Annotated in this window: 35 protein-coding genes, 1 other RNA gene and 1 pseudogene (1 of these 37 cut by a window edge); 14 read left to right on the top strand and 23 right to left on the bottom strand. The window is 66.4% G+C overall.

The genetic code is table 11. The annotated features are described in order from the left end of the window. Positions 1-250 precede the first annotated feature (250 nt). Entirely contained in the window at positions 251-1,714 is a 1,464-nt protein-coding gene (locus XcodCFBP4690_RS14270) for an efflux transporter outer membrane subunit (RefSeq protein ID WP_104541770.1), read from the bottom strand. 88 nt (positions 1,715-1,802) lie between these two features. Between XcodCFBP4690_RS14270 and XcodCFBP4690_RS14265 the strand changes: the two genes are divergently transcribed. The 4 genes from XcodCFBP4690_RS14265 to XcodCFBP4690_RS14250 all read left to right on the top strand — a co-directional run bounded on the left by XcodCFBP4690_RS14265 (position 1,803) and on the right by XcodCFBP4690_RS14250 (position 7,486). Continuing rightward, positions 1,803-2,420: a TetR/AcrR family transcriptional regulator gene (locus XcodCFBP4690_RS14265; protein ID WP_104541768.1), complete on the top strand. Its 618-nt coding sequence runs from the start codon at positions 1,803-1,805 to the stop codon at positions 2,418-2,420. 76 nt (positions 2,421-2,496) lie between these two features. Further along, positions 2,497-3,633 carry an efflux RND transporter periplasmic adaptor subunit gene (locus XcodCFBP4690_RS14260; RefSeq protein ID WP_104541766.1) on the top strand — a complete coding sequence of 379 codons (1,137 nt, stop codon included), beginning with the start codon at positions 2,497-2,499 and terminating at the stop codon, positions 3,631-3,633. After that, positions 3,630-6,719, top strand: a complete 3,090-nt coding sequence (locus XcodCFBP4690_RS14255) for an efflux RND transporter permease subunit (protein WP_104541764.1) — start codon at positions 3,630-3,632, stop codon at positions 6,717-6,719. The genes XcodCFBP4690_RS14260 and XcodCFBP4690_RS14255 overlap by 4 nt, the downstream gene beginning before the upstream one ends. Before the next feature lie 434 nt (positions 6,720-7,153). Then, complete coding sequence (locus XcodCFBP4690_RS14250) at positions 7,154-7,486, top strand: DUF6172 family protein (RefSeq protein ID WP_029218563.1); 333 nt, start codon at positions 7,154-7,156, stop codon at positions 7,484-7,486. A 314-nt stretch (positions 7,487-7,800) separates the two neighbouring features. Here the strand turns inward: XcodCFBP4690_RS14250 and XcodCFBP4690_RS14245 are convergent, their stop codons facing one another. Then, positions 7,801-9,078 carry a DEAD/DEAH box helicase gene (locus tag XcodCFBP4690_RS14245; RefSeq protein WP_104541784.1) on the bottom strand — a complete coding sequence of 426 codons (1,278 nt, stop codon included), beginning with the start codon at positions 9,076-9,078 and terminating at the stop codon, positions 7,801-7,803. A gap of 274 nt (positions 9,079-9,352) precedes the next feature. On the opposite strand from XcodCFBP4690_RS14245, the gene XcodCFBP4690_RS22465 reads away from it, so the two are divergent. Continuing rightward, positions 9,353-10,210 (top strand): hypothetical protein, encoded by an 858-nt coding sequence (locus tag XcodCFBP4690_RS22465; protein WP_146091904.1) that lies wholly within the window; start codon positions 9,353-9,355, stop codon positions 10,208-10,210. A gap of 212 nt (positions 10,211-10,422) precedes the next feature. On the opposite strand, the gene XcodCFBP4690_RS14235 is transcribed toward XcodCFBP4690_RS22465, so the two are convergent. The 5 genes from XcodCFBP4690_RS14235 to XcodCFBP4690_RS14215 form a co-directional block, all read right to left on the bottom strand. Next, positions 10,423-11,964, bottom strand: a complete 1,542-nt coding sequence (locus tag XcodCFBP4690_RS14235) for a dihydrolipoamide acetyltransferase family protein (RefSeq protein WP_104541760.1) — start codon at positions 11,962-11,964, stop codon at positions 10,423-10,425. Next, on the bottom strand, positions 11,961-12,344 hold the full coding sequence (locus XcodCFBP4690_RS14230) for an SH3 domain-containing protein (protein WP_104541782.1): 384 nt from the start codon (positions 12,342-12,344) through the stop codon (positions 11,961-11,963). The genes XcodCFBP4690_RS14235 and XcodCFBP4690_RS14230 overlap by 4 nt, the downstream gene beginning before the upstream one ends. 1 nt (position 12,345) lies before the next feature. Then, positions 12,346-13,416 (bottom strand): alpha-ketoacid dehydrogenase subunit beta, encoded by a 1,071-nt coding sequence (locus XcodCFBP4690_RS14225; protein WP_167394625.1) that lies wholly within the window; start codon positions 13,414-13,416, stop codon positions 12,346-12,348. Beyond that, positions 13,409-14,497 carry a pyruvate dehydrogenase (acetyl-transferring) E1 component subunit alpha gene (gene pdhA, locus XcodCFBP4690_RS14220; RefSeq protein ID WP_104541758.1) on the bottom strand — a complete coding sequence of 363 codons (1,089 nt, stop codon included), beginning with the start codon at positions 14,495-14,497 and terminating at the stop codon, positions 13,409-13,411. Before pdhA ends, XcodCFBP4690_RS14225 begins: the two co-directional genes overlap by 8 nt. Before the next feature lie 177 nt (positions 14,498-14,674). Beyond that, positions 14,675-18,256, bottom strand: a complete 3,582-nt coding sequence (locus XcodCFBP4690_RS14215) for a lamin tail domain-containing protein (RefSeq protein ID WP_104541756.1) — start codon at positions 18,254-18,256, stop codon at positions 14,675-14,677. A 646-nt stretch (positions 18,257-18,902) separates the two neighbouring features. On the opposite strand from XcodCFBP4690_RS14215, the gene XcodCFBP4690_RS14210 reads away from it, so the two are divergent. From XcodCFBP4690_RS14210 to XcodCFBP4690_RS14200, 3 genes are all read left to right on the top strand, one after another. Then, positions 18,903-19,799, top strand: a complete 897-nt coding sequence (locus tag XcodCFBP4690_RS14210) for a tryptophan 2,3-dioxygenase (RefSeq protein ID WP_104541754.1) — start codon at positions 18,903-18,905, stop codon at positions 19,797-19,799. 454 nt (positions 19,800-20,253) lie between these two features. Continuing rightward, positions 20,254-21,774 (top strand): peptide MFS transporter, encoded by a 1,521-nt coding sequence (locus tag XcodCFBP4690_RS14205; RefSeq protein WP_104541752.1) that lies wholly within the window; start codon positions 20,254-20,256, stop codon positions 21,772-21,774. An 11-nt stretch (positions 21,775-21,785) separates the two neighbouring features. Then, complete coding sequence (locus tag XcodCFBP4690_RS14200; RefSeq protein WP_104541750.1) at positions 21,786-22,376, top strand: thioredoxin family protein; 591 nt, start codon at positions 21,786-21,788, stop codon at positions 22,374-22,376. Positions 22,377-22,614: 238 nt separating this feature from the next. Here the strand turns inward: XcodCFBP4690_RS14200 and XcodCFBP4690_RS14195 are convergent. Continuing rightward, positions 22,615-22,755, bottom strand: a pseudogene (locus tag XcodCFBP4690_RS14195) (MarR family transcriptional regulator); the annotation flags it as partial. Between the two features lie 178 nt (positions 22,756-22,933). Beyond that, the gene (locus tag XcodCFBP4690_RS14190) at positions 22,934-23,422 is read right to left on the bottom strand and encodes a MarR family winged helix-turn-helix transcriptional regulator (RefSeq protein ID WP_064507582.1); all 489 of its coding nucleotides are present in this window, start codon (positions 23,420-23,422) and stop codon (positions 22,934-22,936) included. Between the two features lie 122 nt (positions 23,423-23,544). Between XcodCFBP4690_RS14190 and hppD the strand changes: the two genes are divergently transcribed. The 3 genes from hppD to hmgA all read left to right on the top strand — a co-directional run bounded on the left by hppD (position 23,545) and on the right by hmgA (position 26,699). Further along, on the top strand, positions 23,545-24,660 hold the full coding sequence (hppD, locus tag XcodCFBP4690_RS14185; protein ID WP_208622746.1) for a 4-hydroxyphenylpyruvate dioxygenase: 1,116 nt from the start codon (positions 23,545-23,547) through the stop codon (positions 24,658-24,660). Between the two features lie 272 nt (positions 24,661-24,932). Then, a complete protein-coding gene (locus XcodCFBP4690_RS14180; RefSeq protein ID WP_104541746.1) occupies positions 24,933-25,325 on the top strand; it encodes an endonuclease domain-containing protein in 393 nt (130 codons plus the stop codon). A gap of 60 nt (positions 25,326-25,385) precedes the next feature. Further along, positions 25,386-26,699 (top strand): homogentisate 1,2-dioxygenase, encoded by a 1,314-nt coding sequence (gene hmgA, locus XcodCFBP4690_RS14175; RefSeq protein WP_104541744.1) that lies wholly within the window; start codon positions 25,386-25,388, stop codon positions 26,697-26,699. Positions 26,700-26,910: 211 nt separating this feature from the next. On the opposite strand, the gene XcodCFBP4690_RS14170 is transcribed toward hmgA, so the two are convergent. Continuing rightward, positions 26,911-27,465, bottom strand: coding sequence for a hypothetical protein (locus tag XcodCFBP4690_RS14170; protein ID WP_104541742.1), 555 nt, complete (start codon positions 27,463-27,465; stop codon positions 26,911-26,913). Positions 27,466-27,606: 141 nt separating this feature from the next. Between XcodCFBP4690_RS14170 and XcodCFBP4690_RS14165 the strand changes: the two genes are divergently transcribed. After that, on the top strand, positions 27,607-28,245 hold the full coding sequence (locus XcodCFBP4690_RS14165) for a lectin (RefSeq protein WP_104541740.1): 639 nt from the start codon (positions 27,607-27,609) through the stop codon (positions 28,243-28,245). A 154-nt stretch (positions 28,246-28,399) separates the two neighbouring features. Here XcodCFBP4690_RS14165 and XcodCFBP4690_RS14160 read toward each other — a convergent pair whose 3' ends face one another. The 6 genes from XcodCFBP4690_RS14160 to XcodCFBP4690_RS14135 are packed head-to-tail and all read right to left on the bottom strand — an operon-like array spanning position 28,400 to position 34,346. Beyond that, positions 28,400-28,822 carry a Na+/H+ antiporter subunit G gene (locus tag XcodCFBP4690_RS14160; protein ID WP_104541738.1) on the bottom strand — a complete coding sequence of 141 codons (423 nt, stop codon included), beginning with the start codon at positions 28,820-28,822 and terminating at the stop codon, positions 28,400-28,402. Further along, positions 28,819-29,103 carry a K+/H+ antiporter subunit F gene (locus XcodCFBP4690_RS14155; protein WP_104541736.1) on the bottom strand — a complete coding sequence of 95 codons (285 nt, stop codon included), beginning with the start codon at positions 29,101-29,103 and terminating at the stop codon, positions 28,819-28,821. Before XcodCFBP4690_RS14155 ends, XcodCFBP4690_RS14160 begins: the two co-directional genes overlap by 4 nt. Continuing rightward, positions 29,100-29,606 carry a Na+/H+ antiporter subunit E gene (locus XcodCFBP4690_RS14150; protein ID WP_104541734.1) on the bottom strand — a complete coding sequence of 169 codons (507 nt, stop codon included), beginning with the start codon at positions 29,604-29,606 and terminating at the stop codon, positions 29,100-29,102. The genes XcodCFBP4690_RS14155 and XcodCFBP4690_RS14150 overlap by 4 nt, the downstream gene beginning before the upstream one ends. Then, positions 29,603-31,147, bottom strand: coding sequence for a monovalent cation/H+ antiporter subunit D (locus tag XcodCFBP4690_RS14145; protein WP_104541732.1), 1,545 nt, complete (start codon positions 31,145-31,147; stop codon positions 29,603-29,605). Before XcodCFBP4690_RS14145 ends, XcodCFBP4690_RS14150 begins: the two co-directional genes overlap by 4 nt. Further along, the gene (locus XcodCFBP4690_RS14140) at positions 31,144-31,518 is read right to left on the bottom strand and encodes a Na+/H+ antiporter subunit C (RefSeq protein WP_104541730.1); all 375 of its coding nucleotides are present in this window, start codon (positions 31,516-31,518) and stop codon (positions 31,144-31,146) included. Before XcodCFBP4690_RS14140 ends, XcodCFBP4690_RS14145 begins: the two co-directional genes overlap by 4 nt. Next, positions 31,518-34,346: a monovalent cation/H+ antiporter subunit A gene (locus XcodCFBP4690_RS14135; RefSeq protein ID WP_104541728.1), complete on the bottom strand. Its 2,829-nt coding sequence runs from the start codon at positions 34,344-34,346 to the stop codon at positions 31,518-31,520. Before XcodCFBP4690_RS14135 ends, XcodCFBP4690_RS14140 begins: the two co-directional genes overlap by 1 nt. Before the next feature lie 168 nt (positions 34,347-34,514). On the opposite strand from XcodCFBP4690_RS14135, the gene XcodCFBP4690_RS14130 reads away from it, so the two are divergent. Next, complete coding sequence (locus XcodCFBP4690_RS14130) at positions 34,515-35,417, top strand: NAD-dependent epimerase/dehydratase family protein (protein ID WP_167394627.1); 903 nt, start codon at positions 34,515-34,517, stop codon at positions 35,415-35,417. A gap of 296 nt (positions 35,418-35,713) precedes the next feature. On the opposite strand, the gene XcodCFBP4690_RS14125 is transcribed toward XcodCFBP4690_RS14130, so the two are convergent. The 6 genes from XcodCFBP4690_RS14125 to XcodCFBP4690_RS14100 all read right to left on the bottom strand — a co-directional run bounded on the left by XcodCFBP4690_RS14125 (position 35,714) and on the right by XcodCFBP4690_RS14100 (position 41,193). Then, positions 35,714-36,202, bottom strand: coding sequence for an Mpo1 family 2-hydroxy fatty acid dioxygenase (locus tag XcodCFBP4690_RS14125; RefSeq protein WP_104541724.1), 489 nt, complete (start codon positions 36,200-36,202; stop codon positions 35,714-35,716). A gap of 108 nt (positions 36,203-36,310) precedes the next feature. Continuing rightward, positions 36,311-37,906: a M4 family metallopeptidase gene (locus XcodCFBP4690_RS14120; RefSeq protein WP_104541723.1), complete on the bottom strand. Its 1,596-nt coding sequence runs from the start codon at positions 37,904-37,906 to the stop codon at positions 36,311-36,313. Between the two features lie 611 nt (positions 37,907-38,517). After that, positions 38,518-38,976, bottom strand: coding sequence for a hypothetical protein (locus XcodCFBP4690_RS14115; RefSeq protein WP_410049665.1), 459 nt, complete (start codon positions 38,974-38,976; stop codon positions 38,518-38,520). A gap of 306 nt (positions 38,977-39,282) precedes the next feature. After that, positions 39,283-39,359, bottom strand: a non-coding RNA gene (locus XcodCFBP4690_RS14110) — sX9 sRNA. A 60-nt stretch (positions 39,360-39,419) separates the two neighbouring features. After that, positions 39,420-40,070, bottom strand: a complete 651-nt coding sequence (locus tag XcodCFBP4690_RS14105) for a hypothetical protein (RefSeq protein WP_104541719.1) — start codon at positions 40,068-40,070, stop codon at positions 39,420-39,422. A 196-nt stretch (positions 40,071-40,266) separates the two neighbouring features. Beyond that, positions 40,267-41,193, bottom strand: a complete 927-nt coding sequence (locus XcodCFBP4690_RS14100) for a phosphoribosylaminoimidazolesuccinocarboxamide synthase (protein WP_167394624.1) — start codon at positions 41,191-41,193, stop codon at positions 40,267-40,269. 209 nt (positions 41,194-41,402) lie between these two features. Here XcodCFBP4690_RS14100 and XcodCFBP4690_RS14095 point away from each other — a divergent pair, with 209 nt between their 5' ends. Further along, positions 41,403-41,732: a J domain-containing protein gene (locus XcodCFBP4690_RS14095; RefSeq protein ID WP_104541715.1), complete on the top strand. Its 330-nt coding sequence runs from the start codon at positions 41,403-41,405 to the stop codon at positions 41,730-41,732. A 102-nt stretch (positions 41,733-41,834) separates the two neighbouring features. On the opposite strand, the gene XcodCFBP4690_RS14090 is transcribed toward XcodCFBP4690_RS14095, so the two are convergent. Continuing rightward, on the bottom strand, positions 41,835-42,043 hold the 3' portion of the coding sequence (locus XcodCFBP4690_RS14090; RefSeq protein WP_104541713.1) for an outer membrane protein. It continues 631 nt past the right edge of the window; 209 of the gene's 840 nt are visible here — the last part of the coding sequence; its start codon lies beyond the right edge, outside the window; it ends in the stop codon at positions 41,835-41,837.

Here is a 42,043-nt window from a genome sequence, read left to right as displayed (position 1 = left end):
CATCGGAGACGTCGGTCGGATAAGGGCGTGGTGGCTTCATCCGCATACGATAGCCGCGAAAGCCTCAAGTTCATAACACGCTCTAGCTGCTCTTAGCCCCTCTCCTGCGGGAGAGGGGTCGGGGTGAGGGTACGGGGCGCAGCCACGCGTGGCGTCTGGTGAGCAGATACAGAAACATGCAAGCATCACCTGCCCGAACGCTGGCAATCGTCGGCGCTGTAGGTCATGACGTTAGCGGCTACTGCTACTGCTAGTACTGCACCGCCACCCCTTCATCGCCGCCAGTCTGCCAACCACCACCCAGGGCCCTGAACGTAGCCACCGCACTGCGCGCTGCATCCGTGCGTGCCTGCACCTGCGCGTCGGAGGCGCGCAGCAGGCTGTCGTCGGCAGTGAGCACTTCGATCAGGCTGACCGTGCCTTTTTCATAGGCCAGTGCCGAGGCGCCGCGCGCCTTGCCCAGCGCATCCACGGCCTGCGACAGCACTGCGGCTTGCTGCTCGCGTTTGACCAGTGCGGTGAAGGCGTTTTCCACATCTTCGGTAGCGCGCAGCACAGCCAAGCGGTACGCAGCCAACTGTTCGGCCTCCTGGCCCTTGGCCTGGGCGATCTGCGCGTTGATGCGGCCGAAATCGAAGAGCCGCCAGCGCAGTCCCAGCACGCCGGACGCCTGCGCGGCATCGCCGGTGAACAGATTGGCGCCGGAGATGGCGGTGGCGCTGCCCACCAGCCCGCTCAGCGAAAATTTAGGGTAGTACTCGGACATCGCCACGCCGATGCGCGCATTGGAAGCGGCCAGCCGGCGTTCGGCCACGATCAGGTCGGGACGGCGGCGCAGCAGGTCGGCCGGCGCGCCGCTGTCGGCGATCTGCGGCGCCGCCGGGATGGGTTTGCTGGCCGCCAGTTCGGCGCGGTGGGTGCCCGGCACCGCGCCCAGCATCACGTCCAGCGCGTTCATCGCCGCGACCAGGCCGGCTTCCAGACCCGGCACCGTGGCCTGCGCCTGGCCCAGTGCGCCCTGGGCCTGCTGCAGTTGCAGTTCGGCCGCCAGACCCTTGCCGTGCAACAGCGTCACCATCGACACCAGCCCCTGCTGGGTGGCGACCTGACGCTGCGCCACGTCCAGCCGCGCCTGCAGGCCGCGGATGCTGATGTAGATGTCGGCGGTCTGCGCGGCCACCGCCAGACGGGTGGCCGCCGCGCCGGCCTCGGTGGCCTGGTAGTCGGCCAATGCGGCCTGGCGCCCGCGGCGCAGGCCGCCGAACAGGTCCAGCTCCCAGCTGGCGCCAAGGTTCGCTTCGTAGATGCTGGCATAGCGGTCGAAGCTGGGGATGCTGTTCAGCACCTGGCCCTGCGGCGTCTCCAACGACTGGTAGGCGCGCGTGGCACTGCCGTTGATGTTGCCGGATGGCAGCAAGGCGGCGATGGCGGCGCTCAGCCCGGCGCGTGCCTGGGTCACCCGCGCGCTGGCCTGCGCCAGGTCCAGGTTCTGCGCCAGCGCGGCGGTGACGTAGCGGCTCAGGTCCGGGTCGTTGAAGCCGATCCACCAGGTATCCAGATCGGCCTGTGTGCTGGCCTGGCGTTCAGCCACGGCGGCCTGCCCGAGATAGTGCTCGGGCAGGGGAGCATCGGGACGAGCATAGTCGGGGCCCACCGCACAGCCTGCGGCAAGGCTGGCGGCAATGAGCGCTGCGAGGGTGCGGAGTGAGAGCATGACGGAACCAGAGTGGCGGGACGGTGAGTGACTGTAGTACGAAATGGTCACTTTTGTAAGTCGGGGGCCACCGCGCTAAGCTGTTGGAATGAGCACAACATCCAGTTATCCAGTTTCCGGCCGGGGCCCGGTCGACCACGACGTGCGCGACCAGATCGTCATCGCCGCCACCGATCATTTCAGCCGCTATGGCTATGAGAAGACCTCTGTCTCGGACCTGGCCAAGGCGATCGGGTTCTCCAAGGCCTACATCTACAAGTTCTTCGAGTCCAAGCAGGCCATCGGCGAATCGATCTGCACCAACTGCATGCGCCAGATCGAAACCGAGGTCCGTGCCGCGATGGACGAAACCGACCAGGCGCCAGAGAAAATCCGCAGGCTTTTCAAGGTGATTACCGAGGCCAGCCTGCGGCTGTGCTTCCAGGACCGCAAGCTTTACGAAATTGCGGCGTCGGCCGCCACCGAGCGCTGGCAATCGGTCGTTGCCTATGAGGTCCGCATGCAGAAGCTGGTGCACGACGTGCTGCAGCAGGGGCGGCTGAATGGCGATTTCGAACGCAAGACGCCGCTGGACGAGGCCGCCCAGGCGGTTTACGCGGTGCTGCGCCCGTACATGAATCCGGCGGTGCTCCAGTACAACCTGGAGCAGGTCGAAGAGATGCCGGTGCTGCTGTCGGGTCTGGTGCTACGCAGTCTGTCGCCATGAATTCGTTTGTGACTATTGACTGATATGGTCACAAGTCCCAGGATGCGAGCCTTCATCAGCTCGCTTCGGGATTCCCATGCTTCGGCACCGCCTTGTTGTCAGCTCCGCTCTGTCTGTCCTGCCGCTGGCACTGAGTGCCTGCGGCGGACAGGCACAGCCCGATCCACGCACCGCCACCCCGTTGGTCCGAGTGGCCACGCTGGGCGATGCCAGCAGTGCAGCGCGCAGCTTCTCCGGCACCGTCGCGGCGCGGGTGCAGAGCGAGCTGGGCTTCCGGGTGGCCGGCAAGGTGTCCCAGCGGCTGGTCGATGCCGGCCAGAGCGTCAAGCGCGGGCAAGCGTTGATGCGCATCGATCCGGTGGATCTGCAGCTGGCCGCGCGTGCGCAGCAGGATGCGGTGGCCGCTGCCCGCGCCCGCGCCCAGCAGACCGCCGACGATGAAGCCCGGTACCGCGACCTGCGCGGCACCGGTGCCATCTCCGCCTCGGCCTACGACCAGATCAAGGCCGCCGCCGATGCGGCCAAGGCGCAACTGAGCGCCGCCCAGGCCCAGGCCGACGTGGCGCGCAACGCCAACCGTTATTCCGACCTGCTGGCCGATGCCGATGGCGTGGTGATGGAGACCCTGGTCGAACCGGGCCAGGTGGTCGCGGCCGGGCAGCCGGTGGTGCGGCTGGCGCATGCCGGCCCGCGCGAGGCGGTGATCCAGCTGCCGGAGACGCTGCGCCCGCCGATCGGCTCGGTGGCCCAGGCCACGCTGTTCGGCAACGCCGCCGTCAGCGTGCCGGCCACCTTGCGCCAGCTGTCCGAGAGTGCCGACCGGCTGACGCGCACCTTCGAGGCACGCTACGTGCTCGACGGCGCGCTGGCGCAGGCGCCGCTCGGTACCACGGTCAGCGTGCGCGTCCCCGGCAGTCCCGCAACCGGTACCCAGGCCGGCCTGCAGGTGCCGCTGGCCGCGCTGTTCGATGCCGGCAAGGGGCCGGGGGTGTGGGTGATTGCCGGCAACCCGACCAAGGTGAGCTGGCGGCCGGTCACCGTGCTGGGCCTGGACGATGACCATGCCAACGTCACCGGCACGCTGGCGCGCGGTGAGCGCATCGTGGCCTTGGGTGCACACCTGCTGCGCGATGGCGAGCAGGTACGCATCGCCGTTGCCAGCGCTGCCGGCAGCGCTGGCAACGCCGCCAAGGCGGCAGGAGCGCAGCCGTGAGCGAGGGCCGCTTCAATCTCTCGGCGCTGGCCGTGCGCGAGCGCTCCATCACGCTGTTTCTGATCGTCCTGATATCGCTGGCCGGCCTGGTCGCGTTTCTCAAGCTCGGTCGCGCCGAAGACCCGGCATTCACCATCAAGGTGATGACGATCGTCACTGCCTGGCCGGGCGCCACGCCGCAGGAAATGCAGGACCAGGTGGCCGAAAAGCTCGAAAAACGCATGCAGGAGCTGCGCTGGTACGACCGCACCGAGACCTACACGCGCCCCGGTCTTGCGTTCACGACGCTGACCTTGATGGACAGCACCCCGCCTGGTGAGGTGCAGGAGCAGTTCTACCAGGCGCGCAAGAAAGCCGGCGATGAAGTGGCCAACCTGCCGGCCGGGGTGATCGGGCCGATGATCAACGACGAATATGCCGACGTCACCTTTGCGCTGTTCGCGCTGAAGGCCAGGGGCGAGCCGCAACGAGTGCTCGCACGCGATGCGGAAACCTTGCGCCAGCGCATCCTGCACGTGCCGGGGGTCAAGAAGGTCAACATCGTCGGCGAGCAGCCCGAGCGCATCTTTGTGGAGTTCTCGCACGAGCGTCTGGCCACGCTAGGTGTCGGCCCGCAGGACGTGTTTGCCGCGCTCAACGCGCAGAACGCGCTGAATGCAGCGGGTTCGGTGGAGACGCGCGGGCCGCAGGTGTTCATCCGCCTGGATGGCGCGCTCGACAGCCTGCAGAAGATCCGCGATACCCCGTTGGTGGTGCAGGGCCGCACGTTGAAGCTGTCCGATATCGCCACCGTCAAACGCGGCTACGAAGATCCGTCCACCTTCATGATCCGCAGCGGCGGCGAGCCGGCGTTGCTGCTGGGCATCATCATGCGCGATGGCTGGAACGGCCTGGATCTTGGCAAGTCGCTGGACAGCGAAGTGCGCGCGATCAACGCCGAGCTTCCGCTGGGCATGCGCCTGAGCAAGGTCACCGACCAGGCGGTCAATATCGACGCGTCGGTCGGCGAGTTCATGACCAAGTTCTTCGTCGCGCTGCTGGTGGTGATGCTGGTGTGCTTTGTCAGCATGGGCTGGCGGGTGGGCATCGTGGTGGCGGCAGCCGTGCCGCTGACGCTGGCCGCGGTGTTCGTGGTGATGCTGGCCACCGGCAAGAATTTCGACCGCATCACGCTGGGTTCGCTGATCCTGGCGCTGGGCCTGCTGGTGGACGACGCCATCATCGCCATCGAGATGATGGTGGTGAAGATGGAAGAAGGCTATAGCCGCGTCGCCGCATCGGCCTACGCATGGAGCCACACCGCTGCGCCGATGCTGTCCGGCACCCTGGTCACTGCCGTCGGCTTCATGCCGAACGGATTTGCCGCCTCCTCCGCCGGCGAATACACCAGCAACATGTTCTGGATCGTGGGCATCGCGTTGATCGTGTCGTGGGTGGTGGCGGTGGTGTTCACGCCCTACCTGGGCGTCAAGATGCTCCCCGACCTGAAGAAGATCGAAGGCGGCCACGCGGCGATGTACGACACGCCGCGCTACAACCGCTTCCGCGATGCGCTGGGCCGCGTGATTGCCCGCAAGTGGCTGGTGGCCGGTTCGGTGGTAGGGCTGTTCGTGCTGGCGATCGCCGGCATGGGCATCGTCAAGAAGCAGTTCTTCCCGATCTCCGACCGGCCCGAAGTGCTGGTCGAGGTGCAGCTGCCGTACGGCAGCTCGATCAACCAGACCAGTGCGGCGGCCGCCAAGGTCGAAGCCTGGCTGTCCAGGCAGAAGAAAGCAAAGATCGTGACCGCGTACATCGGTCAGGGTGCGCCGCGCTTCTTCCTGGCGATGGGCCCGGAACTGCCGGACCCCTCGTTCGCCAAGATCGTGGTGCGCACCGACGACCGGCACGAGCGCGATACGCTGAAGCTGCGCTTGCGTGAGGCGATCGCGCAAGGCCTGGCACCGGAAGCGCGCGTGCGCGTGACGCAGCTGACCTTCGGCCCGTACTCGCACTTCCCGGTGGCCTACCGGGTGAGCGGTCCGGACCCGCAGGTGCTGCGTGGCATCGCCGCGCAGGTCACGCAGGTCATGCAGGACAGCCCGATGCTGCGCACCGTCAATACCGACTGGGGCGTGCGCACGCCGACGCTGCATTTCAGTCTGGACCAGGACCGCCTGCAGGCAGTGGGGCTGACCTCGACCGCGGTCGCCCAGCAGTTGCAGTTCCTGCTGACCGGCGTGCCGATCACGCTGGTGCGCGAAGATATCCGCAGCGTGCAGGTGGTGGCCCGTTCGGCCGGCGACACGCGCCTGGATCCGGCACGCATCGCCGACTTCACCCTGGCCGGTGGCAATGGCCAGCGCGTGCCGCTATCGCAGGTGGGCAAGGTGGATGTGCGCATGGAAGAGCCGGTGATGCGCCGCCGCGATCGGGTGCCGACCATCACGGTGGGCGGGGATGTCGACGACCAGCTGCAGCCGCCGGATGTCTCGGCGGCGATCACCAGGCAGCTGCAGCCGATCATCGACAACCTGCCCGGCGGGTATCGGATCACCCAGGCTGGCTCCATCGAGGAATCGGGCAAGGCAACCACCGCGATGCTGCCGTTGTTCCCGATCATGCTGGCGGCCACCTTGCTCATCATCATCCTGCAGGTGCGTTCGATCTCGGCGATGGTGATGGTGTTTCTCACCAGCCCGCTTGGCCTGATCGGCGTGGTGCCGACGCTGATCCTGTTCCAGCAGCCGTTCGGCATCAATGCGCTGGTGGGGCTGATCGCGTTGTCGGGCATCCTGATGCGCAATACGCTGATCCTGATCGGGCAGATCCATCACAACGAGGCCGAAGGGCTGGACCCGTTCAACGCGGTGGTGGAAGCCACCGTGCAACGTGCGCGGCCGGTGATCCTCACCGCGCTGGCGGCGATCCTGGCGTTCATCCCGCTCACCCACTCGGTGTTCTGGGGCACGCTGGCGTACACGCTGATCGGCGGCACCCTGGCCGGCACCGTGTTGACCCTGGTGTTCCTGCCGGCGATGTATTCGATCTGGTTCAAGATCCGGCCCGCCACCGGCAACGCCCCTGCGGTGACGCAACACGCCTGAGCTGGACCGGCAACGGCGGGCCAGCCGCCGTTGCCGATGGAGGGCGGCACGCGTTCGTCGATCGCCATTGCATGACGCGCGGCCCGCGGCTGCGCCTGTGATCGTCTTGCGCGCCCCTGGAAGGAATCACCATGCAACAGCCGACTCCCGTGCTGACCACCGGCCGGGCTGGGTGAGTGGCGTGCGCGCATGCGCGCACTGCCGGGTTGAGCTGGCGACGCTCCTTGCCCTCCTGCATCGGTCGGGAGCGATTGGGACGGCGCGGCGTTGCCGCCAGTCCCTGCGGGCACCGCTACGCTCGCCAGTGCAACTGCAACTCCCCAATCCAACGCATTCGCGCGCCGGTGCCCGTTCGAGCCGCGCAAAGGCCGACGATTCGCCCAGAACCGGCGCATGGCCTCACAATAGGCGGCCAGTTCCGGAACCAAGTCGCCATGCGCAAGACCTACCAGCTCAACCTCGAAGGCAAGAATCGCGATCGTCTGCTGGAAGCCAGCAAGCACGATATCCGCAAGTACATCCGCCGCGAGCGCCGCAAGGATCTGCCGGAAGGAGCCGATTACTGGGACTTCGACATGCGCTTCGGCGTGGACGAGGCCAGTGCGCAGCCGCTGCCGCCGGCAGAGCTGATCCGCTCGATCAATGCGCTCACCGGCGACGGTGGCGACCAGTTCTTCGTGGAAATCCTGCGCAAGCCCGCCAAGCGCACCCCGCGTGCCGATGGCGAGGCGCTGGCCGGTGGCGAACTGGATTTCGAGCAGGACTGAGCGCAGTTTTCAGATGACCGCATGACTGGATGACGGCGCCGCTGCCAGGCAGGCGCAGCCGGCTGCTGAAATCTGCCGTCCTCCGCCGGCATCGTGTTCTGTCCGTGTCGCCCGCACCTGCCGGGCGATTGCTCGCCTGGCGTTGCCCGCCATCCCGGTACAGTCTGCATACACAGTGGCGCCTGCGGCCATATTGCGTGGTTTGGCGAGCCGAAGCAGCGCGCCAGCCCCGCGGTACGCCTCTGGCGACCATGCGCTGCCAGCGACTTGAAGGGCGTCATCCGCACCGCGATGTGCCGCGCCCGCTGCGCAGGTCAGTCGGGCTTGGTCGCGGCCTGCGCGGCCGCGCGTAACTTGTCCTTCTTGCTGGGCCGCTTGCCCTTGATGCCGCCGTTGTCGCCGGCGGCACGTGCCGGCGTGTCCGCGGCGGGCGCGTCGCTAGGCGTGGGTTCGAAGCCGGCGATCACCTCGGCGGCGACACGCAGGCCCTGGCGTTTTTCGATCAACCGCCATTGCTGCGCGTTGTCGGCGGTGATGAAGCTGATCGCCACGCCGCTGGCGCCGGCACGTGCGGTGCGGCCGATGCGATGGGTGTACTCCACGGTGGAGCGCGGCAGGTCGTAGTTGATCACTGCCGGCAGTTGCACGATATCGATGCCGCGTGCTGCTAGATCGGTGGCGATCACCACTTGCACAGTCTGCTGTTTGAAGGCCGACAGCGTGCGTTCGCGGCGGCCCTGGCTCAACTCGCCGTGCAGTGGCTGTGCACTGATACCGGTCTTCTCCAGCTTTTCAGCGACCTTTTCCGCAGTGTGCCGGCTGGCGACGAACACCAGCAGCTGCGGCCAGCCGTGATCGAGCAGCAACTGGCGCAGCAGCTGGGTGCGCTGGGCGGCATCCACGCTGATGGCGCGCTGCGCAATCGCCGGCGCCTGCTCGGGTGTCGCTTCGACGGCGATGCGCAGTGGGTCGCGTAGCCGGCGCTTGGCCAGCGCGGCGATGGCGGGCGGAAACGTGGCCGACACCAGCACGCTCTGCCGCTGCGCCGGCAATCGCGCAAGGATGCGATCGAGCTCGGCGCCGAAGCCCAGGTCCAACAGGCGGTCGGCTTCGTCCAGCACCAGCGTGGCGACCTCGCCCAGGCGCAGCGCGTTGTGTTCCACCAGGTCCAGCAACCGGCCGGGCGTGGCCACCACGATGTCGGCACCGCCGCGCAGCGCCAGCAACTGCGGGTTGATCGAGCTGCCGCCGGTGGCGGCAACGATCTTGAGCCGCCGTGGCAGGTGCGCAGCCAGCTGGCGCAGCGTGGCCTCCACCTGTGCGGCAAGTTCGCGGGTGGGTACCAGCACCAGCGCGCCCAGCACGCGCGGGGCGGCGTCCGGGGCGAGCAGGCGTTGCTGCAGCAACGGCAGCGCATAGGCAAGCGTCTTGCCCGAGCCGGTCTGGGCCATCGCAATCAGATCGCGCCCGGCCAGCATCGGGGGGATCGCTTGCTGCTGGATCGGCGTGGGCGTGCGATGACCGGCCTGGCGCAGTGCGGTCTCGAAAAACGGCAGCAGCCGTGGCGACAGCGAGAGTTGGGCAAATGACATGCGGCGATTATCCAGCATTGGCCGCGTCAGTTGCATTTGCGGGCGTGGCAATCGTGGTGGACGGCAGGCTCGGCAGCTCCTTCGGAGTCGAAAACCTTTCGTATTCTTGCGAGCCAATTCGTATTTGCGCAGAACGTGATAGATCGTGGTGATTAGATTATTTGTTACTACGATGATCAAGGCCACGCTAGGCCAAAGTTAATGCGAGGTAGCCAAGATGGGTTCATGTATCTCCAAGTGCAGCAGCTTGCCGAACTCTCCGGCGACACACACTGTGAACTCTTTGCAGTACCAAGAAGAATGTCCTAGTCCCGATTCCATCAGTTCCAGTACATCTTCGTCCGGAAGATTCGAGGGGCTGAGGCCCGCGCCGAGGCAATCGCAAGCGCCAGAAAGTTCCAAGCGCCGTCTTGTTGGACAGATTGAAAATACGCTCTTCTTTGGCCGTCAGGAGGCGCAGGAGAAACTCCTGCGCTGGGCGCATGACGGGGACGACGCCGCCATGATGCATAGCTTGGATAATATACCGATTACTGTGCGTCAGTTCCTGGGTGGTCATCCATCATTCGACCCGGAGGAGCGTTGTCCGGAATTGAATCAGCATTTTGCCGATCATTTGCGAGCAAATCCGAAGTGGGCGTCCGCCGTGAACGATCACAACAGAGAGAACTTCAGCAACGAAACGCCCGATATGAGTAGGGCGATGTCGATGCTTGGTGATCCAGAGGCCTTGGCAGGAAGAACCTACAGAGATGTAGAGAAGCAAGCGGTCCTCAATGAAACCAACGTTTTCAAGAAAAAATCCAAAGGTGCCCTGGATTTCGCTGTTGAGACCGGTCGCGATGTCGCCTTTGGCCTGAGCAGTCGTGGCGAGATGACTTCGGCGCCAGCCAAAATGCCATTCTATAAACATGGATACTACGCTGGGACAAGCGTTACCGACTCGGAGCTAAGGCACCTTTATCGCAATCGCGACGATTCCGGCTACCAGCAGTGTGTTCAGTTCTACAGCGAAGTGCACCACGCGGGGGATTCGCCCACCAGGCATCATCTTGAATTTGAACAATGCGCGCCGCCCTGGGAGCAAGAGCCGGAGATCTGGCAGAACTACAAGCCAAAATCCGAAGGCTAGCGAAGGAGCAGCGTCAGAAAAGGGACGATCCCTTTTGCATAAGCATCAGGAGCCCGATCAGACAGCGCGTAGATTGCGAGGCCTGATCAACAGGTTCGCGCCTGCATCGTGTCCACGCTACTGAATTTCGCAAAACGGGGCAGCTTGCGAAGTACATGCTGCTGCTTTTCGACGCCGCGCGGTGGCACCTTGGGTGCCACCGCAGAAAGCGTCTAGTTTGGGGCTGCCAGGTCGTCCAGCATCGCGCGCAGGAAGCGTGCGGCTTCGCCGCCGGTGGCGGCGCGGTGGTCGAAGGTCAGCGACAGCGGCATCACCTTGTGGGTCTCCACGCCGCCCATCACCGGCACGAGCTGGTAGCGCGCGCGGCCGGCGGCGACGATGGCCACGCACGGTGGCACCACCACCGGGGTGGCATAGCGGCCGGCGAACATGCCGAAGTTGGACAGCGAGATGGTGTAGCCGCTGAGTTCGGAGGCGGCGATGCTGCGGGTTTCCACCTGCTGGCGCAGGCGGTTGATGCCCTCGCGGATGCCGTTGGCGTCGAGCATGTCGGCATTGCGCAGCGCCGGCACGAACAAGCCTTCCTCGGTATCCACCGCGATGCCGATATCGACCTGATGGTGCAGTGTGCGGTTGAGCGCCTCGCCATCGAACCAGGCGTTGAGCGCGGGCACCGCCTGGCAGGCGCGCACGATGGCGCGCACCAGGCGCACGGTGACGTCGTTGCCGGGCTGCCAGGCGTGCAAGTCGGCGTCGTCGTTGAGCGTGGTTGGTACCACCTTGCTGTGCGCATCGGCCATCACGCGCGCCATGTTGCGGCGCACGCCCTTGAGCTGTTCGGGCTGGCCCTTGACGCTGGTGCCTGGCGATTGGGTGCGCATCGGCTTGCCGCTGGCCGAGAGCGTGGAGCGGGTAGTGCTGCCCTCATCCGCCCTGCGGGCACCTTCTCCCGCAGGCGGGAGAAGGGTCGTCGTTGCCGATCGATCTCTGCCGTCTGCAGCGATTCCGTTGGCTCTCCCACCGTCACCGACCAGGCCACCTCTCCCCCCGTCACTGACCAGGCCACCTCTCCCGCTTGCGGGAGAGGTCGGCGCGCCCCGCGCGCCGGGTGAGGGCCGCGCGGTGCCTGCGGCTGCGGCCTGCTTCACATCGGCCAGCGTCACCGTGCCGTCCGCGCCGGTGGCCTGCACTTGCGCCAGGTCCACGCGCAGCTTGCGCGCAAGCGCACGCACCACCGGCATGGCGCGCACGCCGCCGACGGCAATGGCCTGTTCGCTCTGCACGGTGTTGGAGCTCTGCATGGCGCCCACCACGGTGCCGGCGTCGTCGCGCTCGCCCGGCGCCTCGCCGTCTGCATCCGCGTCGGCGATCTCACCGCCATTGTCGGATGCGACCACGCGCTCGCTGGGACCGGCCGCGCTCTGGCCGGTGCTGGGCGTCTGCGCCTGCGCGCCACCGTGCCCATGTCCGTGGCCGGTGTCCTGGCCATCGGCGCGCTGCGGCTGCGAGGCATCCAGCGCGAACTGCGCCAGCATCGCGCCGGTCACGATCACATCGCCGGCCGCACCGGCCAGCTTGACCACGGTGCCGGAAAACGGCGAGGGCACCTCGACCACCGCCTTGGCGGTTTCCATCGACACCAGCGGCTCGTCCAGGCGCACGCTGTCGCCTTCGGCGACGAACCATTCGACGATGGTGGCGTCGGGCAGGCCTTCGCCCAGGTCGGGCAGGTGAAACGTCTTGCTTTGGCTCATGGCAGATTCTCTTGTGCCGCGGGCAACGGCGGCAGGGTGTCTTCGAGGAGTTCCAGGTCGGCCGCCGGCAGCCAGCCCTGCGCGCCATCGGCACGCTCGGACCACCACCAGCCACCGTGTTCGTGATGCAGCAACACGTCCTCGCCCGCCTGGGCATCGAGTTCGCGTGCGTCGTAATCGCGCAGCGCTTCGGCCAGGCCCTCGCCCAGCGGGCGCAGCCAGGCCAGCGGTGCCCAGCCGGCACGGCCGCCATCGGTGGTGACCCAGGCGAACGCCGGCCATTCTTCGTCGCGCACGCCGACGCTGACCCGCTGACCAGCGTGGAAGCGGACCGGGTTGGCGTAGGCGGCGCGGTGCTCGCACAGCAGACGGGCGCGCATGTCAGCCGGCAGCCACCGCACGCCGCGCGGCGGTGACGATCCGCTCCACGCTCGGCAGGTACTTCATTTCCAGCCGGAACAGCGGGATGTGCGTGTCGTAGCCGGTGACGCGTTCGACCGGGGCCACCAGGTCGTACATGGACTGCTCGGCCAGGCGCGCGGCAATTTCCGCGCCGAAACCGGCGGTGCGCGGGGCCTCCTGCACGATCACGCAGCGGCCGGTCTTGGCCACCGATTCGGCGATGGTGTCGAAATCCAGCGGGCGCAGCGTGGCCACGTCGATGACTTCGGCGCTGATGCCTTCGCCGGCGAGCTTGTCGGCCGCTTCCAGCGCTTCCTTGACCTGCGCGCCCCAGGCCACCAGGGTGACATCGGTGCCGTCGCGCAGCACGAAGCACACATCCAGCGGCAGCGCTTCGCCATCGTTGGCCACCACTTCCTTGTACTGGCGGTAGATGCGCTTGGGCTCCATGTAGATCACCGGATCCGGGTCGCGGATCGCGGCCAGCAACAGGCCATAGGCGCGCTGCGGCGAGGACGGCAACACCACGCGCAAACCGGGCACGTTGGTGAAGATGGCTTCGTTGGCTTCGCTGTGATGTTCCGGCGCGCGGATGCCGCCGCCCCACGGCACGCGCAGCACCATCGGGCAATGCAGGCGGCCGCGGGTCCGGTTGCGCAGGCGTGCGGCGTGGCAGATCAGGTGATCGACCATGGGATACACGAAGCCGTCGAACTGCGCTTCGGCCACCGGCTTCATGCCCTGCGCGGCTAGGCCGACGCTCAGGCCGGCGATGGTGGTTTCGTCCAGCGGGGTATCCAGTACGCGTTCGCTGCCGAAGCGCTGCTGCAGGCCGGCGGTGGCGCGGAACACGCCGCCGTTGACGCCGACGTCCTCGCCCAGCACCAGCACCGTGGGGTCGTGGTCCAGCTCCCAGGCCAGTGCCTGGGTGATGGCTTCGATCAGGGTGATGGGCGAACTCATGGCGATCTCTCCGCGCGTGGCAGCGGCGTGGTAGGGGGCACTGGCGTGCTGCGCAGTGTCGGCGGGCACATGCTTGAGCTCATCCATGACGCGCCTCCAGGGCCATCGCCTCGGCGCGCTGGGCCAGCAACTCGGCCGGTGGCTCGCCGTAGAGGTAATCGAACATCGCTTCCACCGGCTGCACCGGGGTGTTCAGATACACATTGACCTCTTCGTCGATGCGCGCGCTGCATTCGGTTTTCCACGCGTCTTCCTGCGCTTCGTCCCACAAGCCCTGCGCGGTGAGATAGCGGCGCAGGCGCAGCAGCGGTTCGCGGGTCCAGGCCTGCTTGACCTCGTCCTCGCCCCGGTAGCGGCGCGCATCGTCGGCGGTGGTGTGGTCGGTGAGGCGGTAGGTCATGAACTCGATCACCGTGCCGCCGTCGCCGGCCAGGGCGCGCTCGCGCGCCTGCCGCATCGCCTCGAGCACGGCGATCAGGTCGTTGCCGTCCACCTGCAGGCAATGCAGGCCACCGGCCAGGCCTTTCTGCGCCAGCGTCTGCGCGCCGGTCTGCGCGGCGCGCGGCACCGAAATCGCCCAGCCGTTGTTGATCACACACAGGATCAACGGCAATTTGTAGGCGCCGGCCGAATTGAGCGCGGCGTAGAAGTCGGTCTTGGAGCTGCCGCCATCGCCGCAACAGGCCACCGCCACCTGCGGCTTGCCCATCAGCTTGAACGACAGCGCCGAACCGGCCGCGTGCAGGCACTGGGTGGAGATCGGCACGCAGATCGGGAAGTCGATCGCCGCATCGGCATTGCGCGGGTAATCGCTGCCGCGCTCGTCGCCGCCCCAGTACAACAGCACATCGCGCGGGCGCACGCCGCGTTCGAACATGGTGCCGTATTCGCGGTAGCTGGGCGCGAACACATCGCCGCTGCGCATCGACGCGCCGATGCCCACGTGGGTGGCCTCGTGGCCCAGGCTGGCGGCATAGGTGCCGAGCTTGCCGGTGCGCTGCAGCGCCACCGACTTGCTGTCGAAGGTGCGCACGAACAGCATGCGCTTGAACAGCGCCAGCAGGGTTTGCGGGTTGGCGGCGTCGGCCGGCAGGTCGTCGCGGACGAGCTTGCCGTCCGCATCCATGTATTGCAGATAGTCGATCTGGAACTGCGCGGCTACGCTCATTGCGGCGACACCTTCACCAAGAAGTTTCAAATGATATGAGTTGCCATGTTAAGGACGGTGGAGCAAAACCACGTCCTGCACCGCAACACACAATGATGCTGGGATGCACAAAAAAAAGGGCGCGGACCAGGCCGCGCCCTTTGTCACTGTTGGCAACTGTGACGTGGTGCAGTGCGATCAGCGACGGCCCGCACCACCTCCGATCGGAGTGACGATCAGCGCCGAATCGTTGGCCGGGTTCGCGTCCGGCGATGCGGACGTGGCGCTGGCCTGCACGCGGACCGCGCCCGCGGCCGGGACGGGCCGGGTTGCAACGCTCAGCTGGAACACCGCCTGCGTGCCCGGTTGCATCAACGCCGCACTGCTGCAGACGAAGCGTGCGCTACGCAGCGATTGCAGCTGCTTGTCGCAGCGCCAGCCGCGTGGCGGAACCAGCAGCGACAGTGCAGACACGGTATTGCCTTCGATCACCACGCTGGGGCGCTGTGCCGGGGCAGTGCCGATGTTGTCCAGCAGCACCCGGTAACTGGCGTTGAAGGCGCTGGTCGGCAGGCTGGCCGGGCCATCGAGCCGCACTGCCAGATCGCTGCGCAGCTGCGCCAGCACGGTCACGCTGGCCGTGTCGGTGTTGTTGTCCACCTGCGGATCGGGGGTCTGCGAAGCCACCGATGCCGCCAGCAGCAACGCGCGGCCGGCCAGTGTGGCGCCGGCCTCCACCTGCACCGCAAAACGCTGCACATTGCCGGGCGCCAGCGACGCGATGGTGCAGGTGACCACGGTCTGCGTACCGGTCTGCGGCGGTTGGCACACCCAACCCGGCGCAGCGCTGACGCGCGGGCTCACTGCGGCATCGAATGCCAACGCCACTGCGGCAAACGCGGCGCTCTCCGGCCCGCGATTGTCCACGTCCACCGTGTACTCGATACGCTCGCCTTCGGTGACCTCGGGACGCGCGGTGCTCACCGCCACGCCCAGGTCCGCATTGACCTGCTTGCGCATGCGCAACAACACCACGGTGGGATCGTGGTCGGACAGGCGCGTGGGCGTATTGGTATCGTTGCGCGCGGTGCCGGGGAAGTCGGCATTGATGCGCGCATGGCCTACCAACAGCGAGGCGATCTGCGGCGTGCGCATCAGCGCATCGCTGGCCAGGATGTGGTCCAGCGATTGCACGTTGCCGTCGAAGGCGTACGAGTAGCTCTGGTCGGGCGTGTTGAACCAGGTCAGGTCGGTGTAGTCCGGGTCGACCAGATCGGCGCCATCTCCGCCCACCACGGTCTGCGCATCCGGCGCCGGTTTGCCGGTGATGGTGCCCATGGCATCCACATAGCCGTCGTTGAACTCGAAGGCGTTGAAGTCGCCCATCACCAGTACTTTTTCGTCAGGGTTCAATTGCTGACGTGTCTGCAGCAGGCGCGCCAGATACTCGGCCTGGGCCTGGCGCTTGGCGCGGATGCGGGTACCGGCCGCATCGTCGGTGTCAGCGCCGTTGAGCGAGCGCTGATGCACCACGATGGCGGTCAACGGCAGCACGCGGCCGTCGGCCTGGTGCACGTTGGCAGTGAGCACCAGCGGCGGGCGGTCGTTGAGCAGGCTGACACCACCGGCCGGCTCGGTCCAGGTGGTGGTCTTGCCTTCCTGCGCAATGGAGAGCACTTCCACCCGCGGCACGCCGCCGGCGACCTCGGAGGTCTTGACCAGGAAGCCGACGTCGATGCCGCCGACGTCATTGCCTTCCTGCAGATACGCCACGTAGCGCGGGTCCTGCTGGCCGGCGGCTACCGCGTCGGCATTGACGCGCGCGGCCAGGGTCTGCAGCACGCTCAGGCTTTCCACTTCCACCGTGCCCAGCACGTCGGGCGTATGCAGGTAGTTGCGGATTGCCAGCGAGGCCTTGTTGAGGCGGGCCTGGAACGCGGCCGGGGTGAGCACCGGTTCGCCGATCGCCGGGTCGTTCTGGTCGTCGAAGAAGCGCTCCATGTTGTAGGTGGCCACGGCCACGTCGTCGGCCTGCGGCAGCGGCGCAGGGCGTGGTTGGTCGGCACCATTGCAGATCACCTGCGGGGTGCGTTCCGGGTACAGCGTGTAGCGGCGGAAGCCGTAGTCCAGCGGGCCGACCACATTGAACACCAGGCAGCCGGAGGCCAGGTCCAGTCGCTCCCCACCCACGCCGGCACTGCCGACGGCGATGACTTCCGGGTTGGTGTTCCAGCGCGGCACGCCGGCAGGCGAGCCGGCCGGCAGCGGGTCGGGCAACTGCACGCCCGGCTCGCGGTAGGCACGCGGCACGCCGGTGACCACAGCATGGAACACGCCATTGCTGGTGGCAGTGGCATTGGTTTCGTTGACGTTGCCGCCGGTGGGCGCATTGACGGTGAGGCTGGCGGCGGCCACGCACATGCCTTCCAGCGCTTCGAGCTGATCATAGGCGCCGTTGGGGTTGGGGAAGTCCGCACGCAGCATCACCGGCGACGGCAGCGGGTTGCCGGTGGAATCGGCCAGCACGGTGACGCTGCCGCCGATTTCGGTCAGCGGCGGCTGGGTGGGGTCGGCGCTGGGCACGTATTCTATCACCGTGCCCTGCACGCGCACCCGGTTACCGACGGCGGCGGCTTCCGGCGGCGCGCTGCCGGTGTAGACATAGACGCCCTCGGAGGTGGACGGGTCGGCGTCGGCCTCACTATCCGGTGCTTGCAGGAAGAACCCGGCACTGCGGCGTGCTGTCACGATGCCCGAGGTGGCGACGACCTGGCCGTCCAGCGGCGAGCGTGCGCCCTTGCCCTGGATGGCGTGGATCGGCAGCAGGCTGAAATCGTCGTTGACGATGGTGCCGGTGGCGCTCAGCGTGGCCGGTAGCGCGCCGGTGACCCCGCTGATCTGCAAGCGGAGGCTTTCATCCGGCTCGGCGATGGTGTCGCCCAGCACATCCACCGCAATGGTGGCCGTGCGCTCGCCTGCGGCAATGCGCAAGGTGGCCGCGGGCAAGGCGACATAGTCGCTGCCGGCGGTGGCGGTGCCATCGACGGTAGCGGCGGTGAAGCTCACCCCGCCGGCACCGGCCGGCTGGCTCAGGCTCAGCGTGAACACGAAGCTGCGGCTGCCGCTATTGCCCTCGGCCTGGCTGACATCGGCCAGCGTGGCGACCGGCTGGCCGCCGCCGCTGCACAGGCGCGCCGCACTGGCGCTGTTGCGCGGGGTGGGCGCACCGGTGGCGAAATCGGCCGCGTTGTTGTCGGTGTCGGTGCAGCCGTCGCCGCCGCGCAGCACCGCCAGCGTATTGCTGGGAGCGGGGGTGGGCGCATTGCCTTCGGCACAGCTGGCATTGCCGCCGTAGCCGACCAGATCGGCGTAACCGGTGGGGCAGCTGCCGCTCAGTGCGGCCGTGGCATTGCTCAACGCCACCTTGCCGGCGGTGCCGCTCATGGCCAGCGTGCCGGTGGCGTCGGGCGTGGGCAGCGCTACGCTGCCGCCGCTGCCATCGGCCTGCTTGACCAGGTAATAGCCGCCGGTCGGCACGCTGCCTGCCAACGGGGTGACCTGCCAGCTGCTGCCGGCGGCCGAGGCGTACTGCACCGACCAGCCGTCCAGGCTGACCGTGGTACTGCCGATATTGTGCAGCTCGATGAAATCGCTGCGGAGGGTGGCGCCGCTATTGCCACCACCACCATAGACCTGGCTGATGACGACTTGGGCTTGGGCGTGGCCGGCACAGGCCAGCCCGCACAGAAGTAAGGCTGCACGACGCTGCAACACATGCATGAGATAAGAGTCCCCTGATCCGTGAGACGTGAAGCGCTCCCCTGGTCCGGCCACGTCCCTGGCCGGCAGCGCCGTTGAATTCTGCATGAATTTGCAGACCTAGGTTGACGATAAGGTGACAGCAGCGCAGCGGCTGAGACCGCGCCGGCGGCACGCCAGGTGGTTCAGGGCTGAAAGAGTTGGCCGGCGGTCCATGGCCCGGGAGCGGCAGCCGACCGGTTGGTGACTCTGCATGCTACCGACGCAAGCACCCACCGGCCCGGCACCCGCCGACCCACGGCCGTGAGCAAACAAGCAGGCGGCCGACAGGCGGCCAACCCCCAGGCGATTGCGAACCGGGCGCAACAACGCCGGCAGCCATCGGACCCGCCGCGTCCGAACGCCATCGATTACCGAACGGTCCCCGCCACCCCAGCGATGCCGACCACCCGGCGCGACAGCCGTGCCCGCCTCCCGAGATCGATATCCACCCAAGCACGACGTCCGTGCTCCAACCGCATCCAACCGGCGACGCGCCACGATCATCTGCGCGCTCCGCCCTCCGCCAGTCCCCAATCCCCAATCCCCAATCCCCAATCCCGAATCCCGAATCCGCGGCGGCTGCCAAGCGCGCTACCCTGGTCGGCCCGATCCATCTGCCCCCGCCATGCCCGTCGACAACAACCTGCGTGACCTGGAACCCGGCATCCACACCGATCTGCAGGGGCGGCTGACCTATGGCGGCTATCTGCGGCTGGACCAGTTGCTGTCGGCGCAACAGCCCTTGTCCGAGCCGGCGCACCACGACGAGATGCTGTTCATCATCCAGCACCAGACCTCGGAGCTGTGGTTGAAGCTGCTGGCGCACGAGTTGCGCGCGGCGATCGTGCATCTGCAGCGCGACGAGGTCTGGCAATGCCGCAAGGTCCTGGCGCGCAGCAAGCAGGTGCTGCGCCAGCTCACCGAGCAGTGGTCGGTGCTGGAGACGCTCACGCCCAGTGAATACATGGGCTTCCGCGACGTGCTCGGCCCCTCGTCGGGGTTCCAGTCGTTGCAGTACCGCTATATCGAGTTCCTGCTCGGCAACAAGAACCCGCAGATGCTGCAGGTATTCGCCTACGACCCGCAGGGCCAGGCGCGGCTGCGCGAGGTGCTGGAAGCGCCCAGCCTGTACGAGGAATTCCTGCGCTACCTGGCGCGCTTCGGGCATGCAATTCCGCAGCACTACCAGGCGCGCGACTGGACCGCCGCACATGTGGCCGACGACAGCTTGCGACCGGTGTTCGAGCGTATCTACGAAAACACCGACCGCTACTGGCGCGAGTATTCGCTGTGCGAGGACCTGGTGGATGTGGAAACCCAGTTCCAGCTCTGGCGCTTCCGCCACATGCGCACGGTGATGCGGGTGATCGGCTTCAAGCGCGGCACCGGCGGCTCCAGCGGCGTGGGTTTCCTGCAGCAGGCACTGGCACTGACCTTCTTCCCGGAACTGTTCGACGTGCGCACCTCGGTGGGCGTGGAAAATCGTCCGTCCCAGGGCAATGCCGGTACGGCGGAGAGCTGAGCAACGCAACGAAGCTGGGCTGGACTGGTTAGGCAACTAGCTTGGTCAGACGAAATCAGCACAGAAAAGACATCAGGAACGCAAGAAGCAGGCACTGCTAAGGAGCGAACACCGCAAGAGCTGCAGCGCACCGGCGCAGCCGTTGCGCTTGAGCCCCTCTCCCTGCGGGAGAGGGGTTGGGGTGAGGTTACGGGCGTTATCCCAGGGACAGCCACCCCGCCAATGCTGGGAGAGGGCGATCGGCACCGCCCGGCGACTTCGCACCCTCATCCGCCCTTCGGGCACCTTCTCCCGACGCGAGAAGGGAGGCGGTGCAGAGGTTCTTCCCGTCTACCGTCATCAGGTCGGCGACTCCGGCGAATTTGACGCGTACATGACGTCTAAGTGATCCTCGCGCGTCGCCCCGGGGTTCGCCCCGGTGCCCCAGCCAATACTGAATACGCAAGGGACCCCTATGAGCGTTGACGCTGCCGCGCCGACATCCGCCTCCAACCCGCCGCAGCCGCCTGCGCTTCCCGAGTTCCCCACGCTGCTGGGCCATCCGCGGCCGCTGTGGTTGCTGTTCATGACCGAATTCTGGGAACGCTTCGCGTTCTACGGCATTCGCTGGGCGCTGGTGCTGTACATCGTGGCGCAGTTCTTCGGCGGCGACGCCACCGGGCAGGCGCCGGCGGGGCGCACCTACGGCGCCTATCTGGCGCTGGTGTACGCGGCGGCGATCTTCGGCGGCTACGTGGCCGACCGCGTGCTCGGTTACCAGCGCTCGATCCTGGTCGGCGCAGCAGTCATGGCGACCGGTCTGTTCCTGATCGCCATTCCCGACCACACCATGTTCGAGATCGGCCTGGCCACCGTGGTGGTCGGCAACGGGCTGTTCAAGCCGAACATCTCCACCATGGTGGGCAAGCTGTATTCGGTCGCCGATCCGCGCCGCGACAGCGGGTTCACGATCTTCTACATGGGCATCAACCTGGGCGCGATGATCTCGCCGGTGTTGACCCAGCTGCTGGCCGAAAGGGTCTTCGGCACCGAAGCCATGCCGTCCTACAAGATGGTGTTCATGGCCTCCGGCGTGGGCATGCTGATCAGCCTGGTGTGGTTCTGGTTCGGCCGCGTCCAGCTCAAGGGCATCGGCGCACCGGCGCCGGGTGCGCAGGGCCTGGGCCGCGTGCTGATGGTGCTGGTGGGCTGCCTGCTGGCGATTCCGGGCGTGTACTTCCTGCTCGCCGTGGGCGCGGACGTGTTGCAGATCGTGCTGACGGCGCTATTCATCGGCCTGTCGGTGATGCTGTTGGTGGAGGGCATCCGCGAGGGCAAGGTACAGCGCGACAAGGTGATCGCGATGCTGATCATCTTCGCCTTCAACGTGCTGTTCTGGATGTTCTTCGAACAGGCCGGCAGCTCGTTCACCTTCCTGGCCGACAACATCGTCAACCGTAATTTTGGCGAGTGGACCTTCCCGACCGCGTGGTTCCAGTCGGTCAACTCGATCGCCATCATCGCGCTGGCCCCGGTCATCGCCTGGATCTGGGTCCAGGCCGGCCGCTTCAATCCGTCGATTCCACGCAAGTTCGGCCTGGGCCTGTTGTTCAACGGCCTGGCCTTCCTGCTGCTGATGTTTGCGTTGTCCAGCCTGGTCAACGATGCCGGCAAGATCCCGTTCTGGACCTTGTTCATGGTCTACGTGATCCAGTCGGTGGGCGAGCTGTGCCTGTCGCCGATCGGCTTGTCGATGGTGACCAAGCTGGCCCCGGTGCGCCTGGTCGGGTTCGGCATGGGTGGCTGGTTTTTGTCCACCGGCATCGGCAACAACCTGTCGGGCATTTTTGCCGGCCATGTCAGCGGGAACGAAGGCATGAGCGTGTCCTCGGCGCTGGGCGGGTATACCTTCGGGTTCTGGGCCTTGGTGGGCGCCGGCGCGCTGCTGTTCCTGATCGCGCCGCTGATCAACAAACTCATGCATGGTGTGAAGTGAGGAGAAACGCGATGCCGATCAAACCGCTTGTCTGTGGCCTGTTGCTGACCGGTCTATTGAGCGCCTGCGGGCAGTCATCCGAGCCACAGGAAGCGCCGCGGCCGCTGGATACGTCGATGCAGAAGCCGCCCAGCGCCGATCCCAGCCAGCCGGTGTCCTCGGGCAACACGCCCACCGCTGCCGACATTGCCGCGGCGGCCGCGCTCAATGCGCAGTACGACCCCTCGCGCGACCCGGCCGCGGACCTGGAAACGGCCAAGGTCGAAGCCAAGCGTGGCGGCAAGCGCATCGTGCTCAATGTCGGCAACGCCGCCTGCGAGCCATGCAAGGTGCTGGACGAGTTGATGGGCGGCGATGCGGAGCTGCGCAGCTTCCGCGATGCGAATTTCGTGGTGGTCAAGGTCAACCGCGATGCGGCCAATGAAAACGCCGCGTTCCTGTCGCAGTTCGCCCAGCTCAACGAGTATCCCTCGCTGCTGGTGCTGGACAACGACGGCAAGCTGCTGACCACCCAGGCCGGCCCGGAGCTGCGCAAGGGCGAAGGCTTTGACCGCAAGAAGCTGTTTGATTTCTTGAAGCAGTGGGCACCGCCGCAGGCCTGAGTGAGTTCCGCGGTGCGGTCTGTGTGCGTAAGCGCGTAGCCGGCCGGTGTCTGCGAGGATTCGCCGAGGAGCGGCCCTCATCCGGCGCGTTGCGCCACCTTCTCCCGCGCACGGGAGAAGGGAGGGTGGTTGGTTGCGCGTTGGCCGGAGCGCGTCCTTCCTCGGCCCAAGTGCTTCCTTCCCCCGCTTGCGGGGGAAGGTGCCCGCAGGGTGGATGGGGGCGAGCGAATGCCTGCCGTCAGTCCTTGTCGGCCATGCGCGGCAGCCCGTCCTTGGCCAACCGGTCGATCAGGCGTTCCAGCAACTGCTGCTCTTCGGCACTGAAGATCGACATCATCCGCTGTGCCATCTCGCTGACCAACGGAGCGACGGTCTCGTACGCCGTGTGAGCGCCCCTCATCCGGCGCGTTGCGCCACTTTCTCCCGCGCGCGGGAGAAGGGAGTGTGGTTGGTTGTGCGTTGGCCCGAGCGCGTCCTACCTCGGTCCAAGTGCTTCCTTCCCCCGCTTGCGGGGGAAGGTGCCCGCAGGGCGGATGGGGGCGAGCGAAGCGCCTGCCTCAGTCCTTGTCGGCCATGCGCGGCAGCCCGTCCTTGGCCAGCCGGTCGATCAGGCGTTCCAGCAACTGCTGCTCTTCGGCACTGAAGATCGACATCAGCCGTTGTTCCATCTCGTTGACCAGCGGGGCGACGGTCTCATAGACCTGGCGCCCGGCCGGCGACAGCGCCAACATCGAGCGGCGGCGGTCATCGCCGTGCGTTTCGCGGCGGATGAAGCCGCGCTCCAGCAGCCGGGCCACCGCGCGGCTGACCGCCACCTTGTCCATCGCCGTGCGGTCGGAGACCTCGCTGGCCGAGGAGCCCGGATACAGCGCCAGGATGGTGATCACCCGCCATTCGGGAATCGCCATGCCGTAACGGTCGCCGTATACCTTGGCAATGTTGCTGCTGATCCGGTTGGACAGCACGCTCAGGCGATACGGCAGGAACTGCTCCAGGTTGAGCAGGACAGGATGGTGCGGCGGCTGGGGGGCGTCGAGATCGCTCATGTTGCGCTGTGTCTTGATTTTGGTTTCATTTGCAACTACAAACCGAGGGTGGCCTGCGCATTCTCGCGGGTCTTCTGCCACTCCGCATAGCCCTGCGGACACCCCAGCGTGGAGAAACGACGATGAGCGCACAACCGAACACCACTGCACACCGCCCGGATCCGGGCATGCAGGTCACCACCTTCGACAATCCGATGGGGATCGACGGGTTCGAATTCGTCGAATTCGCCGCACCGGCCAGCCAGGGGGCGCAATTGCACGCCTATTTCCGCCAGATGGGCTTCAGCGCGGTGCTGCGTCACCGCAGCCGTCCCATTACCGTCTATCGCCAGGGTGGGGTCAATTTCCTGCTCAACGAAGACCCCGATTCGTTCGCTGCCGACTTCGCCGCCGCGCACGGCCCCTGCGCCTGCGGGTTTGCGATCCGCTTCCGCACCCCGGCCGACACCGTGCTGCAGACCGTGCTGGGCAACGGCGGCGAAGCGGTGCAGAACAAGCCCGACACCCGCGCGGTGCCGGCACCGGTGGTCAAGGGCATCGGCGACTGCATGCTGTATCTGGTGGATCGCTATGGCGAGGCGGGCAGCATCTACGACGCCGACTACGAAGCCATTGAAGGCGCCAACCAGCATCCGGCCGGCTTCGGGCTGACCTTCATCGACCACCTCACGCACAACCTGTATTTCGGCAACATGCAGCGCTGGTCGGATTACTACGAGCGGCTGTTCAACTTCCGCGAGATCCGCTACTTCGACATCAAGGGCGCCAAGACCGGACTGGTGTCCAAGGCGATGACCGCCCCGGACGGCATCGTACGCATTCCGCTCAACGAATCGTCCGACCCCAAGAGCCAGATCAACGAGTATCTGGACGCCTACCAGGGCGAAGGCATCCAGCACATCGCCTGCTTCACCGACGACATCTACACCAGCGTGGAAAAGATGCGCGCGGCCGGCGTCAGCTTCCTGGATACCCCGGACACCTATTTCGACGTCGTGGATCTGCGCATTCCCGAGCACGGCGAAGATGTCGAACGCCTGCGCCGCAACAAGATCCTGATCGACGCCGATCCGGATACCAAGCAGCGCAAGCTGCTGCAGATCTTCACCACCAACTGCATCGGCCCGATCTTCTTCGAGATCATCCAGCGCAAGGGCAATGAAGGCTTCGGCGAAGGCAATTTCCAGGCGTTGTTCGAAAGCATCGAGCGCGATCAGATGAAGCGTGGGGTGCTTTGAGGGCTGGGATGGGTGATTGGTGATTCGGGATTGGTTCTAAAGCGGTGCGTTGTGATTGGTGATTAGTGCGAGTGGTTGGACGGACAGGAACTGAGCGATGCGCTATCTCTGAAAGCATGTGCAGTGAAAACTCAGCGCCGAAGTCAATCCTCCGTGATCCAGAAGGCACTGCTTGCGCGCCAGATGTCTGACACGATGAAACGTTGAAAGCGCACGCGACTAAAGCCACTCTCCCGGTGCGAGAGGGGTTGGGGTGAGGGTACGGTGGAGCGATGAAAATCAAACCGCCATTGCCTACCGTTGCGCTCACCAACGCGCGTGCATTACGAACAGAAATGACCGACGCAGAGCACGCACTCTGGCGCTGTCTGCGAAGCAATCAGCTCCAAAGCTTCAAGTTCAGACGTCAGCATCCGATTCCGCCGTACATCGCAGAGTTTTGTTGCATTGAAGCCAAGTTGATTGTTGAGTTGGACGGATCGCAGCATCAGGCATCCTTCGATCAGGCAAGAACACGGTGGCTTCAATCGAAAGGCTGGATCGTGCTGCGCTTCTGGAATAACGATGTACTGCTTTCACTCGATGCGGTGATCGAGGCAATCTGTCATGTCATTGCGCCGCCGTACCCTCACCCCAACCCCTCTCCCGGTGGGAGAGGGGCTTGATCCACCCCAAGCTCAGCCTTCTGCGGTCGAGGAGGAGGCTCAACATCTGGACGCGCCACCATGCACAACCTGCAGCACTACATGACCGGCTTCGGCAACGAGTTCGCAACCGAAGCGGTGGCCGGCAGCCTGCCGGTCGGGCAGAACTCGCCGCAGCGCGTGGCGCATGGCCTATACGCCGAGCAGTTGTCCGGAACTGCCTTCACCGCGCCACGCGGCGAGAATCGGCGCAGCTGGCTGTATCGCATTCGTCCGGCGGCGGTACACGGCCGTTTCTCGCTGATCGATCAGTCCCGGCTCCACAACGACTTCGGCAGCGGCCCGGTGCCGCCGGACCAGATGCGCTGGAGTCCACTGCCGTTGCCGGCCACGGCCACCGATTTCGTCGATGGCCTGTACACCATGGCCGGCAACGGCAGCCCGGAGGCGATGACCGGCGTGGCCGTGCATCTGTATGCGGCCAACGCGTCCATGCACGGGCGGTTCTTCTACAACGCCGACGGCGAGCTGCTGCTGGTGCCGCAGCTCGGCCGGTTGCGGGTCTGCACTGAACTGGGCGTGCTCGAACTGGAGCCGCAACAGATCGGCGTGATACCGCGCGGTGTGCGTTTCCGGGTGGAACTGCTCGATAGCCAAGCGCGTGGCTATGTCTGCGAAAATTTCGGCGGCCTGTTGCGGCTGCCGGATCTGGGGCCGATTGGTGCCAATGGCCTTGCCAATCCGCGTGATTTCCAGACCCCGCATGCGGCGTTCGAGCAATGCGACGGCGCGTTCGAGCTGGTCGCCAAGTTCCAGGGCCATCTGTGGCGGGCGGATATCGATCACTCGCCGCTGGATGTGGTGGCCTGGCACGGCAATTACGCGCCGTATCGCTACGATCTGCGCCGCTTCAACACCATTGGCTCGATCAGCTTCGACCATCCCGATCCCAGCATCTTCACCGTGCTGACCTCGCCAAGCGACACGCACGGCACCGCCAATATGGATTTTGCGATCTTCCCGCCGCGCTGGCTGGTGGCGCAGCACACCTTCCGCCCGCCGTGGTTCCATCGCAACGTGGCCAGCGAGTTCATGGGCCTGGTGCACGGCGTCTACGACGCCAAGGCCGAGGGGTTCGCGCCGGGCGGCGCGTCGCTGCACAACTGCATGAGCGGGCACGGCCCGGACGCAGCGACCTTCGACAAGGCCTCGCAGGCCGATCTGTCGCGCCCTGACGTCATCGCCGACACCATGGCCTTCATGTTCGAAACCCGCGCCGTGCTGCGGCCCACCCAGCAGGCGCTGCAGGCCACGCATCGGCAGGGCGACTATCAGCGCTGCTGGGAGGGCTTGCGTGCCGGGTTCACGGCGCCGGCAAAGGGCGCGAGAGACTGACCATCAAGGGGTGCACTCCAGACAGCGAGACCTAATAGCTGCGCGCGGCCGGACGCTGCCGGCAGCTGCTGCGCACAGCGCGGTTCTGGTAGGTCGTCGATATCGGTGATGGCAGTGCATGGCCTTTGATTCTGGGCATGATGCTCCCTCGCTACCGAAGCCGGCATGCATGCGAGGGCGCAACGCATATCGGCAAGGCGCTCCTGCTGCGTCACGCAGCCTGCAACGCGCCCGGCAGCAGTTCGCCGATGCGCGTGCGCACGCGCTCGGCATACGAGGACGAGGTGAACTGCGGCAGCTCACGCAGGGCCGCGTTGATGGCATTGGTGATCTCGTCTTCGGTGCGCGCGGCCTGCAGTTGGCGATGCAGCGCCATGGCGACCGGGTTGCGCTGCAACTGCAGGATGTCCAGCAGATAGAGCCGGGCATTGGTGGTTGCGCGACGACGCAGGCGCTGCAGGTCGTCCTCGCTGGCTGGCTCCGGTGGCGCCTGCAGCGTGGCCGGAGCTGCTGCAGCCGGCGCCACTGCCGCAACGGGCGCGCTGCCGCGTCTTGCATCGCTCGCATCGCCTCCAGCGGGTTCCAGATAGCCCATCGCGCACAGCGTCTGCACCAGCGTACCGCCCGCGTTTCCCAGCAGCGCTGTCAGCGCGGCCAGATCGCGCTGCCCGTCGGCGAGGATCAGGGCACGGCGTTGCAGCAGGGTCAGCGGACTACGGTGCGATTGCAGCGCGGCAAGGGCGAGTTCGGTCTTGCGTGGGGTCATGGCGGCGGTCCTGCGAAGCCGACAGGGTGACCGCTGCCAATGAAGCGCCGATGACATGGGTGCGACGCGAGGTCATGGCGGCCTGCACACCGCCGCGATCCCGGCTGTGTAGGCTTCACGTTCGCATAAGGGAGCGCTTCGATGACATCCAGACTGCTTGGCGTGATGGGCCTGATGCTGGTCGTGGCCGGCTGCAATCGCGCCGATGAGCCGCCAGCGGCGCCCGCATCCGCCGCTGCGCAGCCGGCCTCGGCCAGCGATCAGCCCACCGGCGCAGTGCCACCGGCCACGGCGCCGGCCGGCACGTTTCCGCCCGATCTGCGGCAGCAGCCGACCACGCTGGCGCGCATGGATGGCTACGGCGACCTGCGCCTGAGCCAGGACGCTGCGCAAGCGCGCGCAGCCTGGGGTAGCGACCTGCGCGGCGATGCGGCCAACGATGGCGGCTGCTATCTGTTGCGTCCGCAGTGGGCAGACGATGCACGCCAATTCGGTTTCATGTTCGAAGGCGATCGCCTGGTCCGTTACCAGACCAGCGAGCCGAAGGAAGTGGCGCCTGGCGGCGGCAAGGTCGGCATGACGCTGGACCAGCTACGCGCGCTGTACCCCGATGGTCTGCAGGCGCAGCCACACAAATATGTGCCCGGCGCGCAGACGCTGCGGCACGCCGACGCTGCCACCCAGTCGGCGCTGGTGTTCGAGACCGATGCCGAGGGCAAGGTCAGCAGCTGGCGGGTAGGGCAGGCACCGCAGGTGGATTATGTGGAGGGGTGCGGCTGAGTGTCGCCGTCATCGCAGCGCTTGCATGCCAGTGCTGCGCTTGCAATTTCGCCACGTGTGGCGAGCTGTAGGATGGCGTGAGTTGGACCCCTGCAACCATGCATCGCATGCGATCGACCGTGCGGCGTACTCGCAGCACACCGCCGCATGGGGTTCATTGCCCCGAAGACGGGCGCTCATGCTGCCGGGCGGTCTCTTCGTTCTCGCCGATATCGCCCTCGGCCGCCGGTGTTGGCAGACCTTCCTTCTTCATCTGGCCGTGGTTGGGTACTTCCGGGCGATCTTCCATCATCAGCGACAGCGCAGCCTTGGCCATCATGTGCGCACTGATCGGCGCGGTAATGAACAGGAACACGGTGATCAGCAATTCGCGCGGCTGCGGGTCCACGCCCAAGAACAGGTGGTAACCCACCGAAGCGAGCAGCACGCAGCCCACGCCCAGCGTACTGGCCTTGGTCGGTGCATGCAGGCGCTTGAAGAAATCCGACAGCTTCACCAGCCCGAAGGCACCGATCAGGATGAAGAAGGTGCCGATCAGCAACAGCGCGCTGAGCAGATATTCGGTGAGCGCGATCATTCGACGATATCCCGGCGCAGCACGAACTTGCTCAACACCACGGTGCTGCCGAAACCCAGCATCGCAATCACCAGCGCCGCTTCGAAGTAGATGGGCGAATCCAGGTACATGCCCAACAGCATCAACTCTGAGATGGCGGTGATGGACAGCGTATCCAGTGCCAGGATGCGGTCGGGCACCGTGGGGCCGCGCAACAGGCGCCACAGCGCCATCACGATGGCCAGCCCCACCGCATGCATGCAGATGACGATGGTCGATTCGATGAACATGTGACCGGTCATGGAAAGATCTCCATCAGGGGCTTCTCGTAGCGGGTCTTGATCTCGGCGATCAGCGCGTCCGGGTCGTCCAGATGCAGTACGTGCACCAGCAGGTACTTGCGGTCGTCCGACAACGCTGCGGACACCGTGCCCGGGGTGAGCGTGATCATGCTGGTCAGCGCGGCAATGCCATGGATGTTGGCGATATCCAGCGGCACCCAGATAAATCCGGGATGGATGCGCGATTCCGGCCCGAGCACCTGGATGGCGACCTTGATGTTGGATCGTACGATGTCGCCGGCCGCCACCAGCAGCATGCGCGGCACCGAGCGCAACGAACCGATGAGCGCGAACTCGCGGTCCAGCCGCGCCGCGAACAGTGGCACCACCACGCCCAGCAGCGCACCCAGCGCCCATTGCTGCGGCCCGAAGCTGTCGCTGAGCAGCAGCCAGAACACGAAGACCATCACGCTCAACGGTGCCGATGGAAACAGCCGGCGTCGCCATGAAACCCGTGCGTTCATGGCTGCCTCCGTAGCGGGGTGGTGGCGCGCACTTGCTCGACGTAGGCGCCTGGATCGCGCAACTGCGCGGCGGCGGCATCGGTGTAGCGCATCAGCGGCTCGGCGCCGACCGTCATCGCCACCAGCCCGGTCAGCAGCACGACCGTGGCGGCGGTTTCCACCGGGCGCATGCGGCCACGGCGCGGCGGTTGCAGCTCGGGCGCATCCTCCACCGCGGCGGGCACGCGCCAGAACAGGCGCACGCCGGCGCGCGTCAATCCGATCACCACCAGCAGGCTGCTGCCCAGCACCGCGCCCCACACCGGGCCCACCAGGCCGGCGGGCACGTGCTGCAGCAAGGCGGCCTTGGCCAGGAAGCCGGACAAGGGCGGCAGGCCGGCCACTGCGACCGCGGCGATCAGGAACATGCTGCCGGGGATCGCCCGCCCGGGTAGTGGCGCCACCACTTCCTTGCGGTCGCTGGCGCTGCCACGGCGGCGCCGGATCAGGTCCGAGACCATGAACAAGGCCGCCGCTACGAAGCTGCTATGCGGCAGGTAGTACAGGCCGGCGCCGAGCGCGCCTGCATCGTCCAGCGAAAACGCGATGAACAAGGTCGCTGCCGAGAACACCACCAGGTACGAGACCATGACCCGCAACCGCGATGCGGCCATCACCCCGAACGCCGCCATCAACAGCGTCGCGATGCCCAGCCACAGCAGGGCATGCCGACCAAAGCCCTGCAGCGCGCCGGCACCGGCGCCAAACCACAGCGCCGACACGCGCAAGGTCGCATACAGCCCGACCTTGGTCATGATCGCGAACAGCGCCGCCACTGCGGCCGGTGCGCGCGAATAGGTTTCCGGCAGCCACAGATACAGCGGCAACAGCGCCGCCTTGCTGCAGAACACCAGCAGCAACAAGCCCAATGCGGCCTTGGCCAGCGGTACGTCCTGCGCCGGCAGCTCGGCGATGCGTTGCGACAGTTCGGCCATGTTGAGGGTGCCGAACACGCCGAACAGCAAGCCCAGCGCGACCAAGAACAGCGTCGACGCACACACGTTGAACACCACGTAATGCAGGCCCACCCGCATCTGCAGGCCGCGCCCGCCGCTGAGCAGCAGCCCGTAGGAGGCGATCAGCATCACCTCGAAGAACACGAACAGGTTGAAGATGTCGCCGGTGAGGAAGGCCCCGTTCAAGCCCATCAGCTGGAACTGGAACAGGGCATGGAAGTGCGGTGCGCGCCGGTCCCAGCCGGCGCAGGCATGCAGCAGGCAGGCCGCGCCCAGGATCAGGCTCGTCAACAGCATCCATGCCGACAGCCGGTCACCCATCAGCACGATGCCCAGCCGCGCCGGCCAGTCGCCGAGCAGGTAGACCAGCACGCCACCGTCGGCGGCACGCGCGAACAGCGCGATCACCGCTGCCGCCAGCACCGCCATGCTGGTCCACGCCACGCTGCGCTGCACGCGCGGCCCGTAGCGACGGTGTTCGACGAACAGCGACGCCGACGCGCCCAGCATCGGGATCAGGATCGGCAGGATCAGCAAATGATTCATCGCCGCGCCTGCCGCGTGTCGGCGCCGGTGATGTCATCTTCATGCGCGTCCACGTGATCGCTGCCGTTGTCGTTGCGGCTGCGGATCGCCAGCACCAGGCTCACCGCGGTCATTGCGAAGGCGATCACGATCGCGGTCAGCACCAGCGCCTGCGGCAACGGGTCGGTGTAGTGCTGCAGATCCACCGGCACGCCCTCGCGCAGCACCGGCGGCTGGCCGCTGCGCAGCCGCCCACCGGCAAAGATCAGCAGGTTGGTCGCATACGACAGGAAGGTCATGCCCAGGATCACATCGAAGCTGCGCGCACGCAGCAGCAGATAGATCGCCAATGCGGTGAGGACGCCGATCGCGCTTGCCACTGCCAGTTCCATCAATGCTGCTCCGCGGTGCGTGTCGAACGTTGGGTGGGATCGATTTCGCCGCGTTGCGAGGCGCGCGTGCGAGACGGTTTGATCGTGCCCATCATCGACAGCATCAACATCGCCGCACCGAACACCACCAGATACACGCCGATATCGAACCCCAGCGCGCTGGCAAGCTCCAGCTCGCCCAGCAGCGGCACCGGAAGATCGAGGTGCCCACTGGTCAGGAAGGGGCGCCCGAACACGAACGCGCCCGCACCGCTGACCAGCGCGCACAGCAGGCCGATGCCGATCAGGCGGATGTAGTCGAAGCCGAAGCGCGACTCCACCGAGGCGGTGCCCTGGATCACGTACTGCATCAGCAACGGTACCGCCAGCACCAGGCCGGCGATGAAGCCGCCACCCGGCGCGTTGTGGCCGCGCAGGAACAGAAACAACGACACCGTCAGCGTCAGCGGGAACATGATCTGCGCCAGATCGGCCGGCACCGGCAGCTTGATCGGTGGCCCCGGCATGGTGCGTTCCGGCGCCATGCGCGAGCGCCGCAACAGCCCGTGCACCACCAGCCCGGCGATGGCGAATACGGTGATTTCGCCGAAGGTATCGAAGCCGCGGAAATCCACCAGGATCACGTTCACCACATTGCGCCCGTATGCCTCGGGCAAGGCGCGCTGCAGCAGCTCGCCGGCCATGGTGGGGCTGGCCTGCGTCATCAAGGTATACGACAGCGCCGCCAGGCCGGCACCGCCGACCACCGCCAGGCAGATATCGCGGATCTTGCGCAGCCGCGCGCGCTCGGGCGGCGACCGCTCGGGCAGGTAGTTCATCGCCAGCAGCATCAGCACCAGCGTCACCATTTCCACCAGCAGCTGGGTCAGTGCCAGGTCCGGAGCCGACAGGAACACGAAGGTCAGGCTGACCGCCAGGCCGGTTCCGCCCAGCACCAGCACCGCCAGCAGGCGCTGCTTGTACAGGAACACGCTGCCCAGCGCGCAGGCGATCAACAGCAGCCATACCGTCCAGCCCAGCAGCGGCATCGGCGTGGGCGCCGGCCAGGCCGACAGCGCGCCGCCCTGCAGGAACGGCAGCAGCGCCACCACCACCGCGCTCAGGACCAGCAGCATCAGCATGCGTTGCAGGTTGCCGTTGGTCACCGCGTCGGTCATGCGTGCGGTGGCCGCGAACAGGGCGCGCAGATTCCAGTGGAACAGCGCCTTGCCGGGCGAACGGTTCTGCACCGCATACAGGTCCAGCGTGCGGCGGATCGCCATGTATAGCAGCGTGCCGCCGACCATGCCGGCGATGCTCATCGCCAGCGGCCAGTTGAAGCCATGCCACAGCGCCAGGCTGTAGTCGGGCAATCTGTCGCCGAGAATGGCGCTGGCGCCGGCACGCAGCACCGGTGCCACCGTCCATGCCGGCACGATGCCGACGGCCACGCAGATGAGCACCAGCACTTCCACCGGAATCTTCATCCAGCGGGGCGGCTCGTGCGGGGTGGTGTCCAGATCCAGCGGGCCTTCGCCGAAGAAGGTGTCGTGGACGAAGCGCAGGCTGTAGGCCACGCCGAGCAGGCCGGCCAGCAGCGCGGCGATGCTAGCGAGCACGCGCATCAGCTGCGGTGCATCGGTCTCCAGCGCCACGGCGAAGAACATCTCCTTCGACAGAAAGCCGTTGAGCAGCGGAATGCCGGCCATGGCCAGCGAGGCGGTGATCGCCAGCGTGCTGGTGAAGGGCATCAAGCGGCGCAGATTGCCCAGCTTGCGCATGTCGCGCGTGCCGGTTTCATGGTCGATGATGCCGGCGGCCATGAACAACGAAGCCTTGAACACCGCGTGGTTGAGGATGTGGAACACCCCCGCCACCACCGCCATCGGCGTGGACAGGCCGAACAGCATGGTGATCAGGCCCAGATGCGAAATGGTCGAATACGCCAGCACGCCCTTGAGATCGTGCTGGAAGATCGCGTGCCAGGCGCCAAGCAGCAGCGTGATCGCCCCGATGCTGGTGACCGTGTAGAAGAACAGATCGGTGCCGGCCAGCGCCGGATGCAGGCGCGCCAGCAGGAAGACACCGGCCTTCACCATCGTGGCCGAATGCAGATACGCCGACACCGGGGTGGGCGCAGCCATGGCATGCGGCAGCCAGAAATGGAACGGAAACTGCGCGCTCTTGGTGAAGATGCCCAGCAGCACCAGGCCCAGCGCGTACGGATACAGCGGGCTGGCGCGGATGACATCGCCGGCGGCCAGCACCGCGTCCAGCTGGAAACTGCCGACGATGCGGCCGATCATCAGCACCCCACCGAGCAGGGCGAGTCCGCCGCCGGCGGTGAGTACGAAGGCCATGCGCGCGCCTTCGCGCGCATCCCGGCGCTGCGACCAGAAGCCGATCAGCAGGAAGGAACTGATGCTGGTGAGTTCCCAGAACACCATCAGCAGCAACAGATTGCCCGACAGCACCATGCCGAGCATCGCGCCCATGAACAGCAGCAGATAGGCGAAAAAGCGCGATGCGCTGTCGCGCGCGCTGAGGTAGTAATGCGCGTACATCACCACCAGCGCGCCGATCCCCAGCACCAGCAGCGCAAACATCCAGGCCAGGCCATCGAGCCGCAGCGAGAACAGCAAGCCGATCTGCGGCAACCATGCATGCGCGCTGGCGATCACCTGCCCGCGCAGCACCGCCGGCGTCAGCGAGGCAAGCACCAGCAAGCCGGCCAACGGCGCAGCCGCGGCCAACCACGCAGTGATCGAACGGGGCGCGCGCCAGGACAGCGCAGCGGCGGCTGCCATCAGGAACGGCAGCGCAAGCAGGATTTCCAGCGGGAAAGACATGCAGGGAACACAAGATTCGCGAGCAGGCCAGAGAGCTTAACAAATCGTTGACTGACGCCAGTGTCAACGTCGGCACTGCGTCCGCGCTGCCGACGTGGCCGAACGGCGACGCATTGGCATGGCGTACTCGGTATGCTGCAGTCATCCGTGACTCGTGTCTTCCGTCCTGTGACCGCTGCCAATCCCGCCCCAACCGCCGCTGCATCCGCGCCACGCGCCCTGGTTTTCGGCGGCAGCGGGCAGATTGGCGAGCGGTTGCTGGCCCGGCTGCTCAGCGGCGGCTGGCAGGTCACCGCATGGTCGCGCCAGCCGCGCGCCGCGCGCCCGGGCCTGATCTGGCGGCAAGGCGATCTGGCGGTGCCGGCAGCGCCAGGCGAGACCTTCGAAGCGATCTTCAGTTGCGGTCCGCTGGACCACTTCGCACGCTGGTATGCCGAAAATCCGGTGCGTGCGCCGCGTATCGTGGCGTTCGGTTCCACCAGTCTGGAGGTCAAGCAGCATTCGGTCGATGCCGCCGAGCGCGACGTGGCGCAGCGGCTGGCGAACGCCGAGCAAGCGCTGTTCTCGGCCGCGCAGGCGCGCGGCGCCACGGCCACGGTGCTGCGCCCGACCCTGGTGTATGGCACCGGGCGCGACAAGACCCTGACCCAGATCGCAGGCCTGGCGCAGCGCACCGGTGCCTTCGTGCTGCCCGTCGATGCCACCGGCCTGCGCCAGCCGGTGCATGTGGACGATCTGGCCAGCGCGGCGCTGGCGGTGATCGGCCAGCCGGCGACCCAGCAACGCAGTTATGCCGTTGGCGGTGGCGAAGTGCTGGCCTACACGCAGATGGTGCAGCGTGTGCTGGCCGCGCTGCCGCGGCCGGCGCGGCTATACCAGGTGCCACCGGGCCTGTTCGGGTTTGCGCTCACGGCCGCCCATCGCCTGGGCCGCCTGCGTGGCATGAATGCCGCCGCGTTGCAGCGCATGCGCGAAGACCTGGTCTTCGATCTGGAGCCGGCGCGTCGCGATTTCGGCTACGCACCACGCGCGTTCCAGCCACTGCCGGAAGAGCTTGGCATCGGCGAGTGATGCAGCAGGTGGGGCGGGGATGGGCGCGGCCTCTGCCTCTGCCTCTGCCCAGCTGTCGGTAATCGCAGCGATCGCTAATCGCAGCGATCGCTTGAACACCTGCAATCTCGCGCGGTGATGCGGGCGGTATCACGCCGTGATGGCTTTCGGCGTGCTCGGGCCCTTGCTTGCGCGCATCACCCGATGCACGGGCAGGTCAACCTGGCGTTGCCTGAGACCCGCATGCACCGGCACGGGAGCGGCCTAACGCGCGGGCGCTGCCCGACGCGCTGTCCGCGTGCTGTCGTCGGCCACGCTCAGTAGCGCCAGCCCAGCTGGCGATAGGCCTTGGCCAGCACCCAGATCGGTCCGATCAGCAGATAGGTCAGGTCGGTCAGGAAGCTCGGCTTGCGGCCTTCGATCTTGTGGCCGACGAACTGGGCGATCCAGGCCACCACGAACACCGAGATCCCGGCGGCGAACAGCCCGTTGAGCCCGACCCGGCCTTCGATCAGCCGGCACAGGCAGCCGAAGAAAAAGAAGATCGCCAGCATGCCCAGCCCCAGCGGGCGCGAGAGCCGGTTGTAGTACGACCATGCCGCAAACATCGCCAGCGCCGCCCACACCCCGCTGCTGAACCAGGTGCCGCCGACCGGGATGCACCACAGCAAGGCCACCACCGACCACAGGATGGCCGGCACCGCCACCACGTGGATGTGCTGGTTGGTGGCGTTGCGATGGTCGTCGGAGTAGCTGGCGAAATAGCGGTCGATCACGCGTGCGGTGGTGGTGGTGCGTTCGGTCATGTTCCCTCCCAGGAATGACCCAAGCATACGCGTGCGAACGGCCATGGTGGCGCTGTGCGAGATACCGGACGCTGCCACGCGGCGAGTGCGTGGCAGCGCCGGCGTAGATCAGTTCACCGATACCGCACTCCAGGCCGCCGCCACGGCGCGGTATTGCGTGGAGTTGCTGCCATACAGGTCGGTGGCCGCGCTCAGCGTCGCCCGGCGCGCGGCCGCGTAGTTGCTGGAGGAGGTCATATAGACCGTGAGCGCGCGGTACCAGATGCGGCTGGCCGCGGCACGACCGATCGCGGTCAATGCGGTAGTGCCGTTGCAGACCAGGCTGGCCGGGGTCAGGTTGTAGCTGGTGCCCGCACCGAAGCCGCCCGGCACCACCGCACCTTCGGCCAGCAGATAGTAGAAGTGATTGGCCACGCCGGAGCTGTAGTGCACGTTGAGCGAGCCCAGGTTGCTGCGATAGCAATCGGGCGAATCGCCATCCAGGCTGGGCTTGAACATGTAGCGCAGCGCCAGCGTTCCGCTGCTGTTGCCCGGAACGATCTTCTCGCCGATCAGGTAATTGCCGGGCTGCGCGCTGTTGTTGGCGGAAAATTCCACCATCGCGCCCATGATGTCGGACGTGGCTTCGTTCAATCCGCCCGATTCGCCTGAATACACCAGGCGCGCCGAGCGGCTGGTCACGCCATGGGTCATCTCGTGGCCGGCCACATCCACCGACACCAGTGGCGTGAACGTGCTGCCGTCGCCATCGCCGAAGGTCATGCAGAAGCAGCTGTCCTGCCAAAACGCGTTGTTGTAGCGGCTGCCGTAGTGCACACGGCTGCGTGCGCCCTTGCCATCGTTGGCGATGCCACTGCGCGCATGGGTGTTCTTGAAGTAGTCCCAGGTCAACGCCACGCCATAATGCGCATCCACCGCCGCGGTCACCGTATCGGTGTTGGCGCCGTTGCCCCAGGCGTTGTCGGCATCGGTGACCAGCGTGCCGTTGCCGGAAGTGCTGTTGCGCATGGTGTAGGTGGCGCCACCGCCGCGCCCGAGGTCGGTGAGTTCGAACCCGTTGCTGCAGCGCGTGGTCGCCAGCGCCACGCTGCCCGCGTACAGCGAGCGTCCGCTGCCTGCGGCACTGGTGCCTCCCGCGCAGGCGGTATGCACCGTGTCCCAGGCCTCCAGGATGCGTTGATCCACTGCATCGACGATGTAATGCATCTCGGTCGGCGTCTGATCGGGCTTGATACCGCTGTAGATCACCTCATACGCAAGGCGTGGGGCGCCCTGGCGTGCGTACAGCGCCAGGCTGGCACGCGGCGGCGCATCCTGCGGCACGTCGAACTGCGCGCCGGCCACACGCATCGCCGTGTCGGCATCGATGCCGGGGACCAGGCTGGGGCGCACCGGCGTGTCCAGGGTCTGGCTCAACTGACGCATCACCCCGCGCCGCGAATGCACTACCACGTCGCCGCCAATCACCGGCAAGCCCCGGTAGGTGCGATCGAAGCGCACGTGCTCGCTGCCATCGGCATCGACGATGCTCTCGCGCGCAATGAAGACATCGGCCGGCGCGCGATGTGCCATGGCCGATGCGGAATTGCCGAGCAATGCCTGTGCACGCGACACCGCCGCGTTGGCAGACAGGTCCGCCGCCGTGGCGGCAGCAGAAAACGACAGCGCGCAGCAGATCGCCGCGCCCAATACATGAAATTGCATGACGACTCTCTCCCAGAAAACGTGCAATGCAAAGACCTGCCGCACCCCCCCCGACGGCCGGTCGCCGGTGGCACCTCGGTGCCGGCAGTTACGCTTGCACAGTCCCGAACTGGGCAGTAGTAAAAATTACAGATGTATCGCGTTCTGTGCGCCCGGCCGCTTTGCGCTGCGGACCGCATCGCAGAGATGTGCCCATCCCATTGCGCACAGGGCATCAGCCGGCTTGCGGATGCGCAATCCCTCTGATGCGCTCAGCAGGTTGCGTGGGTGATGCGCCGACGCGTGGGCAATGCGGCAGACGATCGCGGTGAATGACACGGTTCCATGAATTCAACGCTCCACCGCAGGACGTCGAGGCGGCGCCGTCGTTGGCGCGCTTGGTGCACTCGTTTCAGACATCGGTTTGTCACCGCAGGCCGATAGGCACAGCGAGCACAGGTAGCAGAAACATGTCGCATCGCATCAGTTGGCCTCCTTGGAGATTTCATCGAAGTGGCTGCGCCCCTGTGCCCACTCCATCGGAACGAATGCTGGCGGTTCACTTGGCCACGGAAGTGCCGTCGATGTATCCATTTTGACCTCGCCAACGCGGATTCCATCGGCCTGCCGGATTACAGCGACTGGTCGTCCACCTTGACCAGCGTCCAGCAGGGGCGCTGTGCAAAATGGTAGACCTGCTGGCCACCGGTGTCCGGTGTACGGACCAGCACCTGGCGACCGCCAGCGTCCTCGGAGACGACGACCTCGCGGCCGCCGTTGCGGGCAGCATCCAGGTTAGGGATGACCGGCCACTCGACCGTCGCGAGTGGGACCTCGCGCACCACCGGTGCCGGCTCAGGCTGCGCCTCCAGGTCGAGCTGGATCATGGTGAGCGGATCGGCGGTGGCCTTCTCCTGCACCGCGATCTCCGCACCGAAGCGTTTCAAGAACGAGGAGAAGTCGGCATCCGGGCAATTCGCTACCGGCGCCGGCGCCGCAGCTGCGGCGGCGGTCGCCGACGCGGCGGCTGTCGGCGCGCCTGAAGCTGCCGGCGGCGCCTGCGCGGAGCAAGCCGCAAGCGCGAGGCTCAATGCTAGAGCCGTCAGAGTAGTACGGTAACCAACCAATCGATCCTCCTGATCGTGTCGGGGCAGCATCAGCGCGGCGAGAGTCTATCGGCGGCCAGGTTGTGGTGTGGGAACGTCCTTCAGTCGAAGCATCGGTGCCAGTGAAGGCGCTGCGCATCAACGCGCGGAGCCGTGGTCCCAAGGTACACGCTCGTTCCGGTGCGCCGCGCACGCTCAGCGATCGAGCGGATGTGTCGTGGTACCTCATGTCGGCACACGCGCGCAGCACGCTCCCCTCTACCTCTCGATGTGCCGAACGTACCTGCGAGCGGCTAGCAAAACGTAGCGAGCAGTCGCCAGGTAGGTGTGGACTGCGCGCTTGGAATCGGACTGCACGAGTAGTACATGCATCATCAAGCATCGGCTGCGCCCGCCTGGCGATGAGGGCAGTGGTTCTGTCAGCTGCCCTAGATACCGTTCGAAAAAACGTCCAATGCAGCTGCATCGACCCAGCCCTGTGCACAGTCGCCTGTATCGCGACCCTGCGCAGCAGGCCGGCAGGCCGCGCCGGTAGTGGGCTGCAAACGTTTGATCGGCCTGTCGCCATACGTTTGGCACAGTGCCGCGTTCTTGCACGCTGCCACGCTGCTCGCCGGGATCGCGACGACGTAGTAATAACGCGGGTGCTGTCCGGCGCGAGCGATGCCTTGTATGCAGATGAGTTGACCTTGCGCCAGGTGGGCAGTGGCCGTTGCAGTGCTGCCCGTGGCTGGCACGGCATCGAGAATGTCGGCGCCGCTTGTGCGCGCAACGCCTGCGAAGAATCCTTTATCCCCGCACTCCGGTAGCAGCTCCACATCGTAGAAATCGCCTGCATCGACATTGCCTGCCGTGCAGCCTGTGCCAGAGAGTGGAGTGGTACACGTCACGCCACTGGCCTGGATCACCGCTGCCAATTGCTGACCGACCGCCGTAACCGGCGCAGGAGCCGCCGGTAACCCGCGCGCTGCGGCCTGCGCATTGGGCTCGCCTGCGCTGCAGGCCATCGCTGCAAACAACAGCGCAGGCAGTATGGCGCCAGGCAACGGAGTGAGGCGGTCATTTGAAGGGCGCGACATCGTCAAAACCTGGCTGCTGGGTAGGTGATCACTGTTGAAACAAGCCGTCGGAAGACCTCTCGCACATCATCAAGCGCGCACACTGTCCTGTTTCAAGCGCGCATGATCGATCGATGCATTACCGGCATCTCCAGTGCCGGCTCCGATGATCGGCGACCGCAAAAAATCAAAGCCCCGCAGTCGGGGCTTTACCGCATCAATCGACCGAAATACCCGCCAGCCGCTGCAATGCTTCGGCGTACTTGGCACGCGTGCGGTCGATCACTTCCGCCGGCAGGCTCGGGCCCGGTGCGGTCTTGCCCCAGTCCAGCGTCTCCAGATAATCGCGCACGAACTGCTTGTCGTAGCTCGGCGGGCTGGTGCCCACTTCGTACTGGTCGGCCGGCCAGTAGCGCGACGAGTCCGGGGTCAGCATCTCGTCCATGATGTGCAGGCGACCATCGGCATCGGTGCCGAATTCGAATTTGGTGTCGGCCAGCAGGATGCAGCGCTCGGCGGCAAAGTCCGCCGCGAAGCGATAGATGCGCAAGGTGGCATCGCGCACGCGCTCGGCCAGTTCGGCGCCGACGGTCTTGACCATGGCATCGAAGTCGATGTTTTCGTCGTGGTCGCCGACGGCGGCCTTGGTGGACGGGGTGAAGATCGGCTCGGGCAGTTTCTCGGCCTGGCGCAGGCCGTCGGGCAGTTCGATGCCGCTGACCTTGCCGGTGCGCTGGTAGTCCTTCCAGCCGCTGCCGATCAGGTAACCACGGGCGATCGCTTCCACCGGCACCGGCTTGAGCTTGCGCGTGACCACCGCGCGCTTGGCGTACAGCGCCGGGTCCACACCGTCGGGCAGCACCTGTTCGACACCGATGTTGACCAGATGGTTGGGCATTAGGTGGTCGGTCTTGTGGAACCAGAAGTTGGACACCTGGCAGAGCATTTCGCCCTTGCCCGGAATCGGGTCCGGCAGCACCACGTCGAACGCGGACAGGCGGTCGGTGGCCACCATCAACAGGTAGTCGCCCGGAGGGGCGTCGGCGGGCAGGCGATCGCGGGGAATATCGAAGACATCGCGGACCTTGCCACGGTGACGCAACGGCAGGCCGGGCAGATCGGATTGCAACAGCGTGGTCGACACAGGCACTCCTAAGGACGTCGCAATGACGCTGTCCCCGGGACCCGGCGGGCCCGCGGGTGGGCAGCGGGCCGCGTAGTGTACGGCGCTTCGTCGTGCCCCGCTGGATTTATCTGGCTGCCGCCGCAAACGCGCTGTGGACGGCGTGTCAGCCAGGCCGGGCGGGGGTTCGGGTAAGATCGCCAACCCGTCTTCCCCACCCCCGATCGCCCATGTCCTGGTACGGAAAACTGCTCGGCGCATTGGCCGGCGCCCTGCTGTTTCGCGGTGCGCCGATCGTGGGACTGATGATCGGCCTGGCGATAGGGCATGCGGTGGACGCCGGCTGGTTCAAGCGCCGGGCCGACAATCCCTACGAAGCACTGGGGCTGGAGCCGGACGCCACCGCCGCCGAGATCGACCTGGCCTATCGCCGGCTGATGTCGCGCTACCACCCCGACAAGGTGGCCAACGCCGAGCCGGAGGCGCGCCGCCAGGCCGAAAAGAAGGCCAGCCAGATCAACGCCGCCTACGACCGCATCCAGCGGATGCGCAAGCGCTGAGCGCCGCACTCCGGACAAAACGGCCGGCAGTCGCCGCCGGTGGGCAAGCGCCACTGCAGCGTCATCGGGCCTGACCGTGGCGGCCAGGCCCGGCTGCGTGGCTCAGAAGCGGTAGCCCAGGGTCAGGCGAATCGCATTGGTCGAAAAATCGGTATCGGTGCGGCGCAGATCGGTGCCGGCAGGATTGACGCGCAGGAAGGGGTTGTTGGCCGGCGCCGTGCCCGGCCCGACGCGCACGCGGGTGTCTTCGTCCTGCAGGCGGGTGAACAGGTATTCCACGCCGACCGAGACATGCTCGCTCAGCCGACGCT

Origin of the sequence: Xanthomonas codiaei (genome assembly GCF_002939785.1) — a bacterium.
In the GTDB taxonomy this organism is placed as follows: Bacteria; Pseudomonadota; Gammaproteobacteria; order Xanthomonadales; family Xanthomonadaceae; genus Xanthomonas; species Xanthomonas codiaei.
The sequence above is the reverse complement of the archived record's forward strand: the minus strand, read 5'-3'. Positions and strand labels throughout refer to the sequence as shown.

Coding starts and splice junctions, on each gene's coding strand:
- XcodCFBP4690_RS14270 (WP_104541770.1), bottom strand. CDS start 1,714: ATGCTCTCACTCCGCACCCTCGCAGCGCTCATTGCCGCCAGCCTTGCC.
- XcodCFBP4690_RS14265 (WP_104541768.1), top strand. CDS start 1,803: ATGAGCACAACATCCAGTTATCCAGTTTCCGGCCGGGGCCCGGTCGAC.
- XcodCFBP4690_RS14260 (WP_104541766.1), top strand. CDS start 2,497: ATGCTTCGGCACCGCCTTGTTGTCAGCTCCGCTCTGTCTGTCCTGCCG.
- XcodCFBP4690_RS14250 (WP_029218563.1), top strand. CDS start 7,154: ATGCGCAAGACCTACCAGCTCAACCTCGAAGGCAAGAATCGCGATCGT.
- XcodCFBP4690_RS14245 (WP_104541784.1), bottom strand. CDS start 9,078: ATGTCATTTGCCCAACTCTCGCTGTCGCCACGGCTGCTGCCGTTTTTC.
- XcodCFBP4690_RS14235 (WP_104541760.1), bottom strand. CDS start 11,964: ATGAGCCAAAGCAAGACGTTTCACCTGCCCGACCTGGGCGAAGGCCTG.
- XcodCFBP4690_RS14230 (WP_104541782.1), bottom strand. CDS start 12,344: ATGCGCGCCCGTCTGCTGTGCGAGCACCGCGCCGCCTACGCCAACCCG.
- XcodCFBP4690_RS14225 (WP_167394625.1), bottom strand. CDS start 13,416: ATGGATGAGCTCAAGCATGTGCCCGCCGACACTGCGCAGCACGCCAGT.
- pdhA (WP_104541758.1), bottom strand. CDS start 14,497: ATGAGCGTAGCCGCGCAGTTCCAGATCGACTATCTGCAATACATGGAT.
- XcodCFBP4690_RS14215 (WP_104541756.1), bottom strand. CDS start 18,256: ATGCATGTGTTGCAGCGTCGTGCAGCCTTACTTCTGTGCGGGCTGGCC.
- XcodCFBP4690_RS14210 (WP_104541754.1), top strand. CDS start 18,903: ATGCCCGTCGACAACAACCTGCGTGACCTGGAACCCGGCATCCACACC.
- XcodCFBP4690_RS14205 (WP_104541752.1), top strand. CDS start 20,254: ATGAGCGTTGACGCTGCCGCGCCGACATCCGCCTCCAACCCGCCGCAG.
- XcodCFBP4690_RS14200 (WP_104541750.1), top strand. CDS start 21,786: ATGCCGATCAAACCGCTTGTCTGTGGCCTGTTGCTGACCGGTCTATTG.
- XcodCFBP4690_RS14190 (WP_064507582.1), bottom strand. CDS start 23,422: ATGAGCGATCTCGACGCCCCCCAGCCGCCGCACCATCCTGTCCTGCTC.
- hppD (WP_208622746.1), top strand. CDS start 23,545: ATGAGCGCACAACCGAACACCACTGCACACCGCCCGGATCCGGGCATG.
- XcodCFBP4690_RS14180 (WP_104541746.1), top strand. CDS start 24,933: ATGAAAATCAAACCGCCATTGCCTACCGTTGCGCTCACCAACGCGCGT.
- hmgA (WP_104541744.1), top strand. CDS start 25,386: ATGCACAACCTGCAGCACTACATGACCGGCTTCGGCAACGAGTTCGCA.
- XcodCFBP4690_RS14170 (WP_104541742.1), bottom strand. CDS start 27,465: ATGACCCCACGCAAGACCGAACTCGCCCTTGCCGCGCTGCAATCGCAC.
- XcodCFBP4690_RS14165 (WP_104541740.1), top strand. CDS start 27,607: ATGACATCCAGACTGCTTGGCGTGATGGGCCTGATGCTGGTCGTGGCC.
- XcodCFBP4690_RS14160 (WP_104541738.1), bottom strand. CDS start 28,822: ATGATCGCGCTCACCGAATATCTGCTCAGCGCGCTGTTGCTGATCGGC.
- XcodCFBP4690_RS14155 (WP_104541736.1), bottom strand. CDS start 29,103: ATGACCGGTCACATGTTCATCGAATCGACCATCGTCATCTGCATGCAT.
- XcodCFBP4690_RS14150 (WP_104541734.1), bottom strand. CDS start 29,606: ATGAACGCACGGGTTTCATGGCGACGCCGGCTGTTTCCATCGGCACCG.
- XcodCFBP4690_RS14145 (WP_104541732.1), bottom strand. CDS start 31,147: ATGAATCATTTGCTGATCCTGCCGATCCTGATCCCGATGCTGGGCGCG.
- XcodCFBP4690_RS14140 (WP_104541730.1), bottom strand. CDS start 31,518: ATGGAACTGGCAGTGGCAAGCGCGATCGGCGTCCTCACCGCATTGGCG.
- XcodCFBP4690_RS14135 (WP_104541728.1), bottom strand. CDS start 34,346: ATGTCTTTCCCGCTGGAAATCCTGCTTGCGCTGCCGTTCCTGATGGCA.
- XcodCFBP4690_RS14125 (WP_104541724.1), bottom strand. CDS start 36,202: ATGACCGAACGCACCACCACCACCGCACGCGTGATCGACCGCTATTTC.
- XcodCFBP4690_RS14120 (WP_104541723.1), bottom strand. CDS start 37,906: ATGCAATTTCATGTATTGGGCGCGGCGATCTGCTGCGCGCTGTCGTTT.
- XcodCFBP4690_RS14105 (WP_104541719.1), bottom strand. CDS start 40,070: ATGTCGCGCCCTTCAAATGACCGCCTCACTCCGTTGCCTGGCGCCATA.
- XcodCFBP4690_RS14095 (WP_104541715.1), top strand. CDS start 41,403: ATGTCCTGGTACGGAAAACTGCTCGGCGCATTGGCCGGCGCCCTGCTG.